Origin of the sequence: uncultured Sunxiuqinia sp., from assembly GCF_947495665.1 — a bacterium.
GTDB classification, from domain to species: Bacteria; Bacteroidota; Bacteroidia; order Bacteroidales; family Prolixibacteraceae; genus Sunxiuqinia; species Sunxiuqinia rutila.
The window spans coordinates 1-57,671 of sequence record NZ_CANLZV010000006.1 but is presented as its reverse complement, the minus strand read 5'-3'; the positions used below and the strand labels follow the sequence as shown (position 1 = coordinate 57,671).

Genomic DNA, 57,671 nt, shown 5'->3' with positions numbered 1-57,671 from the left:
AGGAATGGAGTTCACATTTTAGGGCACCCACTCTCAGATCGAACTCAAGCAAGAGTGGAATGCGGTGCTCATCGTTGGTAATGTAAAACTTAAGGCCGCTGTTGCTGTTCAACACTTTCCCCTTGTCAATGCGGGGCTGAATGATATGACATTCTTTGGTGCCGAGTTTGGATTTTATTTTGGTTTTTCCCAGGTATTTCACCTTCATTACAAAATGCTCATCGGCATGAAAAACCGGGATGGAAAATTCTTCTCCTCCATCAAACTGATCGAGGTAATTGGTATGACGCATGTAAAAAAATGCAGTGACAAAGTCAACCGTATTGTGGGGTACTTTTCGCGGCCCGGACCGTTGTGAGTAGATGGAGTCCCGGTCGTTGAAGAAGAAGGCTTCGTTGTACCAGCGATAGTTGCCTTCTTTAATGTTTCGAATAGCCTTATAAGGCAGGTAAGTTTTAGGATCGACAATACTTTCATATATGTCATGAACGCCAAACAGCATATTGGTTACCCCAACGGTGTTGCCGTCCAGAAGAAGATGAATGGCTTCTTTGCCTTCGTAGGTGGTGTCTTCGACACTCAAAATTGCTTCGCCTCCCTTGAAGAAGCCGTATTTCATGTGGTACTTCAGTTCTTCATGGGGCTGGGCATTGACAAGAATGGCCGCCAGTAAAAAGGAAATGATTAGTTGTATTTTCATGGTTTCAGCATATTTTTCTTGGGAATGCCCGCAATGAAATCTTTCAGGTAGAAAGGCTCAAAATAGGCCACATCCTCAAAATGATTGTTATCAAACGCTTTCTGAGCCAGAGAACACATAAACTGTGCCGAAGTTTCAAGGTTATTGATAAAGATGGCATTAGGATGGTCAATGACTGGTTGGCATTTAGAAGCTCCATTGCCAAAAAATGCGATCGGGTGCTGGTTCAGTTGGCTGGCAAAAGTGTCTGCATCCACAATCTTGGCAGAAACTGATTCCAGCTCTTGATTCTGCAAATCATACATGGCGGTGTACACTTCCATGCGTCGGGCATCGATCATGGGGCATAACCGAAGTTGTGCATGAGGCTGAATGGCATATTTTTCAAGATTAGAGCTGACATGATCGCTCATGGCTTGCAAGGGACTGATGGCAATCAACGGAATTTGATTGGCATAACAAATGCCTTTGGCCAATGAAACACCAATACGAAGTCCGGTGTACGAGCCGGGGCCTTTGCTGATGGCGACTGCTTGTAGTTGATTGAAATCAAGTTTATTGCGCTGGATTAACTGATCGGCAAATACACTTAATAAGCGCGCATGATTTTGGCCTTCATTACTTTCAATATAATCCACCAGTTGACCATTCTTTGACAGAGACACACTACATACCTGGGTTGATGATTCGAGATTTAATATTAATGTCATTGTTTTCTTCCTTTAAACCGCAAAATTAAGATATTAACAGCATAAGCCCCTAAAATGATTTGGAAAATTGAATAAAGCTTTTTTGTTAAAAACAAATGATCTGAAAAATCTGAATAGTTTGTATTTTTTATTAGTTTTAAATGATTTTTAATCAGGTACAATGTATAGAGCTGCAATTATTGATGATGATCAATTAGCCCGCAGGGTATTATTACGAATTCTGGATCAACAATTTCCTGAAATTGATGTGGTTGGTGAAGCTGACTCTGTCGAGAGCGGAGTTGAGCTAATTTTGAAAGAAGCTCCGGACCTGGTGTTTCTGGATATTGAAATGCCTGATGGTACGGGTTTCGACCTGATTGAAAAATTGCCAGAAGTTAACTTCAAGCTGGTATTCACCACTTCCTATAGCGATTATGCCATTACGGCCTTTAAATACTCGGCTTTCGATTACATCCTAAAACCGGTTTTGGTTGAAAATGTCAAAGCAACCATCCAGCGCATCAGCGAGATTCCGGTGTTGAATGAGAAACACCGGGTTGAAGCGCTGAAGAAAAATATTGACAATAAGGGCGAGAGTTCGCACGTAACAATTGCCTTGCCGGAGATGAATGGCTTTGCGATCATTAAGGTGACTCATATTTTACGTTGCGAGGGCGAACGCAACTATACCCGGGTGTATTACCAAAATGGCACTTCAGTGCTTATCTCCAGAACCTTGCTTGAATTCGATCAATTGTTGGTGCCGCATGGTTTTTGCCGTATCCATCGTTCCCACCTCGTCAATCTGAAATACGTTGAGCGCTACCTGAAAACGGATGGCGGTCTGGTTGAATTGTCGGACAAATCACAGCTTCGTGTTTCCCCAAAATACAAAGAAGAATTGCTTGATAAACTGCTTCACAACCGGCTTTAAAGAGGCGCTTGTTGTCATTGGTTCTGCCATTATTCCTGTTTGCTAGTTCGGCTTCCCCGTTTGCTAATTCCGATATTTATCTGTTCTCTTTCCATCTATCTTTATCGACGCTAAAACGAGTGGATTAGCAATTTGTAGGATCATCTTCCGGATGAATCCGAAGAATTGGAACATGATCAAATCTGGGAGTTGATGAAGTTTTCAATAGAACGGTGCTTGCTATTTTGTATACTTTTTTTTTGTCTGTTGCTGTCTCGCCAAAGTTTCGGGCAGATTTATATCAATTCTCCAACAGTTTACCCTTCCTCCACAACAATTTCTCAAAATTTAATTGTCAACGATACACTTTGGGTTCAGGGCGATTTAACCTTAGCCAATAAGGTCGTACTAACGATCAACCAAGGCGGTGTTGTTATTATTCAGGAGAATCTAATCACCGCCAATAAGATTACGCTGGATATTGACAGTTACTTGTTTATTCTGGGATCATTAACCCATACCGGGGCTGAAAAGCATGCTGAGGCAGTGGTTTCAGATGCTTCGCATGTGTATATTTTTGGAGATGTTTCTGCCGACTTTGATAATACCGATATTGCTTGTCCTGATGTTGACTATGAACAAGGAACAATCAATAATTGCGGACACGGAACGCTGGATGATTTTTTAGAAGGCGAGTCCGACAACCCCATTTTTGAACAGATTGTTTCCGATAAGGTGGAACCAACCAATAACTTGGTTTCCTTTCCTGAGGACGGGCAACTTTGTCCTTCTGGCAACGTGACTTTGAGCATCCAGGAGCCGGAAGCGAGCAATATTTTTTGGTATCAGGATGGAGTCAAAGTTGAAAGTGCCGGAGCACTAACCAAAGACGTTTATTCAGTGGGAATTTACCATGCTATTTACAAATTGGGCACGCAATGGTATCAAACCAATGAAATCTCAGTAACTAATGATCATACTTCCCCATCAGTCAATTGTCCTCCTCCAGCTACATTTGACTGTATAGAGAATCTACCACAGATAAATAACATTGCTGATTTTGAAAGTATTGGAGGAGCAGTATCGGATAATTGTAATTTGACCATCTCGTACGAGGATGTTACGGCAACTGCCAGTGGCTGTAGAGTAATCCGAACGTATACTATCATGGATGAATCGAAGAATATGGTGACTTGCGAGCAGGAGTTCACGATTCGAGATGATATTGATCCTGTCATTGCCTGTGTTGATTTAAGTTTCAGCCCAACCAACGATGATTGTTCTGTTACAATTCCGGTTGATAAACCGGTAATTAATGCCGATACCGATAATTGTAAATTTGGAGATATTGAACCTGTTTATAGTTTTTTCCTTTTCAATAATCCAGAAAATGAGATAACCGGATCAGGAGATATCCCGGAGACCAACTTTCCGTTAGGGCGTACCACAATCACTTGGACTTTTGCCGATGAGTGTGGGAATTCGGTGGCTTGCACCCAAATCATTGATGTGACTTTTGAATTGAGCGAAATCAGCTACGACAATGGCTCAACCTCAACTGATGTTGGTTCAGGAGTATACCCCATGCAAACGTCCACTCACACCTATGCTGTTGATTCAAAAATTCCTGAAGTGGGGTATTCTTACCAATGGAAATTATTCGAAAGGAACGGTGAGAACCTTGGAGACGAGGTTGATCCGGCTTATTACATCATTAATCAAACAGAAGAATCGAATGGCACCTCAGTTGCCATCACCTTTTTGGAAGACTTGCGTGTCGAAAACGAGTACTTTATTGCAGTGGAGAAATGGAGAGACGGAACCTTATGTGGCAAACAGGAGACTTTACCCATTAGAATTTACCCCCACGATTTTGATGTAGAGCTGTTGCCTGCAGGGTCTGATTGTCAGGCAGGAGAGACGGGAACTCCAAGTACAATAACGTGGGAGATTAGCTTTCCTGAAATCGTTACCGAACCTTTCCTGTTCAATTACAACATTACGCTCGACGGAACTCCCATTTGTACAGGAACCGTCTCAGGTATTTCATATTCGAACACAAGTCTTAACCACGATAGTGGATGCCCGGTAGGAAGCCCGGCAGCTCCTCCTTATACGCTGGTCAGCAAAAATCAAAATTCAAATACGGTTAGGCTAGAATATGTTATCAGTAGCGTCACGGGGAGTGATCTGCAAATTGGCCTTACCGTGAAGGCAACTGATGCTTTTGAAGTTTCGGACAGTAATGTTTCAAACGATTCGGAAGATGTGATTCTTTGGGGAGTTCCAAATACCTCCGATATAACAACGGATTAATCAATAATGTGATAGATAGATAATAAAAATAATAACCTTAATTTTTACAGATGAAAAAGTTCTTTACTTTATTTAGCGTACTAATTTTTCTGGGCATGAGCGCCAATGTGCTGGCACAAGATGCTACTCACTATCCTGGAGAAGTTCATACTTTTCGAGTTGACGACCACGGTGCTGCTGCTAGCTATGCATGGGAAGTTTACACCGACGCGACTTTAAAAACAGCAGTTGGCTCTAATTCTAATGCAAACTACATCATTTCGGGCGAAGGAACTCACGAAGTTACAATTACATGGACGAATATTGCTCCTACCACTTACTATGTAGGAGTGACAGAAACAATTGGTAACTGTTCTACTAGTCGGTATACTAGTGTTGCAATTAATGCTGCTTCATATGATTTAGTTGTGGTTAATGAGGATGCAAGTGAAAACGTCATCGATTTAGAGACTTGCATGGAAGGGGCAGGACGAATTTTTAATATGTCTGAAGCAATCACCCCGCTTGACAATGTTGTGTATTTTACTGTTTCATTGGAAAACGAAGGCTCTCTATTTAATCCTCAGGATGGTTGGGCTTTTGACTACATATTGACAGTGAAAGATGCGGCTGATGTAACTAAGACTGCAACTGTTGTGGTAGTTGGTACTCCAACAGAGGTGAGCGGTATTTCTACAACAGGATCAGGTACTATTTCGGTTGATGGATTAAATAAATTCACGATTGCAGTAACTGTAGCCGATAATCCAGGAACATCTAGCTCTGATGATCTTCTTGTTCAATTTGTAGGAACTAATTTAGAAGTTGGAGCTGGTAAAATTACAGAAACAGATAGTAAAGGAAATGCGATTAACTACACCAGAAATACTTATCCAAACACAAGTGCGATTACAGTCGATTAAAGAACTTGAATAGAAAATTATACCACCTCAAAACTCTTGAGGTGGTATATTTTCAATGAAAAAGGAAATTGCCATAGGATTGATTTCTCTTTTCATTTTAATTACTGGGGTAATTAAATTACAAGCGCAGACTTCTTATTTTATTGGACAGGAAATTTCTTTCGAAGTTGAAGCTGTGGATGAAAATGAATATTTGTGGGGCGTGTTCTTAGATGAGAATGCGTTGATCCCCGCAAATCAGGATTCCTATGACTTTATTGCTTCAGCAGAAGAAAGTCACACCAAATTGGTATTCCATAAAGCCAGTTCTTATTTTATTGTCCTATTGGAAACGAACCCGTTGGGATGTTCCACAGGACGATCACTTCCTATCGAAGTCGTTCCAACTGGAGATTTAGGCCTGGCAGTTACCAATGCTTCGACCACCCAATGTTACCAGGAAGGGAACAACGATTTTTCGGTTGAGCTTCAGTTTTTAGATGATCAGGGCAGCTTTTGGACGGCTGATCGTTTTCCGGTAAGGGTTTCCTTTACGGTCAACGATGTGCCACAACCAACGCAAACCGTTAGCTACCTGAATCAACAACTGCATATTCCGGAAACGGCCTTTGAGGCTGATCCAACACAGAATACGGTTGTTTCTATTCAGCTAATTGAAGTAACCGACAAACAAAATTTGACCATTCCCGCCCGTGAGGGAAAAGATATTCAAACCACTACGCTGGTGTCTGCTCCAGAAATTAGCTTCAACACCAATGAGGATGAAGTGGCGTTTGGGACGATCTCTGCGTATTCGGTACAAGGGGCCTCTGCATACACTTATTCCTGGACACTTTCAAAGCCTAATGGAGGGTTGCTTCAGTTGAGTTCGGAAACCAACACCACCGAACCAATAAACTGGAACTTGTCGGGCGTGAACCGATTAAGTGTGCAAGCCACTAACCAGGCGGGCTGTTCATCGCAAGTTTATACCCGAACAATTGTTGTTTTGCCCCAGGAAGACCGGCCGGTAGCCATCATTGAAACTGAGCGGCTGGAGACAGGAAGTTGTGGAACTGTTCGTTTGGATGCCAGCAAAAGTACAGGCGTTGGAAAACTGAGCTATAGCTGGTCGCCAACGGCCGGGCTGGATGATCCGGCAAGTCCGACACCTCTTTTAAGGGGGGAAGCCTCTGCGCGTTATACCGTTACGGTTACCGACAGTCGGGGGAAAACAGCGACTGATGATGTTTTTGTGGAAGTGCTGCCTTCGCCCCAAATTGGACTGGACAGGCAGGTGTTTGTCAACTCACCGAACGAAGTTATTTTGCTCGATGCTTCCTCAAGCGCAGGTACTGACCTGTCGTTCAATTGGTGGTCATCGGGCGATGGTTTGCTTGTAAGCGGGGCACAAACTGCAACGCCACAAGTTTTGGGACTGGGGAAATACTACCTTCAGGTAACGGATCGTTTTGGCTGTTCGGCCTTGGATTCGGTGGTGGTAGGCCTGCTTGTTCAGGTTACGGCAGCGGATGACCAGGCAGACGTGTTGGTCAATACCTATGCTGATATCAACGTGCTTAGGAATGATGCTCCGAAGGGACAACTCGATCCGCAATCCATTACTATTGTGTCGCCTCCGAGCCAGGGAGTTGCTCATGTCACTTCTGACTCCATCATTACTTATACGCCTAACCCGTACTATGTGGGGGCCGATGAATTTATTTATGCGGTGTGCGACTACTCCAATCACTGTGATGAAGCCAATGTTTTGGTGCGGATCAGTGATGAGGCACTGTTTATCCCCAATGCCTTCTCGCCCAATGGCGACGGTATAAATGATTATTTCGAAATTATCGGGATTGATGGCTATGAACGTGTTAAGCTCCGGATTCTGAATCGTTGGGGAAGCTTGATTTATGAATCGAATAACTATGGGCGAAGTGGCGATGGCTTTTGGGATGGCACAGCCAGCAAAGGAATCCGTTTTGGTGACGGACAGATTGCTACCGGAACCTACTATTACATCCTGGATTTGGGGCGGGGAAAAGAGAAAGTCACGGGCTTTGTTTACCTGGACCGCTAACGGATAATTAACCTCTGGATATGACATTGAAACGAACAGCTTGGGGCGCTTGCTGCAGCTCCAAGAATCAGCCCTTGCCGGGCACTTCTACACTTCCCAAAGCGGGTAGTGGTGCGTGCTGCCTGATGGTAGATAGTTCCACAAGCCTTTTCGCTATACCTTTTTCCGGGTTTGCTAACTACTTGTTTTTGCAGGGCTTTTCAAGTGGTATGTTTGTCGCTGAAATTGAGTGCGTTTTTAGCATGAAGCCAATGAGGGACACAGTTTAATGAAGCGATTGTTTGCACTGATATTGGGGGTGTTTAGTGTTGTTCTTTTCCCGGTAACGGAAAGTTGGGCGCAGCAAGATCCGATGTATACGCAGTATATGAACAATATCCTTTCCGTAAATCCGGCCTATGCCGGCTCCGGCAATGTGCTCAGTCTTATGGTTATGTCGCGTAACCAGTGGGTTTCCTTTGAGGGTGCTCCGGCGACACAATCTTTCGTGATGCATGCTCCAATTTCCAGACAGCACATGGGCTTGGGATTTTCCTTGTTGAAAGACCAGCTGGGCCCTATTAATCAAACCGGAGCTTATGCCGATTATTCGTACAGCATTGATTTTACGCGTGGGCGTTACCTGTCTTTTGGATTAAAGGCAGGCGTTAACTTTTTTGAAGCCAAGCTGTCCGATCTGGAAACGGTCGATCCGAATGATCCGGTATTTGCCAGTGATATTACGCGCAATTTCCTGCCCAATGTGGGGCTGGGCATCTACTACCATTCGGAGCGAAGCATGGTCGGGCTCTCGGTGCCAAAGCTTATTGAGAATAAAATTAACCGGCACAATTCGTCGTCCGAATATGTGAGTAAAGAAAATATTCACTTGTTTTTGATGGCCGGCTATGTTTTTGACTTGAACCGGATCATCAAGTTTAAACCCTATTTCTTAGTCAAGTACAGTACGAATATACCGCTGGATTTAGACTTGACAGCCCAGTTTCTTTTTTATGAGCGTCTGTGGCTTGGTGCCATGTACCGGGTGGGCGATGCCGTGGGGGGCATGATGCAGGTTCAAATTTCAAAGAGCTTGAAAGTGGGTTATTCTTATGATATCACAGCAACCGATTTCGGCGTTTACAACAACGGAACGCATGAAATATTAGTGAGCTATGACTTTAACTTCGGGCGGGACAAAGTCCGGTCGCCACGTTATTTTTAACTAAACCTGAAAACCTGATGAGACCGGCAACACGTAAAATTATCCTGACTTCGTTTTTTTTCTTGCTGCTTTGCTCGTTTACTCTTGCCCAAAAAATAACGATTCGTTTGGCTGATAAAAGCTATGCGGATTTTGCTTTTATTGAAGCGATTGGCTTATACGAATTCGCCTACGAAAAGAACCCGGAAGATACTTATGTCATTCGGCAGCTGGCTAAGGCCAATCAAAAAATTGGGGATACCGAATCGGTTGAGAAATGGCTGAAACTCCTGATTGATTGCGGAGAAGAATCGCCGGAAGACGTGTTTAGTTACTCGCAGGTGCTGAAGAGTAATGGGCGTTACCAGGAGGCTGAAAAGTTGCTGGCCAGGTATGCACAGCTAAAGCCAGGTGACGAGCGCATTGACTCTCAAACCTCGTTGCTGGAGCAAATTCGTTTATTGCATCGTGATTCAACCCGGTATAAAATTCGTCCGGTTTCGTTGAACACCGACGGATCGGAATTGGGGGTTGCCTTTTATCGCGATCAGCTTGTTTTTTCATCGACCAAGGCGGTAAACGGAGTGCCTGGCTTAAAATATAAATGGAACGAATTGCCTTACCTCAATTTGTTTATTGGCGACCGGGGGCCCAATGGCGATATTCTTAATGTTGAAAAATTTGCGCCCAAGTTGGAGACAAGCTATCATGACGGGCCGGTGGCGTTTGACCCTTACCGCGACCGGGTGTATATTACACGCAATAACGTAGGGAAAGGGCACAATGTTAGCAAGGGGAAGGATGGCGAGGTAAACCTGAAAATTTTGTTTGGTGGTAAGGAACAAGGAGAGTGGGAATACCGGGGAGAGTTTGTATTCAACAGTGATGATTATTCCACCGGACACCCGGCGGTCGACACCACGGGGAGCGTCCTGTATTTTGTATCAGATATGCCAGGAGGTTACGGCGGGACAGATATTTATCGGTCCGAATTTAGCGGAGGTTACTGGACAGAGCCGGAGAACCTTGGACCGGCAATAAACACCAGTGGCAATGAGCTTTCTCCCTTTGTCAGCTACGATGGCTTGTTTTATTTTTCATCCGATGGGCATGGCGGCCTGGGAGGGCTGGATGTGTATGTGGCGGTACCTGAAAATGAGACTTTCCATTCGGTGAAAAACATGGGATATCCGCTGAATAGTCCGAAAGATGATTTCAGCTTTGTGCTGGATAAAACCGGAACTGCCGGGTACTTATCCTCGAACCGAAAAGGCGGGCGTGGCAACGATGACATTTACTATGTTCGCATTCCGTCTGTCCCGGTCTTTATTCGGGGCGTGGTTAACGATATGGTTACCGGCCAGCCTTTGGCTGGTGCTAAAATCAGTCTGGTCAATCCGTTTGCCGACACCCTTTCAACCCAGCTGACTTCGGCTGACGGGATGTTTCAGTTTGAAGTGAATAAAGGCCTGAGCTATACCATTCAGGGGCAAAAAGAATACTATTTCAAAAATAAGGTGGAGCTTGGAACCTTAAAATTGCGGGAAGGGGAGGAAACGACCGTACAACTTTTGCTTGAGCGGGAAGTGCTGGAAGAAGGAGAGCCCGAGCCACTTTATATGGAAACTGAAAACGGAGAGCCATTGCAGGTGTTGAGCGAAGATGATGTTCAGTTTTATAACGATAGCTGGGTGATTAACTCCGAAATTGCTCACACCATGGACGGACTCATTGACTATCTGGTTCAGTTTCCGGATGTTGAGATTCGGATTGAATCGCACACCGATTCGCGTGGAGACGATCAGGAAAACCTGCTGTTGTCGAAACGAAGGGCAAAAGCCATCTTCAATTATATTGTGTGGAAAGGCATCAATCCCTTGCGGATTGTGTACAAAGGCTATGGCGAAACCCGTTTGCTGAATAATTGCGATGATGGCGTGGATTGCCCGGAGGCAGATCATGCAGCCAATATCCGGAATATTGTGAAAGTGGTTAAAAAAGGAGAGTATCAGGGTGTGCGTGCCAAGCGATCAATATCTCACTTCTAGCAGGTAGTCGGTTCAGAAGTTGCTCTTTGTTGAGCTTAAGAGGCTGTTTGAAACGGCATCTTGGCCATTTTTTCGACTTCAAGGCTAGGATAGCCAAACTCTTCAACAACCTTGCCCAGCAGCAGGTAAATGCCATCTCCCCGAAACGGATACTGCTTGAGCGAAGGCGGAAAGTGGACCGAGTCAAAGAACTCACCATACACATCAACGAAAGTGCCGAAGTGCATCATTTCCTTCTTTACGGTTCGAACATATTTTATGGTTACCAAACGCCCCAGCATCCGCACTTTACGCCCAACATGCTGAAGCATATTTTTTGCAAAAACTTCGCCCCGAAAACGGGTTTGTAGCAGGTCGAAGAGGCTTATGCTGATTGGAAATTCCAACAGTTCAATCTCGTCATAGGCATCGCGTAAAGGCGATTGTTCCAGCTTGGGGAGTTGGTAGTTTCGCTCCTGAACCTGAAACATGGATGGGCTTTTTACTTTCGGAATAGGTTTGTTTAAAAGAAGGTGTCCCTCCCACAGCAAGGCAGCTTTGGTTTTCTGGGTGAAGCGAAAAGCCCCCAGTCGGATGAGCAGGGTGAGTTGTTCTTTGCCGATGGTAACACGCTCAATAAAGTCGGCGAGTGACTGGAAGGGGCCGTTTTTTTCCCGTTCGCAGACCAGCCGGCTGATGGTTTGTTGCTCTAGGTTTTGAACAAATACAAAACCGGTGTAAATCGTCCGTCCTGTAATTCGTGTTTCATTTCGGCTGTGGTTGACACAGGGCAGTTCAATGTGGGCGCCGCAGCGCTGGGCTTCATTGAAATAGACCCACGGGCGGTAAAATCCACCGAAATTGTTGATGACCGCAACCATGAATTCCAGCGGAAAATAGGTTTTCAGAAACAGGCTTTGAAAGCTTTCTACGGCATACGATGCCGAATGGGCCTTGGAAAACGAGTAGCCGGCAAATGACTCAATCTGGCGCCACACTTCCAAGCTTAAAGCATCGGGATAACCTTTGGCCCGGCAGTTGCTGAAAAAAGTGTCCTCGATGCGCTGGAATTCCGTTCGCGAACGGTACTTTCCGCTCATGGCCCGGCGCAGCACATCGGCTTCGGCCAGATCGAGGCCTGCAAAATGGTGTGCCACTTTGATCACATCTTCCTGGTAAACCATCACGCCATAGGTTCCTTCCAGCTGTTCTTTCATAATCGGGTGCAGGTATTGAAACCCATTGGGATGGTGAAACCGGTGAATGTACTGCCGCATCATGCCTGACTTGGCCACGCCGGGGCGGATGATGGAGCTGGCGGCCACCAGCGTGAGGTAGTCATTGCATTGCAGCTTTTTTAGCAATCCTCGCATGGCCGGACTTTCAATGTAGAAACAACCATTGGTTTCTGCGGTTTGCAGGCGTTTTTTTACTTCTTTATCCTGAAAAAACTGATTCACCTGGTGCACATCAACTTGCTTTCCCTGGTTCTCACGAACAATTTCCACAGTTTCCTTGATGTGTCCAATGCCGCGCTGGCTGAGGATGTCGAGCTTGTCAAAGCGCAGGTCTTCGGCCACATACATATCCCATTGGGTGGTTGGAAGCCCTTTGGGAGGCAAGTCCAGTGCAGAGTAATAGGTGATTGGTTCTTCCGAAATCAGGATACCTCCGGCGTGGATGCTTCTTGCATTGGGAAAGTCTGCCATCTGTTGGGCGAGTTTTTCGATGGCTTCCGTGATTTTGTTTTGATTTTGCCTGTTTCCCGGATCACGAATCAGCCGGTCAATTTCTTCCTTGGGCAAGCCAAACACTTTCCCGAGCTCCCGGTAAATGGATCGGCCTTTAAAGGTGGAGGTGGCTCCTAGTAAGGCGGTGTGTTCTTTGCCATAGCGCTTGAAAATGTACTGTTGAATTTCGTCCCGGTCTCGCCACGAATAGTCGATGTCGAAATCGGGCGGACTGGTACGCTTGGGGTTCAGAAAACGTTCGAAATACAGGTTGAGTTTGATGGGGTCAACATCGGTGATTCGCAGGCAGTAAGCGACAATGCTGTTGGCTCCACTTCCTCGCCCAACATGATAAATATCGCGTGACATGCTGTAGCGAATGATGTCCCAGGCAATCAGAAAGTAAGATGAAAAATTCAGCTTGAAAATAATATTTAACTCATGCCTGACCCGCTCCCGGGCTTCCCGGTTGTTGGTGCCGTAGCGATAAATCATCCCCTCGAAGGCCAGTTTTTCAAGCAATTGTTTGTCGGTACTCACCGTGTGGGTAAACACTTTTTTGTTTTTGAAGGAGCTAAAATCAATGGTGATGTTGCAATCGTCCAGTACTTTTTGGGTGTTACGAATGATTTCCGGGTACCGGGAAAATCGTTCATAAAGCCTGGCAGGCGGAAGCATAATTTCAGAAGCAGGAGCTGACTGGCTGGAGCTAAGTTTACTAATCAGTGTGTTGTGATCGATAGCCCGCAGGCTTTTGTGCAAGTGCCAGCCCGATTGGTTGGTGAAACTGACGGGTTGAAGAATAACCAAGCGGTGAGACGCGCTAAGGTAAGGTGAAGTTAGCAGTTGGTTTACCTCATCGGGGCGTACTCCTATAAACTCATGATCGTGTAGTTTCTGGTGTTTTTTGCTGAACGGATAAATAACATAGACCTGGTTGAAGCGTGGCGCCTCAGCCGGAAATTCTTTTTTCTGAAGGTTATGTTCCGTCAGCCAGTCGTTTAATTCTTTCAGGCCTTCGCGGTTACGGGCCAAGCCGATATACAAGAGCTGATCGCCATTTCGGAATTCGCAACCGGCAACGGGTTTAATCCCTTTGGAGCTGGCAGCTTTCACGAAGTCAGGAATGCCCATGGTGGTGTTAATATCGGTCAGGGCCAGGCTTTCTACTGACATGTTTGAAGCTTGTTCCAGCAACTCTTCAATGCTAAGGGTGCCGTAGCGAAGACTGAAAAATGAGTGGTTGTTGAGGTACATACTTTCTTGTTTTTAATGATTCACAGGACTTAGCCTGAAGCGTGCCAGTCAGGTTGAGACCGCAGCAAGACAAGGACTGACTTTCCTTGCATGAATTAGCGGTCAGACAACGAATTCACGAAGCCCGGCATTTGACTCCGGAGGCCCGGCGAACCGCGTCGGAGCCAAAACGCATGCGGATTTTATCCATTGATAAGTAGAGCTTCACCATTTTTTCGTTGTTGTCGAACAGGTTGAGTTGCTGGGCGCCTCCTACCAAGCCACTCAGCTTAACCCCGATCAGGCGGACAAGCATGCGTCGCTGGTATACCCGGCGAAACAAATCACGGGCTGTCTCCATCAGCACGTGGTCAAGAGAGGTATAAGCAATCTTTTTTTGTAGGGTATGGGTGTCGTAATTGCTGTAGCGGATTTTGACGGTGACCACCGAGGCCAGTCGTTGTTTTTGACGTAACCTGAAAGCCAGTTTTTCAACCATTCGGGTTAGTACCTGATTCAGCATTTGTACATCAATGCTATCGGTTTCGAAGGTGCGTTCCGTGCTCATCGATTTTTCTTCGGAGTAGGGCACTACCGGACGGCTGTCGATACCATTGGCGCGGCGCCAGATTTCGATCCCGGTTTTTCCGAGTACACTTTCCATCATGGTTGGTGGAATGGCGCTTAGGGTTTGAATGGTTTGCACACCCATGGAGGAAAGCAGCTGATAATTTTTGGGGCCAACCAATGGAATTTTTCTGATTGATAAGGGGTTCAGGAATGGCTGAACCTGGTTTTGGATCACTTCTTTTTCGCCATTGGGTTTGGCTTCTCCGGTAGCTATTTTCGATACGGTTTTATTAACCGATAATCCAAAAGAAATGGGCAAACCGGTTTCCTGAATGATGAGCTGGCGCAATTCGTGTGTCCATTGGTAGGAGCCAAAAAAGCGATCCATCCCACTCATGTCAATGTAATGCTCATCAATCGATGCCTTTTCGTACATCGGAGCCTTGTGGGCAATAACCTCTGTTACGAGCCGGGAATACTTGCTGTACAAGTCCATATCTCCGCGGATGACAATGGCATCGCCGCACAGGTTGAGAGCCATGCGCATGGGCATGGCTGAATGGATACCAAAGGTACGGGCTTCGTAACTGCAGCTGGCTACAACCCCCCGGTCCGAAAGCCCTCCAATGAGAATGGGTTTGCCGTTTAAGTTAGAATTCATTAGCCGTTCGACAGATACAAAAAAAGTATCCAGGTCAAAATGGGCAATGGTGCGGTTTTGTAGATTCATCGTTCCCTCCTTTCATGCATGCTACTGGTCATTCTCCCCAAAAAATCAACACAAACAAATTGTTTTTCAATGCAAAATCTGTATTTTTGATTATTATATAATCAAATTTGCGGATTATAATATAATCATTCTAGCTATGTATTTTGCTTCAAACCTTAAGTTTTTGAGAAAACGCCGGCGACGTACCCAGGAAGATATCGCGCTTGCATTGGGAATCAAGCGTTCGACTCTGAATAATTATGAAAACGGGATTTCCGGACCTAATATTCAGATCCTGATTCGTTTGTCCGATTATTTTGGGGTGGCTGTTGATACGCTTTTGCGGGTTGATCTTTCGCAACTTCGGTTGAGTCAGTTGTATGAATTGGAACATGGGCAGGATGTTTTTTTGCGGGGAAGCAATATTCGGGTGTTAGCAACCACGGTTGATTCGCACAACCGGGAAAATATTGAACTGGTTTCGGAGAAAGCGAAAGCCGGTTACCTGAATGGGTTTTCTGACCCGGATTATATTTCAGAACTTCCGGCTTTTCAGTTGCCATTCCTTTCTTCTGAAAAAAAATACCGTACCTTCCAGATTTCCGGTGATTCGATGTTGCCGATACCTGATGGTGCCTGGGTTACAGGCGAGTTCATTCAGGATTGGTATGAGCTGAAAGATGGCGACTGTTGTGTGGTGCTTACCTTGAATGAAGGAGTGGTTTTTAAGAAGGTAAAAAACAGGCTGGCGGAAGCTGGTTGTTTGGAACTGATTTCAACCAACCGGGCCTATGCGCCTTACACGATGCAGGTTACTGAAATTCGGGAAATCTGGAAATTTGTACACTTTATCTCCAGAGAAGTTCCTGAGCAAAGCACTTCTGACCAGTTGCACCGACAGATGGAGATTATCCAGGAAGAGCTGGCAGCTATTCGAAATAAACTGAGCTGAAGATGGTGCAAGCACTGAACTTCCGAAAAGAAAGAGGGCTCAAGTGCTAAACGCATTGAACCCTCAGATTTAACTGTTATAAACTAAAAACAGAGCGATTTTACTTTTTCAGAATTTTATCCAAAATGCTTTCCTTATCCAGCTTTTTGGTGCAGAAGAACCAGTCGTAACAATGCATTTCATCTTTGCTTTCCATGCGTTCTTTGGCTGTTCCGCACGAACCGGCAGTGGGTACAATAACATCGTCGCCCGGTTGCCAATCCGCTGGCGTAGCCACTTCAAACTCATCCGCTGTTTGCAGGGCAATCAGAGCCCGGTAAAGCTCATCGAAATTACGTCCGAGACTTAGCGGGTAGTAAATAATGGTACGGATTATTCCTTTTGGATCAATGATGAATACGGCTCTTACGGCTTTGGTATTACTTTCGCCGGGCATCATCATGCCATATTTGGTAGCCACTTCCATGGTAATATCTTCAATCAGCGGGAAGGTGACTTCGACATCTTTCATCCCTTTGTACTCAATTTTTTCCTTGATGGTACGCAGCCAGGCAATGTGGCTGTACAAGCCATCCACAGAAAGTCCGACCAGTTTACAATTGGCCTGATTGAATTGCTTTTCCATGCTGGCAAAAGTCATAAACTCGGAGGTACAAACCGGTGTAAAATCGGCTGGATGACTAAAGAGGATAACCCAGCTGCCTTTGTAATCTGATGGAAAATTAATTTCGCCTTGTGTGGTTACAGCTTTAAATTCAGGTGCCGCCTCGCCAATGCGAGGCATACTTACGGTTGGTTGTGTTTGATTTTCTTCCATTGTTCTAATACTTTAAAGATTAATAATTGATTTTTTACTGATTTGAATCGTAATTAAAGTTTGCTGTTTTGCCTCTTTTAAAAAGTAGAAATAGTAAGCATTATATAGAACATTAGTTCGAATGAAAGGTTCATTTATTGACTGTGGCTACTTTTGTATTCACTTTGGGTTTTTCATTTTTGCGGCAATAATCTCGGCAGCCTTTATTAATGGATAACCAGCAGGAGAAGCCGTCAAACAAGGATGTGTGCCGATTTGTGAAATAAGCAGTGAATTAACAGACATCCTGTTTTGAATGGCTAAACCAATGACATTCGTTAATTCTCCGGCGCTTGTACCCCCAATTACTTCTCCACCAACAATAACTCCTGAGTATTTGGCAACAATCAGTTTTACTTGTTGTTTGTGAGTTCCAGGTAAGTTGCCCGGGTGATGGTCAATGCCTTCGAAAAAACCGGTAACAACCGAAACATCTTCTTCTTTGGCTCGTGATTCTGTAATTCCTGCCGTTCCAAATCCATATTCGCCAATGGCTGTTGAGTAAATTCCGATGGTTCCGCTAAAAGTTTTAACCACGTGGATGTTGAATAAATTCATTCCAGCTACGCGCGCTTCGGCACAAGCTGTTGAGGCCAGCATGGTGGAAATGCGCTTGCGGGTAATAAAATCACGCTTTTGTGCGCAGTCCCCAATAGCAAATACATCTTTTTCGTGGGTACGCATGTATTCGTCAACAGCGATAAAACCACTTTCGTCAACATAAATTCCAGAATCTTCAGCCAACTTTGTGTTTGGTTCGTAACCCATTGACAGAATTACCGCATCGGCATGGAGTAGATCGCCGTTTTCCAATTTCACCCCTTGCACTTTTGAGTCACCCACTACTTCACGGATTCCGTTGCCTGTTATGATTTTGACGCCTCTACTCTCAAGAATCTCTGCAATTCGAGAAGCGATCTCCTCATCGAAAGCAGAATACAGAATACTCGTTTCTTTTTCAATTAGTGTAACATCATGTCCCTGCTTTTTTAATTCATCAGAAAATTCAACCCCGATAAAGCCAGCACCAACCACGACCACTTTTTTGAGCTCGCTAATTTGATTTTTCATCTCATCCAGGTAAGCTCGATCTTTCGGAATCACAAAAACATGGTCTAGCTCAGTACCTTTAAGCCATTTGGGCTTTACGGGTGTTGACCCCGTGGCAATGACCAGTTTGTTGTAACTGATTTGTTCTCCATCTTTTAGGGTCACCGTTTTCGTATTCTTACTAATTGAAACAACTTCGTTGACAAGGGTATCAACTCCTATTTTTGATAGCATATTATCAACAGGCATAATGTTCTGCTGACTACTATCAAGTGTGCCAAAAATGTAAGGAATACCACAGGGGACCATGACCTCTTTTTGCTTTTTTACCAGAGTAAAGCTTTTATCAGCCCATGATGTTTTGCCAGACATTGCCGCCACCATACCTGCTGCGCTTCCTCCAATAATTAATACATCTGTCTTTTTCATATGCTTATGTTTTTAATTAAAATAGAGCTCGTTATAATTATTGCTACCATTAAAAGGGCTGACTCATTTTCCAGCAGAGGGAAAGCTGATAATTTGTCCGGTTTTGGCCTGGACAATGCCAAAGGCAGCATGAAAAGCGGCTAGTGCCGCAAGCTCAGTGCAGTGCGAGGGGAGTAGCGTTCGGATATTTTCTTGTTCAAAATACCGAATGGTTTGTCGGGTTTGCTCATCCTGGCTTTTCAGGTGAAACCCGCCAATGACGGCGTCAATGGTTTGTACGCCAGTTACTTGTTTGGCGTATTCGCAAATGTTGCAAATGCCGGAATGGGCACATCCCGAAATAACAATCAGTTTTCCATGGTTGACGATGGCCAAGGCTGAATCGTCGGGCACAAAATCATCTGCTCCGTTCTCCTGTTCAAAGGGCGTACTTTGCGACTCAAAAGGTGTTGTTCGGGGAATTTCGCCCAGATAAAAAATACGGTCTGAAATGCGGTAGGGCTTCGCACTTGTTGTTAGTGCAAATTGCTGGTTAATTTCTTCATAGGATAAGGCAAGGCCTAAGGGCGAACGATCCTTTTTGCGAAATCGCCTGATGAAGGCCTCTGGATGGGTGAGCAGAGGCTTGCCTTGCAAAAAACGCAGGCCATTGCCATGATCCCAGTGACCATGGCTGAGTACGATCAGGCTGACTTCCTGCTGCAGGTCGATCCCCAATTTGCTGGCGTTTTGCCGAAAAACATCGCTGTGTCCGGTGTCGAACAGAATGTTCATCCCATCCACCTGAATCAGGTAAGAGAGTCCGTGCTCGGCTAAAAAGTGGCTTCCGGCGGTGTTGTCAGTGAGTATGCTCAGTTTCATAATGCGAAAAGTAAAGGTGTTTTTCGAGGGCCTCAATAATCATTTTCGGAGCCCGCATGGGCTTGCGGCTGACTTTATCAACAAAGACGACGGTTGAATCTGCCGAGCAAATCAGTTCATCACATTCGTTTCGGATTTCAAACTGAAAAGCAAAACGGGTGACTGGTAGTTGTGGAATTTTGGTGATCACTGTCAACAGATCGTCATAGCCCGCAGGTTTGTGGTACCGCAGGTTCATGCTGATCACTGGCATCATAATCTGATTCGACTCCAGTGTTTTATCATCAATTTGAAGTTCCCGAAGCAGTTCGGTGCGTGCCTGGTGGCAATAGCTCACATAATTGGCATGGTACACGTAGCCCATTTGGTCTGCCTCGCCATAGCGCGGACGCAGGCTGAAACGGCTTTCTAAAGGCTTATTCATAGCTGTTCAGTTTTAGTTGTTTCAACAAATGCCCCATGCGTTCCTGCTTAGTTTTTAAGTAGAACGAATTGTGTTGGTTGGGCGTCGTCAGAATGGGAACGCAGCAGGAAATGGCAATGCCATGCTTTTCAAGTCCGCTCTTTTTCTCCGGATTGTTGGTCAGCAACCGAACCTGGCTGATGTTTAGATAATGGAGAAGGGCTGCTCCAGCCCTGTAGTCGCGCTCGTCCGGTTGGTGCCCGAGTTGCAGGTTGGCATCAACGGTATCGACACCTTTTTCCTGTAACCGGTAGGCTTTCATCTTTTCCATCAGCCCAATTCCACGGCCTTCCTGTTGAAGATAAATCAATACGCCACAACCTGCAGCTTCGATCCGGCTTAAAGCCTGTTGCAGCTGTTCGCCGCAGTCGCAACGCAGGGAGCCAAACAAATCGCCGGTAGCACAAGCAGAGTGAATCCGGACGAGTACCGGCTGTTGTTTTTCGGGCTGCCCTTTTATCAAAGCAATATGCTCCTTGCCATTGGTTTTTTCCTGAAAGGCCAGCAACTCAAAGTCCCCGTAAACGGTTGGAAGCTGCACGCGTTCCCCAATTTTAAGAATCGTCGTTTCAATTGATTGATGTTGAATTTCAAACATTTTTGAGCTTGGCTTAATTGTTAGTTGAAGCGCTGACTGTTGGAAGTTTACTTATTTTGTCGGCCAGAGTTTCAAACTGGTTGATCAGTGTTCCATCGGTTGATGCAAAGATGGTTTGACCGGTATCGCCCAGTTCGCAAGCGTCGCAAACCAAGGGAATCTGGGCTAGCAGAGGGACGTTAAGCTGGTTGGCCAGCTGCTGACCTCCGCCACTTCCGAAGAGAAAGTATTTTTCCTCCGGATGTTTTTCAGGAGTGAACCAGGCCATGTTTTCCACAACACCCAACAGGGGGACCTGAATTCGTTTGGTGTTAAACATATCGGCTGCTTTCCGGGCATCGGCAATGGCCACCTGTTGTGGAGTAGTTACCAAAATAGCGCCTGTCAGGTTTAGCCGTTGGATGGTTGTCAATTGGATATCGCCGGTGCCAGGTGGAAAATCGATAATCAGATAATCCAACTCGCCCCATTCGGTATCGGATAGCAGTTGAGCTAATCCGGATGAGGCGGCTGGTCCACGCCAAATGAGGGATTTGTTACTAACCATAAAAAATCCGATGGAAATGATTTTGACACCAAATTTTGTAATTGGGATGATGGTTTCTTTTCCCTGATAATGGGCAATGGTTGGCTTCTCATTTTGCACCCCAAACATGATCGGGATGGACGGTCCGTAAAGGTCGGCATCAAAAATAGCTGTCCGAAAACCTTCGCGTGCCAAAGATACTGCCAGGTTGGCTGCTACGGTTGACTTTCCAACGCCTCCTTTTCCGGAAGCAACCACCAGGACGTTTTTTACTCCGGGCAGTTCTATTTTATCAAAAGGGTCTTGCTTATTCATGTTGTATGAGTTTATTCCAAATTTTTCGGATTTCATGACTGATTGCTGAGTCTGGTGCCCAATTGGTTATGCTCTCGCCATTGACCATGGCATCAACCACCAGCCGGTCAAAAGGAAGTTTCCCAATGATGGGAATACGCATCAACTGACACCAGTCTTCCAAGGCTTTGCTGAGTGAACTGCTTAAGTCGTATTTGTTGATGACAACATAAATTTTGACCCGAAAGTGCTGGGCCAGCTTCACAATGCGTTTTAAATCGTGAATGCCTGATTTACTGGGTTCAGAAACCAGAACGACTTTATCGATACCTGTTAAGGAAGAGATCGCCGGGCAGCCAATTCCCGGTGGTCCATCAATCAGAATTAAATCCGTGTTAAGCTCAAGAGCTGCCTCACGAGCCTGATCGCGAACCAGGTTAACGAGCCTGCCTGAGTTGTCCTCGCCTGGAGCGAGCCGGGCATGTATCATTTTGCCGTTTGGAATGTCGGCGGCAAACCATCGGCTTTTATCTTGATTGACCATGCTGATGGCTTCTTCCGGACATACCCGGGTGCAAAGCTGGCAACCGTCACAGGCTGTTTCTATCACCTGAAAGGTGTGGTTGGTTTGGCGGATGGCATCAAAGCGGCAATAGTCCATGCAAGCTCCGCAGTGGCTGCACTTTGCGGCATCAATCACTGCTTTTTGTCCCGATACGTAGGTCTCTTCGCGGTAATTGTCCGGATGGAGAACCAAATGCAGGTTGGCCGCATCAACGTCGCAGTCGGCCACCACAACTTTGGAGGCTAAAGTTGCCAATGCAGCGCTCAGGCTCGACTTGCCGGTTCCGCCTTTTCCGCTAAGTATGGCTATCTCGGTCATGTTCAATCTGTTTTTTTATACGAATGAAAAGTTCTTGAAATTGCTTGTTGTAGGCCGAGATGTTGTTGGTAATCAACTCTCCTTCGGAGTAAAGCTGGGCTATGCGGCGGTCGAAGGGAATCTCATCCAGCAACGGCAGCTTGTTTTCGGTTAAAAAACGATGAACATCCTGATTTCCCAACCCGCCCCGGTTAATAACAACGCCAAAAGGTATGTTAAGGTGCTGAAGGGCTTGCACAGAAAGTCTGAGATCGTTTAGACCAAAAGGAGTAGGCTCGGTTACCAGTACGACAAAATCGGCTTCGTTTACCGTGGCAATAAAAGGGCAGGATGTTCCCGGCGGGGCATCCAGAATTGTGATTTGCTCTGGTTTCGCTCCTTTTATGGCTTGCGAAATGAGCGGTACCGATGAATATACGCCAACAGCTATTCGACCTTCAACGAGTAATGAGTGCTGGTTGTATTCATAGGTTGTGAGGGTGCCTGTTGTTTTTGCTTGCCATGAAATTGCCCCTGACTGACAAGCGTAGCCGCATGCCCCACAGTCGTGACAAAGGTCTTCGAAAACCCGGATATGCTGATGGCTTCGGACAATAATAATGGCATTGTACTGACAAAATTCCTGGCATTTTCCACAAAAGGTGCACCGATCTTTATCAATGACCGGGATGTTCTGGGTAACCAGTTGTTGTCCTTGCAGTTTTCCTTTAATGAATTGTTGGTCATTGGGTTCTTCGGCATCGCAATCAATTAAATCAACTGCATAGCCTGATTGTTGAATGACATTAAACAGGTTGGTGGCCAGTAGCGTTTTTCCCGTCCCTCCTTTTCCGCTTGCAACTGCTATCTTCATTTTTCTAATGTTTCAGGGTTAAAGTGTCGGGTAACGACAAAGTCACCTTTACTGACTCCTAATTTCTCAGCAATGACATCACATTTAACCATCAGGAGGAAAAATATTTTTTCATTTCCTGATTCCAATAAGCCTTCAAGGTTGCCTTGACCTTTTGATATAATAACATCTGCTTGATTATATAGCCTCAAAAACTCATCAGAACATTGCTCTAAAATGGTCGATGGCGCATCGTATCCATTGGAAATGACCGGCACGAGCGGAGTCATTCCCACATAATGCGCATCGGACATGGTGGCATCGTTAATGATTGGCTGATCCCTGACCGCATAAACCAAATTGGGGTGATGAATGGTTTCAATGAACAATTTATCCAATACAATTTCACCGTTGTTATCTCCCAGGTACAAAACCGTTTGAGCCTTTTGAATTGCTGATTTTAATTGATTGGAGTGATCAATGGCAAAGTCAGAATTTAAGACATGGTCAATGGTTTCATCTAATCGATAAGTTTCACTGACCGCTGCATCAATTATATTTCCGGCAATGGCAAGTCGAAGTGCTGTGTTGAATGAGTCTTCACTTGATTCAACCTGAGCTTTGAATTTTTGATACTGATTCAGAATGAAATCATTGCTTTGTTTCTTTTCTGTTTGATAGGGATCCTCTTGGTTATTATATTTTTTAAACCTTAGATGCAACTCTCTGGCTAATTGTGGTGTCGAGTATTCTTCCTGATTTTCCATATAAAATTGCACCATCTCATGAGTAAAACTTAGTGCTTGCTCTGAAGATAATTTCTCCCGTTTAAGCAGTTTCTCAAAAGCCCGGTTAAAACAAAAGAAACAACGATAGTCATTAATCATGTTTATTCGTCATTAATGATCGCACGCATTTGCTCCGGATACCAACGAATTGCTTAACCAATCGGCTACAAGCTCGTGGGGTGATTTGGGCTGGGCGCCTACTGTTACTTCAATGTTTTGTTGATTGAACAGGCTAATGGCTTTTTGTCCAATGCCTCCTGCAATGATATTTGTAACTCCATGCTGCCCGAGCCAAGCAGGGAGCAGTCCTGGTTCATGTGGCGGAGGCGTTAAATACTCTGGTTGGAGCATCGTGTTGTTGTCAACCTGGATAATTACAAACTGCTGGCAATGCCCGAAGTGGGCGCATAGTTGACCATCCTCAACCGGGATCGCAAATTTTTTCATAGTCTCTATTTTTAATTTGATTCATTTGAAAGTAAACTGGCAGCTTTAAGGACCATTCAGCTGCCAGTTTTCAATCGGAAACAGTTCATCCTCAGAAGCAAGCTTTGCGTCCTGACGCATTCCCGCGTCGACGTCCTCTTCTTAAGCCCCAAAGACGATCTGATCTTTCCTCTTGTTTATTTTCAGGAGTGTTGGGCTCCTGTTGACCTGTTTGGGTAGAGAAACGGCCTTGACCTTTGGCTGCACAGCAACCTCTGCCTCTGCCTGATAAGGGACCTTCTCCCGCTGGGCCTTTTTTATTGAATCCGGGCATAATAACACCTCCTTTCTACCTGGTGGTCATTAATCGAATAAGTTCCTCAACGGTCTGTTCCGGACCATTGACCATGATCATCTGAATTTGAAGGTCTTCTAAAATGGTTTTCACTTTTCCTCCAAACTCGCCTGATATAATTTTCTTAACGCCTTGTGATGCGATTAGCTGAGCGGCAGCTGGACCTGCGCCTTCATTGACATCCTTGTTTGGATTTTTGATGAACTCTGTTTTGTCTGACTCCAGGTCGTGAATCGCAAAATAAGCGCACCTTCCAAAGCGATTGTCAATTTTGGAAGAGCCTGTTTTTCCGGATGATGTAATGGCAACTTTCATGATTTATAAGAATAAATGAAAATAAACAACGACACAAATATAATGAACATTTGTTCATTAAACAGGAATTGGGCTGATTTTTTTTTATTCAGAAATATCGTTGAGATTCAGAGAGCTGCGGAATACGATTGTTTCACTGGTTCTTTTTGATTCCTTTAAAAGTGTTTACTTTGAATGGGATTGTGACAAAATGAATGGAACGTATTATGGGAACAATTGATGAGCATCAAAGCAAGGATGAATTGCTTGAGCGCCTACGGGAAAAAGACCGACTGCTGGCTGCTTTGACCAATCAGCTAAAGGAAGTGGAGCAGCTGAAGTTTGCCTGGGCGGGTAACCTGGGGCAATGGAGCTGGGATGTGCAAGCCAATAAGGTCAGCTTCAATGCGCTGAAAGCAACTACGCTGGGTTATGATCTAACGGAGGTTCCACAGGGCTGCGAATACCAGTTTTTTACCGATAAACTGCATCCGGATGATTACGAGCCTGTCATGCAAAATATGCGCGATCATCTTAGCGGAAAATCGGATGCTTATGAGGTGGAATATCGCATAAAAACCAAACATGGCGATTGGAAATGGTATTACGACCGCGGAACCATCACTCAGCGAGGACCGATGGGAGAACCCTTGTTTTTAACAGGCATTGTCTTCGACATTTCGGAGCGCAAGGCCATTGAAGAAAATCACCGAGCCCTAATTCGGTCGCTTTCAGAGCAGCTGAATTTGCAGGAGAACCTCTTCTCGGCCATCCTGCACGATCTGCGTACTCCTTTGTCCAACATTATCGGCTTTGCCGATTTATTGGCCCAAAACACGGAGGAAAACGATGATAGGGCGGCTGACGCTGAATTTTTGAGCATTATTCAGCAAACAGCTGGTCAGGCTTATGACATGACTGCGAGTCTGATGGAGTGGGCAAAGGCCAAATGTTTAAATACGGAGAATAACCACCCGATTGCTTTGCGTGAATTGATTTTTGAACTTGCCGCTGAGTTTGAACCATTACTAAACAACAAAAAAATCAGTCTGCAAAATGACGTTCCTGAAGATGTACGGGTTTTTAGTAATGGTCCTATCTTGAAAATTGCCTTGCGCAACTTCTTGTCGAATGCGGTGAAATATTCTTACCACGAAGGAACAATCCTTTTGAGGTATCATGCTAAAACCTTATCGGTTATTGATCATGGTGTTGGCATGAGCAAGGAAAAACTGGCCTCGCTTTTTAGTTCTGTTGCTGGTTCAACACTGGGGACAGCCCAAGAAAAAGGGAATGGAATAGGCCTGGTGCTGGTTAACGAACTGATTCAGAAAACCAACATCCAGCTCATGGTAAATAGTGTAGTGGGGAAAGGTACACAAGTGGATTTAGTGTTTAAAGATATTGATTTGCAAAGATGATCTGGTTTTATGGCAAGTTGTCCGGCCAACTGCTCCTAAAATTGCTTTTTATTTGCAAACATAAAAAATGACCTTGTTTTTTGTGTAAAAAGAAAATAAACCGTAATTTTCTATAGATTAACCAGATGAAGAAAGAAGGAAGACGATTGGAGGCAATGACCTGAACGGTTAGAGCGGTAGATTATGGAGAAAACATGCTTCCTGCGATAATGGTTTCAGGTCGGTGGAGTAGTTAACCTACTAAAGCAAAATTATGAAATCAGATGGCAGTCCACTCAAATCAAATATTGGTAAGACCTTAAAAGAACGGATCAATGGGTTGCTCAACAAAGAGCATGATCGGAGGTCAGACGCGAAGTTCCAGGAATTGCTGGAAGAAATGAATCAGTACCAACAGGAACTGGATCAAAAATCACAATCGCTTGAGAAACGTGCCAAAGAGCTGAGTGCATTATACAAGCTTATTCAGTATACCGAAGACAGATCCGTTTCGTCAGACAGTATTTTACAGCAGGTGCTGAGCTTGATCCCTCCTGCCTGGCAATATCCGGAAGCTACCGGCGTGCGCTTGCATGTGGGTGAAAAGACCGGGCAAACCTCCAATTTTAAGGAGACCCCTTGGATGCTGACCGAAGAGAGCTATACCGGCGATCGGCTGCTGGCCAAAGTGGAAGTGGCTTATCTGGAAAAGCGACCGGAAGCCGACGAAGGACCTTTTTTCAAGGAAGAACGAAACCTGTTGAAGGCCATAACGACCCACCTGAGCCGCTGTTTGGAGCGAAGAAGCATGGAAGAAGTGAGGCGGGAAAGCGAAGAAAACCTGCGCATCACCCTAAACTCCATTGGCGATGCTGTTATTGCCACCGATGTTAAGGGTGCCATTACCCGAATAAACCCGGTAGCTGCCCATTTTACGGGCTGGAATCCGGAGGATGCAGCCGGCCGAAATCTGGAGGAGGTTTTTCATATTTTCAATAGTGTAACTGGCGAACCAGCCAGAAGTCCGGTCAGCAAGGTGATAAAAACCGGTGAAGTGGTTGGTTTGGCGAATCACACCAAGCTGGTTTCAAAAACAGGTGTTGAATACCAGATTGCCGATTCGGGGGCACCCATTCGGAACGGACAGGGTGAAATTACGGGTGTTGTGCTTGTTTTTCGCGATGTAACCGATGCCTATCAAATGCATGAAATGCTAAAAGAAAGGGAGCAAGGATACCGGGTCATGTTTGAAAATAATCCGCAGCCAATGTGGATTTATGACCTCGAAACGCTTGCTTTTCTGAAGGTCAATTATGCGGCTATCAACCATTATGGTTATTCCGAGGAAGAATTTTGTGGAATGACCATTAAAGATATTCGCCCGGAGGAAGACATCCCTGTCTTAATGGAGAGTGTCAGGCTGGGTGCTCAGGAATATGAGCGAACCCGGGGATGGCGTCATTTCAAAAAGAATGGCGAACTGATTTTTGTGGAAATCACTTCTCATGCTGTTGTGTTTAATAAACGCCCGGCGCGGCATGTGTTGGTTACCGATGTAACCGAGCGCAAACAAGCAGAATTTCGCTTGGAGCTGACTCAGTTTGGGATTGATCATGCGCAGGTGGGTGTTTTTCAGGTCGAAGAAGATGGAACGATTATTTATGCCAATCATTATGCTGCCAAAAGTCTGGGGTATTCCACCGAAGAATTGATTGGCAGTTCGCTTTTTACCATTGCTCCTCCATTCAATGCCAAAAATTTTCATAAGCATCGGGAGGGAATTAAGAGCAAGAAGAAGAGCAATACCTTTATTTCGACGCACCGACGAAAAGATGGAACCGAGTTTCCGGTGGAGGTCACGGTCAATTACTTTCAGTATAAGGATAAACTCCTGTCGTTTTCTTTTGTAAAAGACGTTACCGAACAGCAGAAAGCCGAAAAGGCCTTACGCGAAAGCGAGAATAACTACCGGCTTTTGGTTGAAAACCAGTCGGATATTGTTGTGAAGGTCGATGTCGAAGGTCGTTTTCTGTTTGTGAGCCCGTCTTATTGCCGGATGTTTGGAAAAACCGAAGAAGAATTGCTGGGAAAAACATTTATGCCGCTTGTGCATGAAGAGGATCAGTGGAGCACGGCTGAAGCCATGAAAAAGTTATACAAGCCTCCTTACCGGGTCTCGCTGGAGCAGCGTGCCATGACCAAGGAAGGTTGGAAATGGTTGGCCTGGAACGATGTGGCTTTGCTGAACGACGAAGGAAAGATTGTTGGTATTATTGGTGTTGGAAGAGATATTACGGAACAGAAAAAGGCCGAAGCTGATTTGCTTGAGCTAAAAGCGCAGCTGGAAATTCAGGTGGATGAGAAAACGAAAGAACTGCAAGAGCGTGTTGACGAATTGCAGCGGTTTTATGATGCCACCATCGAACGTGAGTTCCGGATTAAAGAACTACGCGACGAAATAGAAAAGCTTAAAGAGAAGAACGCATGAACAGAATCGTGATACGCCTGGGCATATTCTTGTTGGCTTTGATTGCATCCCCCGCAATACTGGTTGAGGCAAGTTCCCACATGCAGGAACCCGATACTATCCGGACTGTTTTGCTGGGAGCAGAGCCCGATTACCCACCCTACTGTTTGCTGGATGAAAATGGCAAGCCCGTTGGGTTTGCCGTTGATCTGTTCCGGGCAGCAGCTGAAGCTGTTCACCTGAATGTAAAAGTTAAGTTAGGCCCTTGGGTGAGCTTGAAGAAGGACTTAGCCGAAGGAGCTATTGAAGCACTTCCGATTGTGGGAAGAACTCCGGAACGAGAAGTTCTTTATGATTTCACCATTCCTTACATCCAACTGCACGGCGCTATTTTTGTGCGGCGCGACAATCAGGACATCCACTCGTTGGCTGATTTAAAGAATAAAGAAATTCTGGTGATGAAAGGCGATGTGGCAGACGAATTTGTACGTCGCGAACGTATTTCTGACCGGATTTATACCACCACGACTTTTGATGAAGCTTTTACGAAGTTGGCGGCCGGCGAGGGCGATGCGGTTATTACGCAGCGTATTATTGGACTAAAAATCATGGAGCGCCTGAACCTGCAAACGGTGGTTCCGCTGAAAGCCCCTCTGCCCGAGTTTCGGCAGGAGTTTTGTTTTGCTGTTCAAAAAGGCAACGAAGCCTTGTTAGCGCAACTGAATGAAGGGCTGTCAATCGTGATGGCCAATGGTACCTACAAGGCCATCCATCAGAAATGGTTTGGTCCGGCATTTCAGGAACATTTTACAAAAGCTGATTTGCTCAAGGTGGTGCTTTGGATTTTTGTGCCCTTGCTGGTGGTCTTATCGCTGTTGTGGATTGTACTGCTTCGCAAAGAGGTAGGAAAGCGAACCCGGCATCTGAACGAAGAAATTATTGAGCATAAAAAAACCTGGCGGGTGCTTCAGGAGCAGCAAAGCCGGCTCAAAGAAAGTGAGGAGCAGATTCGCCTGTTGCTCAATTCAACCGCCGAAGGAATTTATGGCACTGACACCCGCGGCAACTGCACCTTCATTAATCAATCGGCACTAAAAGCTTTGGGTTATGAGGACCGGAGTCAGGTAATTGGACGAAACATGCATAAATTGATTCACCATACCAAAACCGATGGTTCTTACTATGAAACAGCGGCGTGCGATATTCGAAGGGCCTTTAGTTCAGGAACTGGAATTCATAATGAAGATGATGTGTTTTGGCGGGCCGACGGCAGTTGTTTTCCTACGGAATTTTTCTCTTACCCGATTCATAAAAATGAGGAGATTGTAGGCCTTGTGGTTACCTTTTGGGACATAACTGAACGGAAACGATCCGAAAGGGAATTGCTGGCCTTGAAAGCCAATCTGGAAATTGAGGTTGCTCAACGCACGGCAGAGTTGGAGGAAAAAGTACAAAAACTGGATAAGAGTCAGAGAGCCTTGTTGTATATGGTTGAGGATCTGAATCAGGTTAGTAAAGAAGTGAATGAAGAGCGCCGGAAGCTGGAATTATCCAACAAGGAACTGGATGCTTTTACTTACTCGGTGTCTCATGATTTGCGAGCTCCCTTGCGTGCTATTAACGGGTATTCTGATTTTTTACTGGAAGATTATGCAGACAAGTTGGATGATGAAGGGAAGCGTTTCCTTAGGGTTATTCAGAATAATGCCTCCAAAATGGATCGGTTGATTACGGACATGCTAAACCTTTCACGGATTTCGCGTGCTGAAATGCGGATGAGTAAAGTTGATATGGGCAAAGTGGCCAAGTCCATTTTTCAGGAACTTGCAAGCCGGAAAGAACAAGAGCAGTTTGTCCTTGAAATCTCAGCCATGCCCGAGATAGCCTGCGACTATTCACTCATAAAGCAAGTCTGGCAGAACCTGATTGGCAACGCCTTGAAGTACAGTGAAAAGTCAGGCGTTAAGAAAATTGAGATTGGCTCATGGGAAGAAGGAGGAGAACAAGTTTTCTTTATCCGGGATTATGGAGCTGGCTTTAACCCCAAATACCAGGATAAGTTGTTTGGCGTGTTTCAGCGCCTGCATACCGAAAAGGAATTTAAAGGCACCGGGGTTGGACTGGCCATTGTGCAGCGCATTGTGTCGCGGCATGGTGGGCAGGTCTGGGCTAAGAGCGAGTTACAGGAGGGGGCTACATTTTACTTTTCGTTGAATGGAGCATAGGAATAAACAAGTCAGCAATAGAGACCTTAAGGATATTTAAAAATAAACCTGCTAAATGAACTAACGAATGGAGAATTTAAATGAAGTGGAGATCTTGATTGTCGAAGATAATCCATTGGATGCCGAAATGGCTCTTCGAGCACTGAAGAAGAATAAACTGACCAATAAAGTGCTGGTGGTGGGCGATGGAGAAGAGGCCCTCGATTTTGTTTTTGCACGAGGAAAGTTTGATGAACGCTCCCGGCAGTCGCGCCCTAAAATTATCTTGCTTGACTTGAAATTGCCCAAAATTGATGGGTTGGATGTGTTGAAAGAAATTAAAAGTCATCCGGAAACGAAGGTCATTCCGGTTATTATGCTCACTTCGTCCAAGGAAGAATCCGACTTGGTGAAAAGTTATCAACTGGGTGTTAATAGCTACATTGTAAAACCAGTAGATTTTGACAAGTTTGTGGATGCCATTCGTGAAATCGGTTTTTACTGGCTGTTGTTGAATCAACAAAAACGTTGAAACGGACTTTGCAGGGACACATTGGAACAGGTATTCCGAATAATTCCTGAAAAATTGAGCAGTTCACAGCTCGGATGGCAATGAACTCATTTCGAGTTGTGTTTTGGGTTCGAGGGTTTGCAATTCATGACCAGAACATGAAGCAAAATTGAAACAGGAGTTCTCTTGACTAAAAAACTTGCTTACTTTTAAACATTGGAATTGCCAGGAGGATCCTTTTTGGTTTGTCGGGATTGAGCGAAGTGGAACTTGCCAAAAGTTCTCTTTGTTGGAAGGAAAATATCTGCTGCTTTCCAAATGACTTTGCGCAAGCGAAATGATGTAGATTGATTTTTATAAAAACCACAATTAAATTTTATGTATTCTAATCGTCAACTCCTTCTTTTAGGAGGAACAATTGCTCTAAGTGCTATGTCTTGTTCTCAGTCGGCTGAGAAACCCAAGCCGAATGTTCTTTTTATTTTGGCTGATGACCTGGGTTATTACGACTTGAGCTGCATGGGCAGTTCTTTTTACGAAACACCTAACATCGACCGGATTGCTCAGGAGGGTGTCGTATTTACCAATGGTTACGCCGCCTGCCAGGTGTGTAGTCCTTCGCGGGCCAGTATTATGACGGGAAAATTTCCGGCGCGCCATGGAATTACCGATTGGATTGGAGCACCGGTCGGCGAAAACTGGCGAAAGCTACAACGACACAACAAGTTGTTGCCCCCGAACTATGTGTTTCAGCTGGATTCTAGCTATCTGACCTTGCCTGAAGCCATGAAGCAGGCCGGATATAAGACATTTTTTGCCGGGAAGTGGCACTTGGGAGACAAAGGCTCTTGGCCCGAAGATCATGGTTTCGATGTAAACATTGGGGGCTGGCATGCCGGGAGTCCAATCGGAGGTTACTATTCTCCTTACAACAATCCGAACCTCGAAAACCGGAAGGATGGCGAAAACTTATCAATGCGTTTAGCCGAGGAAACAGTGGCCTATTTAAAGGCCAATAATCCTGCTGAAACCGGACAGCCGGTGTTTGCTTTTCTTTCCTTTTACGCCGTGCATGGGCCAATTCAAACCACTGAGGAAAAATGGCAGAAGTACCGCGAAAAGGCAGCGCAGGCTGGGATTGCCGAATCGGGCTATGAAATGGGGCATTTCCTTCCTATTCGTCAGGTGCAGGATAACCCGGTTTATGCCGGCTTGGTTGAATCGATGGATGATGCCGTTGGCCGCGTGCTGAGCAGCCTGGAAGAGCTGGGGCTGGATGAGAATACCATTGTTATCTTTACTTCAGATAATGGCGGGGTTTCGGCTGGTGATTCATTCTCGACCTCCAACCTGCCCCTTCGCGGAGGCAAAGGCTATCAGTTCGAAGGCGGTATCCGGGAACCTTATTTCATCAAAGTGCCAGGTTTGACTAAGGGCGGAACAAAGAGCGATGTGCCTGTAAGTGGAACCGATTTTTACCCAACGATTCTGGATTTGGCCGGAATTACTCAATTGCCAGACGAGCATGCCGATGGTGTGAGTTTGCTGCCTGTTCTGCAAGGAAAATCATTGCCTGAGCGTCCTTTGGTTTGGCATTATCCGCATTACGGAAACCAAGGAGGTGAGCCTTCATCCATTATCCGTTTGGGCGACTGGAAACTCATTCATTATTATGAGGACGGGCGCGAAGAATTGTACAACCTGAAAACGGACATGGAAGAAAAGCACGACCTTGCTTCAGTACAGCCTGAGAAAGTCGATGAATTGCATGCACGTTTGTTTGATTACCTGCATGAGGTTAATGCCAGATTTCCGGAGAAAGATCCGGAGTATGATGCTGAGCTGGAAAAAGCCCATCTGGAGAGGGTGGAGAAAAACAGAATGCCTCAATTGGAAAAACAACGGCTTCATTATTTATCGGAAGATTTCAACCCAAACAACAATTGGTGGGGAAGTCAGGTAACAAAAGATTAATCCAATTTAGAAGAACCCTTCGGGGTTCTTCTAACCAAAAAAAGGAGTGCAATTTTGCACTCCTTTTTTTCTTCTGTTGACCCGCCAGGGCTCGAACCTGGACTCTTCTGAACCAAAATCAGACGTGTTGCCAATTACACCACGGGTCAATCATTATTGCCTTTTCTTTAAAGACGCTGCAAAAATAGGAAAAGAATATATACCCACAAGCGTTTTGGAGTAATTTTTTTCAATTTTTTTTGGGCGAATTAAGAACCATATTGAAAATGAGGATCTTTTATGTTTGACCTAATGCGTGAATTTTTTTGAGAATCTTTTTCCCGCGTGAAAGAATGCCTGGCGAGGCATGAAAAGTCATTTCATGTTCGATGAGTTGGATGACTTCTGCCCGCAATTCCGGTTCGACGAGGGCAATTTCATACAACAGTTGCATGGCATGTACCCGGATGGCTATCGGGCGGGCTGCATTGGTCAGCTCAGCAATGCTAAAGTCTAACAGAAAAGTTAGCCGGTCAGGCAAAATTGGGTTGAGGCTGATAATTTTTAACAGGTGCCTAAGCTTGCTTTCATTGGTAACCTGGTGGAGCGAATCAATGAACTGGGGTAGGTAAGGACCGATTAAGGCCGGCTTCTTCTCATGAATTTTATCCACGATCCAAAGGGCTCGCCAGCTTTCTTTTTGAGAATCATGTAAGCCAATTTGCACGAGCATGCTGATTTCTTCGGGATGCTCAACCAGGTAGCTGGTCAGGGTTTCAATGGCGCTCCATTCGTTTAAGTATGTATAAAATTCTTCTCGGGTCATGCTGTATTCTTTTCTGAAAACATGACTAAAGATAGCTGATTCAACTGAAGCGAAGCATGCCTAGATCGAATGCGGGATAATGATAACAATTAAAGAAAATACCATGGACCAGCCCAAAATGGAAAGAACCATATAGGCAAACACATGTTTTTTACGGGAGTAGTAACGGTTCAACAGGAAAGCTCCTAAAGGAATACTCAACAAAACAGGTGTGGCAATAATAATCCCGATGAATCCGTAGCGGTTTCTGAATTTGACAAATTGCCTTTTGGTCCGCATAGATTTGGATGAACGTGACCTGAACTTGGCAAACAGCCGATTCAAATCGAATTTGAAGTGTTTGTCAACAAAGTTGGTGATCACTACTTTCTGGTTTTTAAATACCCGAACGATAGCTGCACTCAAGTAATAAAAGAAGAAAAAACCACTAATTCCCCCGACGGTTATGGCGATAATGGCCTGAGTGGTATCCAGTCCGATTAACAAGGCGTAGGGAAAGGTGATGGAATACTTGATGGTGGCTAACAGAAATACATGAATTAACTTTACAACTCCGACTATATCCATTGGCTAAACATTGTTTTCATGATTTACAACTGCAAAGTTGTGAATTTGTTTTGGTATGTCGTTGGTCAGTAAAGCTATTTTATGATTTCTTAACGTTTAGATATCCAAATAATTAACTTACATAAAAAGCATTTTAGGAGCCAGAGATGCTTGTTTTTGTTACCTTTGAAGCAGGAAAATTATTGATAACCCCATATACCCCCTAAAAATGAGCAAAGAGCAAGCCTGGTTTCATGCGGCAGATTGGCAGGAAGGATTGAGTATGAAGGCGCATGCGTCGATTGATTTAAACCAGTTTTATAGCCATTATCACAGCCATCCCGAGCGCTGGAAAGCTGTTTTTGAATTTTTGAAAAAGGACTTGACTTCGTTGGATGAAGGTAAATACCCGGTGATGGGTGATGATGTTTTTGCCATGGTTTCAAACTATTCAACGAAAAATCCGAAAGACGCGAAATGGGAAGCACACCGAAAATATATTGATCTACAGTATGTCATTGATGGTGAGGAGACGATGGGACTTTTGGACCTGTCGCGTGCCGTTTCGCCTGAAAAATATGATGAGGCCAACGATTTAATCTTTTTTGGGCAGCAGGAAGGCGAATATTTTAGAGCCAATCCAATGTGCTATTTTGTGTTTTTTCCTTCCGATGTTCATCGCCCATGCATGATGATGGATCATGAAGGAGCGAAACCAGTTAAAAAACTGGTATTCAAAATTGCAGTGGATTAGCCGTTCAAATTCTTTGGGGTTTACCCCGCGCTCCTAAGGCTTAATAGTACTTTTGTTCCTTCAGTGTTTCGTAGATGGTTGTATTCATCAGAAGCAATAAAAACAGGTAGCCAAAATCTTCAACCGGAATCGTAAATGCCCGGATGTTGAGAATATGCTCGCTGTGGTACTCAACCACAGGAATGGCTGTCAGTGCACCATTGACAAGCAGAAAGGGAATCAGCGTGATCAGGTAGGTGAAAAAGAACTTGCTGAGATGTTGCTTGAAACGGTTTCGAAAGATGGTATAGCCCAGGTAGACAGCTGCAAACAGGAAGTTGAAAAAGGTGTACAACTGGCTTTGATGATAAAAACTGATGAGCGCGAACAGGACAACCAGTCCCAGGCTTATGGCAGCAAAAATGCGCGGGAATTCATAGGCCTGGAAGTAGGCTTTCAGCACTTCGTAAATAAACAGGCAGGCGTAAGGAACTATGAGAAAGAAAAGCCATTCTTCCAGCGGAAGCCCTTTGTAGAAGTAGCCCAACACATAGTCGTGGTTAAAACTCCAGATGCCGGCCTTGGTAAACTGAATATCCCAATAAATAAAAAGGATAGCCGTAATCAGAATGGCTGGAAACAAATACTTCCATTTGGTCCAAAAACGAACTTTTTGATCAAAACTCAGGGCCAGCGGAATGGCAAGGGTGCCCAGCAGCAAGCCGGCGTAGGTAAAATGTTGCAAATCCATCTATAAAAGGTTAAGCGTATTTTTTAAATAAGCGTTGGCCAAAAGATACATTTTTTTTGGGTTGGAAACCCGGTAACGCTGCTTTAAAATTTGAGATGGCTGTGCACGTTTGATTTTCCGAAATAGCCTTAAATAGTAGATATAAGCAAGGTAAACGCCAAAGCGGACTTCTTTTTTCAAGGCTTTTAGTCCTTGGTAAGCCTCGGCAAAGTCTTGTTCAATTTCCTGCTCAATCCGTGCTTTGGCTTCCGAGTCAAAATGATTGAAGTCGATGTTTTCGAAATAGATACGGCCTTTGTTTTCAAAGTCGTCCTGGGCATCTCGCAGGAAGTTCACTTTCTGAAAGGCAGCACCTAGTTTTCGTGCCGGCTCCACCAACTGCTCGTACAGCTCGGGCTCTTCCGAATAAAAGACGCGCAGGCACATAAGCCCAACAACTTCGGCCGACCCGTAAATGTAGGTTTTCAGAAGGAGTGGGTCGTAGCTGGTTTGGTGTAAATCCATCTCCATGCTGAAAAGAAAAGCATCAATCAATTCCCGATCGATTTGATAACGACGAACCGCATGCTGAAAACTGTCGAGAATCGGATTGATGCTAAAGCCTCTTTCTATGGCTACAAAGGTTTCCCGCTTAAATTCCTGAAAAATTTCTTCCTGGTTTTGGTCAAAAAAGGTGTCAACAATTTCATCGGCATACCGCACAAAACCATAAATGCTGTATATGCCCGGCCGGTATTTTTTATTCAGCATGCGAACACCCAGCGAGAAAGAGGTGCTGTAATTACGGGTGGTAATTCGGCTGCAATCCAGGTTGTTTTTACGATAAAGTTCCATGGTCTTTTAAAATTCGTTGGGTTACTAATCTTGAGCTTATCACGGTCATGGGGAGTCCGGTTCCCGGAACGGTAGAGGCTCCGGCGTAGTAGAGGTTGTTGAATGCCTCGTCTTTGTTTGACGGGCGGAATCCACCAACTTGGTTCAGATCATGGGCCAGGCCTAAGCCACTTCCTTGGTAGAGGTTGAAGGTGCTTTCCCAGGCTTCGGGCGAATAAACAGTCCGCAATTCGGTATGTGCTGCAAAGTCGAAGCCGGTCCGCTGGCTCATATCGGCAATGATGGCATCCGCAATTTCTTCGGCATCGCTCCAGTCTGCTTTAAACCTTAGGTCGGGTACCGGGCACAGAATGAAAACACTCTCTTTGCCTTCCGGCGCGTAGTCCGGATTATGCATCGATTGAATGTTGACATAGTAATAGGGCTTGTCGAGCTTGATGTCGTTTTTGAATATCTTCCCGGCATATTCCTTAAAGTTCCGGCGCAAAAAGTAATTGTGGTGATACATGTCCGGAACTTTGGTGTCTAAGCCCAGGTAGATGGTCAGCGGTGCCAGCGTCCATTTTTTCTGATCCAGTTTCTGAGGGCTGTACTTCTTCCGGTTGAGAATAGTGCCGCGGAATGAAGCTGCATCAGCATTTACCACAAACAAATCAGCTTCCCATTTCTTCCCGGTCTGATCATAAAAGGCGGAGAGCTGTTTGTTAGTCTCTTCAAACCGGTCAATTTCTACCCCATAGTGGATCTTCACCTGGCGCTTTTCGAGTTCGGCAACCATGCCTTCCACGATTTTGTACATGCCGCCTTTAACGTTGTAATAGCCATCGTGTACCAATTCGGTGTAATTCAGCATGGAATAAACAGCCGGCGTATCGAAAGGAGTTGCTCCCAGGAAAAAGCCGACCAACGAAAAAATGACTTTCACTTCAAACGAATCAAAATTCTTCTCCATCTCACGCCACATCGAATAAAACATTTTTGGGGCGTGCTTGATTGGGACACGGGTAAGCTGCAGCAAATATCCCAGCAAACTATCAAAGTTCTGCTTGATGACAATGTGCTCGGTGTCGTGAAAAATTTCGCCAGCTGATTTCAAAAAGCGTTCCAGTTTCTTTTCCAGATTGGGTTCCAGGTGTTCGAACTCAGCGGCCAGTTTCTTCAGGTTCTTATGGATTAAATAAGAACGAGAATCGCCTTCAAAGTGAACCGCATAAAGCGGGTCCAGCTCTACAAATTCAAAAGGCATGGCGATTTTACAGTACTTGGCCAGTTCCTTGAATTCGTAGCTCATACTGAAAAAAGTCGGAGCCATGTCAAATTTGAACCCGTTTTGAGTCAGCAGGTTCAAGCGTCCTCCCGGTTGATGATATTTTTCAACCATCTCAACCTCGTAGCCATCAGTGGTAAGCCGCAGGGCTGTTGATAAACCCGCTAATCCGGTTCCGACAATCAGTACTTTCTTTTTCATTTTTGTTTGAAGTTTTATCTGTTTAGTTAAACAAATTGGAGCTAAAATGTTTTAACTAGTAGCAAGTTTTTTTTCGATAAGAGTATTATCTTTCTTAAAATTAATGAAATAATGTCAAAAGCGCTAGTCATAGGAGCAGGTATTGGAGGAATTGCAGTCGCTATTCGATTGGCTCGACTGGGCATGGAGGTGGAGGTGTATGAACAGTCGGATTGTTTGGGCGGCAAGGTTAAGGAATCGCGCCAAGCTGGTTTCCGTTTTGATCGGGGGCCATCGCTGTTTACGCTGCCTCATTTGGTGGATGAGCTGCTCGATGAAGACCTGAGATTTCCCTACCGGAAGCTGGAAGTGATTACCTCGTATTTTTTTGAAGATGGCGTGCAGTTGAAAGCTTATGCTGATCCCGGGCAATTTGCCGCAGAAGTGGAGCAAAAAACCGGAGTGAAAGCCGCCAAATTGTTGGATTACCTGAAACAGGCTGAGCGGATTTACCGCTTGACGGCCCCGATTTTTATTTTCAACTCTTTTCATCGCATTCGCAAGTTGCTTACTTGGGCTAATTTGCTTCGGGCGCTGCAGTTTTTTCGGCTGAAAGTTTTTTCGAGCCTGCATCAGCTGAATGCAAAGGCGTTTTCCGATCCGCGTTTGGTGCAACTGTTTGATCGCTATGCCACCTACAATGGTTCTAATCCTTACAAAACTCCGGGAACGTTGAGTGTGATTTCACACCTGGAGCATGAACTGGGAGCTTATTTCCCCCAAAAGGGAATGGCTCAACTAGTGCATTCACTGGCAGAGCAAGCGCGGCGGCTGGGAGTGCAGTTTCATCTGCAAGCACCGGTTGAACGGGTTTGGATGGATCAGGGGGCGTTGAAAGGCATCGTTGTTCAGGGCGAGTTGAAACCTGCCGATGTGGTTGTTAGCGATGTGGATATTCACCAGTTTTATACCCATCTGCTGCCTGATCAGAAGCGGATCCGGCGGATGGAAAAATTGGAACGATCCTCTTCTGCCTTGATCTTTTACTGGGGCATGAAAAAGTCATTTCCCAAATTGGATTTGCATAACATCTTTTTCAGTGAAGATTACGAAGCCGAGTTTGTGTCCTTGTTTGAGAAAAAGGAAATTTCAGATGATCCAACGGTGTATGTGTTTGTTAGTAGTAAAGAAAATCCGGATGATGCTCCGGAAGGTATGGAAAATTGGTTTGTGATGGTGAATGCACCCGAGAATGTTGGACAAGACTGGGCTGAAATGAACCGTCGGACACGGCAGCATATTCTGACTAAGCTGATGCGTATGTTGGGCGAAGAGCTGGAAGAACAGATTGTGTTTGAGGAGTTGCTTGATCCGGTGAAAATTGAGGCGGAGACCGGCTCGTTTCATGGAGCCATGTATGGTCCAAGTTCAAACAGCTTGTTTGCTGCGTTTTACCGGCATGCCAATTTCCGGCGCGATGTGCCCGGACTTTACTTCGTTGGTGGCAGCGTGCATCCCGGTGGTGGAATTCCACTGTGCTTGTCTTCGGCAAAAATTGTGGCCGATATGGTTGAAGAAAAAAGGAAGAGCTAATGAAAGAAAATGCCAAATTTATTTTAGGGATCAAAATTGTTCTGGCCATCCTCTACCTGGTTGGGATACTGGGCTTTTCATTGGATCGGACGTATGATTTATTTGTGGCTCTAACTCCGCTTAATTTATCATTGACAGCAGTGGTTTTATTGTACTTTCAACAGCAGTGGTCGGTAAAAACGGCTTTAATGCTGACAGCTGTCGCCTGCATTGGTTTTGTCACCGAATGGATTGGCGTCAACACGGGCTGGCTGTTTGGAAACTACACTTATGGGCCGGCACTTGGGCTGAAACTGATGAATACCCCTTTGCTTATCGGAATCAATTGGTTGCTCCTGGCTTACGGTGTTTTTGTGCTTTTCTCGAAAATCAACGAACAATGGTATTTCCCGTTTTTGGGAGCTCTGCTGATGGTGCTGTTTGATTTTATTATGGAACCGGTAGCCACGGCCTTGAAAATGTGGAGCTGGGAATTGGCCCATATTCCGTTGAAAAACTACCTGGACTGGTACCTGGTTTCGCTCCTGATTTTTGCCTTGATGCGTGCCGGAAGGGTGTCGTTGAAGAACCCTTTGGCCGTATGGATCTTGGGGACTCAACTGGTATTTTTTCTCGCTTTAACCTTCACTTTAAATTTAACTTGATGGGAATTTTAATTGCAATCATCGTGCTAATATGTTGGCTGGGGCATTTGCTTTACTGCCTGCTGTATCTGCAAGCTGATCCTTCTTCTGGCTGGACCTACCTGCATGTTATGTTACAGGCCTACTTATATACCGGCTTGTTTATTACCGGGCATGATGCCATGCATGGATTAATTAGCAGAAGCATGAAGGTAAACACGTTGTTTGGCTGGATTTCATCCTTGCTTTTTGCCGGACTTAGCTACCAAAAACTGCGGGCCAATCATTATTTGCATCATCAGTTTCCGGCTACTGAAAAGGATCCGGATTATTATACGCGCTCGCAGAATTTCTTTGTTTGGTGGTTTGTCTTTCTGAAACGTTATGCCACCATCTGGCAACTCTTGTTTATGGCGGTTGCTTTTAATGTGCTGAAAATTTGGTTTGCTGTTCCGGAGTTGATTGTGTTTTGGATTGTTCCGGCGGTACTGGCTACTTTTCAGCTATTTTTTGTGGGCACCTACCTGCCCCACCGAAAACCGCACACCGAAAGTATGCAGCCGCATCGGGCGCGAAGCCAGCGGGGACCGCATTGGTGGGCCATGCTGAGTTGCTACTTCTTTGGTTACCACTGGGAACATCACGAGATACCCCGAATTCCTTGGTGGCAACTTTATCGCGAAAAAGATAAACGAAAAATTCAGCTATGATCAAATCCAGACATCATTCCCTAACGATTTGGTTTTTCGATCTTTATTTCCGCTGGAAAATGGCGTTTCATTTTCGCGGAATTGAGGTGCATGCCAACGAGCAAGCTGATCCACAGAGACCGGTTTTGTTGCTTCAGAATCACTTCAGCTGGTGGGACGGTTATTGGTCGTTGTGGTTAAGCAAGCGTTTTTTTCAGAAGCGTTTTCATGTGATGATGCTGGAAGAACAACTTCATAAGCGCATGTTCATTAACCGGTGCGGTGCTTTCTCAGTACGAAAGAATTCGCGCGAGCTGCTGGAGGCGCTGACTTATGCTGCCGGGCTATTGCATGCTCATCAGAATCTGGTTTGTCTCTATCCGCAAGGGGAAATCCAATCGCAGCAGGTTAAAACCATTGCTTTTGGGAAAGGAGCTTCCTGGATTTTAAAACATGCCGGCGAGCCCGTTCAAGTGTGGTTTTGTGTGACCTTAACGGATTATTTCAGCAGCTCAAAACCTTTAATCCGGTTTTGTTTGAAACACTATGAGGGCGAGCGGACAACCCAGAGCATGGAGCTGGCCTACAATTCTTTTCGGGACGAATGTATAAACAAGCAACATGACTGATCTTTTAATCATTGCCTGGGCTGTATTTACTTTTCTTGTTTTACGCACCTTGGTTGCGCTGGTCAATGTTGTGAGCAAACCTTACCTGCCTGCTGCCGGAAGCGAGCACAACGACAAAGTGTCCTTGTTGGTGCCAGCCAGGAACGAGGAGCACAACCTGCCGAACTTACTTCAAGCTATTTCTCAATTGAATTACCCGGATCTTGAGGTTTGGGTGTGCAATGATCATTCAACAGACAAAACCGGGCAGATTTTACAGGAATGGCAGCAGCATGCAGACTGGCTTCATTACTTTGGCGGAGACGATTTACCACCCAGCTGGACGGGGAAAAATTTTGCCTGTCACCAACTGGCTCAAAAAGCAAGGGGACACTATTGGTTGTTTGTGGATGCCGATGTGACTCTGGCACCGGATGTCCTGCACAAAGCTGTGGATTTTTTCAAAGCCAACAAGCTAAGCCTGTTATCTCTCTTTCCGCAGCAACTGATGCAAACTACTTCTGAAAAACGGACAGTGCCAGTTATGAACTGGATTTTAGTGACTTTATTGCCTCTGAAGCTTGTGCTGAAATCGGGTAACCCTTTGTTTGCCGCCGGCAATGGACAGTTTATGCTTTTTGACGCACAAAACTATCAACGGAATAATTGGCACGAACGAGTTAAAAATCGTCATGTGGAAGATATCCAGCTGGTTCGCCTGATGAAAAAACAACAGGAGCGTGTGGCTGTTTTATTAGGAAATGGCGATGTCTTTTGTCGGATGTACCAGGATTATGCGGGAGCCTTGCAGGGCTTTGTGAAAAATGTGCATGAGTTTTTCTTTGGCAGCCGTTTGCTGATGCTCTTCTTTGGGATCGTTCTCATGGGAAGTCCATTGCTTTTATATTTCGCCTGGGGATGGAACGGGTTGCTTGTTTATGGTACATTGCTTGTGATGAACCGTCTGCTGGTTTCTCGGGCAAGCCATCAGCAATGCTGGACTAACCTTTTGTTTCATCCTTTGCAAATGGTGTTTCTGGCTCATCTGATGATTGAAAATATTCGCCTTCGAATAACTAAAAAAGCAAAATGGAAAGGTCGAAAAATAACTATTTAAACGTGTTGCTGCTTGGCTTGCTGTTCTGCCTGGCTTTGCCCGTATCGGGGCAAAAGCTGGAGACCTACCAGTGTCATTTTTTTAATGCCTATCTGGAAGGAGATATGAGTAACTGGATGCGCTGGATTGAAGAAATTGAACACAAGCATCCGGAAGAGCAGGAGTGGGGGATTCTGGCCCTGCAAGCTCGCTATGGCCTTATCGGTTATTACTTCGGAACCGATCAAAAGGAGAGGATTAAGGAAGTACTTCAGGAAGGAGAGAATCGGCTGGAACGCTACTTAGATCAAGAGCCAGACAATGCCCGGCTTTTGAGTTTGCAAGCCGCCTTCGATGCATTTAAGATTGGTCTGGCCAGGTACAAAGCCCCCTTTTTGGGACCTAAAGTCGTTGGCTCCATCCAACAGGCTATGGAAGTGGATCCGGATGAACCCATGGTGTGGCTGGAAGAAGGCAATGCCCTTTACAACCGGCCGGCCCTTTTCGGGGGCGATAAAAAGCAGGCCATCGCGGCTTATCGCAAAGCGCTGGAGTTGTTTGAGGAAAGCGAAGAGTCCTGCAACTACCTGACAGTGCTGGTTGAAATTTTCATCCTGAAAGGCTACTCTGAAACCAATCAGGATGCTTTGTACCAAAGAACCCGCCAGAAGCTTCATCGGCAATATGGCGGACTCCCTTGGTTGGATGATTTTCTTTCTTCCGAAGCTGGTTATTAACCCTTCCTGCCTAATTCACTGGGTAATAAATGGCCGTTACCCATTTCGATTCGTCGGGTTCCTTTTGTGGGTCAGTCAGGTATTGCTCCATGGGGCTGCCAGCCAGCTGAAGCTCATTGTTCTGAATCCATTTTTGAATAAAGCTGTGCGTTTGCTCCAGATGGTCATATGAGCCGAAGTGATCGGCTGCGGCATAGGTTTTTGCAGGCATGGTGCCCGTCTGGATGTTCTCTTGGGCTTCAACTTTAGAATTAACCGGAATGCCACATTCCAGATCAATCAGGTTGCCGTCAATCTTGTGGTAGATGGCGTAAGGCATGTTGGTCATGGCCAGGTCGTTTTGGTTGATGAAATTGATGAGCTGCCCATAGTTAATTCCCATTTGCTCTGACACGTCTTCCAGCTCAATGGTTTGTCGGATACTAACAAAGTCAAAGGCCGGCAGGTTGACAAGTTCTACAACCGGACGCTTTTCCTGAACAATGGTTTCGGCAACAATTTTTAAATTCTGAAGGCCTTGTTCAAAGTCAGGGCCAATCATCGAATCAAACAACAAGCCCATCCATCGGGCAATGGGGTTGTAGCCCAGATCGGTATCAAAAGCCCAGGTGACGGTCGTGGTCTGTCCCGACTCCTCAAATAGGAAATAACCGGTTGACAGGCCTTCCTCCATAAAATTCATCGTTGTAGCAATGGAATCGTAAGGAACGGATTCGGTGATGGTCATGGTACCGGCTCCAAGGTTCGGATTTTCGCTTTCCCACGAATAAGCCGCTCCTTTGCCGATGCCTCTGTTTTTATAATCCACTTTCATATCCGGGTCCATTTGGTTCCACACGGCCCACTTGTCCCACGAACGAAGGTTGTTTACCTGGTTAAAAACAACTTTGGCGGGTGCCTGAATGCTGGCTGTTCGTTCAACATGTACCTCTCGTGGTAGGAAAAAGGCAATGATGGCCATGGCAATAAGTAGGATCAGCAGGCCAAGAAAGAATTTTTTGAGTGTTTTCATAGGTCGGAATCGCTATTCTGATTTTTTTTTGATTTGTGCATTCAATATACGAAAAAATGACTGTTTCATCCATTTGTCATGTCAGTAGAATGGCAGACTAAAAGCTTGATGTGAAAACTGCATAAGACTTGTGTTTGCTTAATAAGGTTTGAACAGATATAAATGAGAAATTACAGATAAGAAAGTTCGCTAATTTGAACTTAGGCTAATTGCAAACTTGTTTTGTAGCATTTTTGAAATAGCTATTGTTTCTTATGTTGCTTTTGCTTTGATTTTCTTGCTCGATTTATAGCTTTGTAATGAAGATGTTGGAATGCTCAGCTTTTGACTATAGGTATTTTTTAAAGCATGATTATTTTAGGGGTATTGATCAAGGGTGTTTCGATTATTATTGTTACATTGTAATGCTAGACTACGCACTTAACCTAAATTTATGTCAGCTCGTTTGAAAGATAATGACCAAACCTTATGGGCCAGATTTTTGAACGGTAATGATCAGGCTTTGTCGTTAATTTATTTAAGACATGTTAATGCTTTGCTTGATTACGGCTGTAAAATTACGTCGAACCGCGATTTGGTTAAAGATGCTATCCAAGATATCTTCTGTACAATAATTCGAAACAGACAGACACTATCAGCAACCGACAATATTCGACTTTATTTATTCAAAGCACTAAAGCGCAAGTTGATTCGGGAAATTCAAAAGAGTCATAGAATACAGCAGGTGGAAGGAGAACCCGTTGTCAGCTTTAATATTTCCTTCCTTTGTAGTTTCGACCATACGGATTTTGAATTATCGCGAACGCAAAAACAAGAATTGGTCGATGCGATTGAAGCTTTAACTGATCGACAGAAAGAAGCAATTTACCTAAGATTCACGCGTGGCCTGGACTATCGGGAAATTGCTGTTATTTTAAACTTAAACTACCAATCAGCCCGGGCTCTCATTCATCGGGCAATTTCAAAACTTCGTGTTATCCTGGCGGATAAGGCTGAATTGTTTAGTCAGGTTTTATGGGTCCTATTTCAATCCAATAGAAAACCTGTTTTTTAACAGGTTATTTTTTTATCAAAAGCCATCAACAGAATTACTACTGCTGTCTTATAAGGGCAGAATACTGAGTCAATGGACAGATACAAGAATTATACGGTAGAGGGCTTTTTAGGCGATGAATATTTTATTCAGTGGCTAAATGATCCGGAGGAAGAACATGAGGCGTTTTGGACCGAGTTTGTGATGAAACATCCCATGCAGAGAGCGAATGTGGAACAGGCCAAATTTATAGTGAGCATGTTCCAGCATGAGCAGGAGAAATTGAGTTTAGACGAAACCTATGATATTTGGAATGATGTGGTTCGTAATACCAAGCGTAAGAAAGTTGGTCATTGGGGAAAATGGTTTCGCTATGCGGCCATTATGGTTCTGGTGTTTGTTTCCGGTGCTGTTTCATTTTATGTGTACGAAACGACACGGGAAGTGCATTACGAATTATCGGAGGTGAATGAATCGAATCATGGCGATGCCAAAATTGTGCTTTCTGATGGAACCGAAATCTCGCTGGAGAAGAATGAATCAGAAATTACTTACGATAGCTTCGGAAATCAACTGGTTGTGAATAACGATACCATTACGCAATCCAGAAATGAAGGTAAAGAGTTGATGAATAAGGTAATCATTCCTTATGGTAAAAAGTCAATGATCATGCTTTCGGATGGAACAAAAGTATGGTTGAATGCAGGAAGTCAGTTGGTTTATCCTTCTGTGTTTCTTCGTAATAAAAGAGAAGTTGTTTTGGTGGGTGAAGCCTATTTTGATGTTGCTCAAAATCAGAAGAAGCCATTTATTGTTCGTACAGCCGAACTAAATGTCCGTGTTTTTGGGACGAAGTTTGATGTCTCGGCCTACCCCGAAGATGAATTTGTCGCAACAACACTGGAAGAAGGAAGTGTTGGACTGGAAATCAAAGGAAAAGGTTTACTGGCGGAGGATAAGCAAATTCTTCTGAAACCAAATCAGAAAATTAGTATGAATAAAACAACACGTGAAACAACTGTTCGCTTGGTCGATGTTAGTATGCATACTTCCTGGAAAGAAGGTATCCTGAAATCCGAGTCGGAAGATCTGAGTCGGTTGGTTAAAAAAATTGAACGCTATTATAATATTCACATTACATTAAGCGATCCACTGGTTGGTCTTTATAAAATATCCGGGAAATTGGATCTGGGGAAAAGTCCGGAAGAAGTACTTAACGTTGTTAAGCTAACCGTACCAATTGACTGGACTAAGAAAAGCAATGGAGATTTTATTATTATGAATAAATAACAACCAAACCAATAAAAAGACCGGAGAATATGGCAGTATTCTCCGGTTTAACCTAAACGGTTTGATTATTAGTCGTTAAACTAAACGTTCAAATTTATGAAAAAAAAGTTGTATGAAGGGGGCTTTCACGCAAGTGGAGGGTTCCAAAAAACGTTCCTTATTATGAGGCTATCTGCACTATTCCTATTAGTCAGTGTTTTAAGCGCTGTTGGGAACAGCTATTCGCAAAACACAAAATTCTCACTTCGGCTAAACAACGCCACTGTCAAACAAGTATTTACTGAGATTGAGCAAAGCAGTGAGTTCATTATTGTTTATTCTGATGATATTCTGGATGTATCAAAGGAAGTTTCAGTGGTAGTAACAAATTCTCCTGTCGAAAAGATTCTGGATCAAATGTTTGCCGGAACACCTATTGATTATACAATAAAAGACCGGCAGATTGTAATAACTCAAAGGGTGGATTCGCCAACTTTGGGAGCTATGCTTCAAGGTGAAAAAGTGGTGCGAGGTAAGGTGGCTGACTCTGAGGGGATAGCACTTCCTGGGGTGACTATTGTTGTCAAAGGGACCAGCATTGGAACCATTACCGACTTTGATGGAGCTTTTAGCTTAGAAGTTCCTGCAGGATCTGAGATGCTGGTATTTTCTTTTGTTGGTTTCCAAACGCAAGAAGTACTAATTGGTAATCAAACATTCTTTGAGATCAATTTGGCTGAAAATATGTTGGAAATCGAGGAAATCGTGGCAGTTGGTTACGGTACGCAATACAAACGGGAGGTTTCTGGCTCAATTTCCAGTGTTTCTGAAAAGAATTTCAACAAAGGAGTTAATAGCACGGCTGTTGATCTGCTTAAAGGAAAAGTTGCTGGTTTGTCAATTACTCAGGGAAGTGGTGACATTACTGAGGAGCAAACAATCCGTTTGCGCGGAACTTCTTCTTTGACAGGAAGCAGTAAGCCATTTATTGTAATTGATGGAGTTCCGGGAATGAGTTTGAATTCTGTGGCTCCTCAGGATATTGAATCGATGAGTGTTTTGAAAGATGCGGCTTCAGCTGCCATCTATGGTTCAAGGTCTGCTAGTGGGGTAATTTTGATTACCACTAAAAAAGGATCGGCTCGTCAAAGCCAGGTGGAGTATGAAGGCTATTTGGCTATTGACAACGTGATCAATACGCCGGATGTACTTACGGCACAAGAGTGGCGTGACTATACCTCAGCTAATGATATTGATACGGAAGGTTTGGATCTGGGAGCCAATACCGATTGGTTTGATCAGATTATGCGAACTGGTGTTACTCAAAATCATAACGTTTCGTTCTCTGGTGGAGCTCAAAACCACAATTACCGGGCTTCGTTTTCTTACCTCGATCAGCAGGGAGTTGTTGATGATAACAGCATGGAAAGATACAACTTAAGGATGGTTTTTAATCAAAAAGCGTTGAATGATAAGCTTGATGTTTCGGTAACAGGTTCGATTACCCAACGGGATTATACGCCAACGGATACACGAAATTTTGTATTGGCTTATAACATGCTTCCGGTGGTTCCTGTAAAAACAGAGGATGGAGAATGGTATGACACCCAGGAATATGACCAGGGAAACCCCGTTCGAAACATCGAATACAACAGCGATCAATATAAAAACAATATTTACTATGGAAATATTCGGGCTGACTTGGAAATTGTGAAGAACCTTAAAGCTTCACTCAGTCTTTTAAAAGAACGTGAAAATTCAGACCGGAGTCAGTATCGACATTCTGGAACTGAGCGTGGTCGGAACGATTTAGGTTTTGCTTTGCGCGAAGCCTGGACCCGGGATAAAGACATGTTGGAAACAACCATCAACTACCGGAAAGAATTTGAAGAGAGTAATTTGAACATTTTGGGTGGTTATTCTTATGAAGAAAATTTCTACCAAAAATCAGGAGCACAAAACCGCCAATTTGTAACTGACTTTTTTGAAGCTAATAACATTGGCGCTGGAGAAAATCTTCGTGCAGGTGATGTTTGGTCGGAAAAGAATATGAATAAGCTGATTTCCTTCTTTGGTCGGGTTAACTATAGCCTGAAAGACAAGTATGTGGTAACAGCAACCTTAAGGCGAGATGGTTCTTCTAAATTTGGAGAAAATCACCGTTGGGGAACTTTTCCTTCGGTATCAGCTGCATGGCACATCAACGAGGAAGGCTTTATGAGCGGAGCGAGCTTTTTTGACGATTTGAAATTCCGTGTAGGTTATGGTGTATCGGGTAATCAAGATGGTTTGGATCCTTATAAATCCTTGGAACTTTACGGAACTTCAGGACAGTATTATGATGATGGTAAATGGTATAAAGCTTACCAGATCGATCAGAATGCCAACCCAAATCTGAAGTGGGAAGAGACTTCGATGTTTAATATTGGTTTTGATTACAGTATTGCCAATGGGCGTTTGCATGGAACAGTCGAATATTACGACAAAAAGACAGAAGATTTGTTGTATACTTACTCTGTTCCTGTTCCACCCTATTTGTTCCCAGAGATGGTTGCAAATGTTGGAAGTATGTCTAATAAAGGGTTCGAAGTGCTTATTTCAGGAGATATCATTCGGTCGAAAAACTTGCGTTGGAATGCTTCTTTCAACATTGCGCACAATAAGAACAAGATCACAAAACTTTCGAATAACGAATTTTCAACCAGCTCAATTAAAACCGGGGATGCATGGATTCGTGGTGGTTCATCCAATACCACTCATATTGTAGAAGAAGGAAAAGAAGTTGGTACTTTTTACGGTTGGAAATGTTTAGGTCTTGATGAGGATGGTATGTACATCATGGATGACATGATTGATGGAGAACCCGGTTTGAGTGATGAGGACCGGACTTACATTGGTTCTGCTCAACCCCAATTCACTTATGGTTTAGCCAATATCATTAACTATAAAAAATGGGAACTTAATTTCTTTTTCCGTGGTGTTTATGGCAACGATCTTCTGAACTTCTCAAAAATGTCTTATGCAACAACCCAATGGTTGCCAGGAGCCAATGTTTTGCATGATGCTTTAACAATTGGTTTGTCCGACAACCCCAAGTATAGCAGTTTCTATATTGAAAAAGGGTCTTTCTTACGTCTCGACAATGCGAGTCTTTCTTATAGTTTCGACTCTACTCCAATCAAAGGAGTTGATAAGTTACGAGTTTTTGTTACTGCTCAAAACCTTTTCACCATCACGAATTACGACGGATTGGATCCCGAAGTTGAAATGTCAGGACTTGATCCCGGTGTGGAAGGTCGTGAGTATTATCCAAAATCCAGAAGATTTTCAATTGGACTAAATCTGGCTTTTTAATTAACTAAACTTTAACACGATGAAAATAAATAGAATAATATCATTATTACTGGTTGTCGTATTTTCCTGGGGGTACCAGGGGTGCACCAATCTAGATGAAGAGGTATATGATAAATTACCGGTGGAAGAGTTTGGAAAGACTCCTAATGAAATCAACTCGCTGATTGCTCCAATTTATCGGACTTTTAAAAATGTATTTCCAAGTAATTATCTCTTGTTGAGTGAGTGCTCGGGCGATATGGCAGTAACACCAACACGTAAAGGTGGCGACTGGTGGGACGGTGGTCAGTTTAAAGAATTGCGGTTTCACTCCTGGACACCAAGTACCAGCTTGGTCGTTAGTTCATATAATGCCGCTATGGAGGGTATCACCTTGTGTAACAAGGTTTATAAGATGATTGATGTTAATGAAGCGATTGAAAACAAAGATCGGATTTTAGCTGAAATCAGAGGGGTGCGCGCTTTCTGGTATTATATGCTGGTTGACTATTATGGAAATGTTCCTATTGTTACTGACTTTGAGGATACGTCTTTGCCTTCAACAAAATCCAGAGCAGAAGTTTACGACTTTGTTGTTTCTGAATTGAACGCGATTAAAGACTTGGTGCGTGATGATGTCAGCTCTTCAAGTTATGGAAAAGTAACCAAGGGAATGGTTTATACCTTGTTGGCAAAAATGTACCTCAATGCGGAGATTTGGAATCCGGATGGAGGTGCAAAATGGCAAGAATGTATTGCTGCTTGTGATGAAGTGCTGGATTTAGCTTACATTATTGAGCCTAATTTCAAAGCAAGTTTTGCAGTCCAAAATCAAACCTCTCAGGAAATTATCTTTCCAGCAATTTTCAGTACGAGCGATGGGGGAAATCATATTCACAAAAGAACGCTGCATTACTTGGATCCAGTAGCTTTAAACCTGAAAGTTGGAACCTGGAATGGTGTTAGTGCCATGCCAGCATATGTGAAGTCTTTTGATGAGGCTGACAAGCGGTTCGATTGGTCATTCTTGACCGGTGAGATGAAAGATCCAGCAACTGGAGACATTTTGATTACTGCTCATGGACGGCCGCTTATTCATACACTTGATATTGAGTTGAAATACAATGTTGATGAGGACGGCTGGGGACAAGTAGAGCAAGAAGAAGGTGCTCGTTGCAGCAAGTGGGAGTTTGAGAATGGCCTTAATGGCGATATGGAGAATGACTTTGGCATTTTCCGTTTGGCTGATGTGTATCTGATGAAAGCTGAAGCGTTAGTCCGTTTGGGCATTGAAAATGGAGAGGCAACTCGCTTAGTGAACGAACTCAGAAAGCGGGCTTTTGATGAAAGTTCTAAATTGTTGGGTTCGGTTACATTGGATGATATCTACAACGAAAGAAGATTTGAGTTGGCATGGGAAGGATTTACTCGTCAGGATATGATTCGATTTGGCAAGTTCCTTGATCCGATTGAAGGTTGGAAAGGACAAACAGATGAGAAGTATCTGTTATTCCCAATTCCACGTACAGCGTTGGATGCAAACGAAAATCTAAGCCAAAATCCAGGCTACTAAACTGGTTAACCCTTGAGGGAGCCACTGTCGTAATGATGGTGGCTTCTTCTTAAGTTTGATTGGTATCAAGATATCTCAGGATCACCAGGATTTTGATTTTTTGCGAATAAGTGCCGTTGTCCATTGGGACAACGGCTTTGCAACAAAGAAGTCGTATTCACGGAGGATGCGACTTTTTTTGTTTCTTTGATTAACCTAAAAATGTGTTTTATGAAACCTGGATTGCTTAGCCTTTTGCTAATTTGTTTTTATGCCTGTAACCGGCCTGCTGTACCTACTGTGATTATTGAAACAGAACGGGGGAATGTGGTGGTTGAACTGTATCCGGAAAAAGCACCGGTAACGGTGGCTAATTTTCTGCGTCTTGTTGAGGATCAGACTTATTCCGGAGCTTGTTTTTATCGGGTGGTTCGGATGGATAATCAACCGGATAATGACGTGAAAATTGAAGTGATTCAGGGGGGATTGAAAGAGGATGAGTTGGTGGAGAAATACCCGGCAATTATGCACGAAACAACACGCGAAACAGGCTTGAAGCACCAGGATGGAACCCTTTCCATGGCCCGCATGGAGCCGGGAACTGCATCAACCGAATTTTTTATTTGTGTGGGCGAACAGCCAGAGCTGGACTTTGGAGGCCAACGAAATCCGGATGGACAAGGCTTTGCTGCTTTTGGAAAAGTGGTGCAGGGGATGGAAGTTGTTCGGGAGATTCAGCAGGGAAACGATGATGGGCAGCTGTTGCAAAGGCCAATACGGATTATTGGAATGACACTGGAAAAGTAATTTCGTGGAGTTGACTTAACGAAATAAACGAATCGTTTTTTATTCAATTTGTTCATATTGTTGGGATGTTATGCTTTGGAATAAATTGTATAATGGAAGTTTGGGATGAAAACTTGTGCTGAGAGCAAACAAGCGAAGGGATTGGTTGTTTTAGATAATTAAGTTCAAAAAAAAGAAATCAAGATGAAACGAGCATGTGAAAACTATTGCACCCCGATAGAAGATCAATAAGCGCGTTCCATCGAATACCTTTGAAAATTAAAATAAGATGAAAGAAACAACTGGAAAAATTGCCTTTGCAGGTAATCCTTTAACCCTGATTGGGGAACCGATTCAGGTAGGCGAAAAAGCGCCCGATTTTACGTTATTAAGTGCAAACCTTGAGCCGGTGAAGTTATCCGACTTTGATGGCAAAGTGCGTGTTTTGGCTATTTACCCTTCCATTGATACGGGCGTTTGCCAGGCGCAGAATCGTCGTTTCAATGAGGAAGCTGCCCAATTAGGCGATACCGCTGTGCTGTCTATTTCTTGCGACTTGCCTTTTGCGCAAAGCCGGTTTTGTGCTGCCGAGGGCTTGGATAAAGTGGTGACTTTGTCGGATCACAGAGACGTGGATTTCGGGACTAAATATGGCTTCCTGATAAAGGAGCTTCGTTTGCTGGCCCGCGGAACCGTGGTGATTGACAAGGACGGAACAGTTAAGTATGTTGAGTTTGTGCCTGAAGTAACCACTGAACCTGATTATGATTCGGCATTGAATGTTGTTAAGGAATTGATTTAGTCATTCTGGCTATCAACGTTCGCATTAGCAAGTTGTATGAAAACGATATCAAAAATCCAGGCTTTAGCTGCATGTCAGCAAAGACCTGGATTTTTTTGTTTGGCTTGTAGAGGTGCTTCCAGAATCTTTGAAAGTTCATGAGTGCATAAGTTCATATTTCCGTACGCTCGTGCCTTCTTGTGTTCATACCTTCTGTAAAGTCCTTCTCACTGTTCTCGCGCTCAGTGCCCAGTGCTCCATGCTCTTAGCCCGCTGCTCTTGACTCTCCTAATTCAAATGACCAGAAATCGGTCGGGTGAAAAAGCGCCTCGGTCAGGCGATGCAAAAAACAGGTAAATTCCGTCATACGAACTTGACTCTTCTGGAAGCGTAAGTAGACCGCCCTGCGCCGAGCGGTGCAGGCCACTTTCATAGGGCCCCTGAAATCCGTCCGCAGAAGTTGTTATATACCACAGCTCATCGCTTAAACGAATGCTGGCTATTCCTTCGTCGTTCAGCCAGCTCACTTCAAGCTGGTCGCTTCCATCAGGCCGGACAACTACCCCAAGCTTAAATGGTAAGGGCAGCGAGCCGTCTGCAAAATGGAGCAAGGATGGATCTTCCAACTGTCCCTGGTGACCGAATGCTGGCATGTTTGCTTTTAAAAACATATGATACCCACTGCTATTTCCCGACAAGCGATTCCAAATGGGGACAATAACCTGCTGTTTATACTGCTGACAAAAGGCATTTACCGCCTTAAACCGCTGCCGGTGTTGCTTCTGCCGGTCCGACCAGGAGTCTTTGCTGTATTGTGGTGCTGTCCGCACATAAGACGTGTCCCCGCGCTGAACAACAACCAGTGGCCCCAGTTTCCCGGATACCGATCCCAATAACCCGTCTCTTATTTTCGCCATAGCAGAGTCTTATTTTTAACGTATTTGATTAGTTTATTCTACATATTTTCTATGATTAAAGTTACAGAATATACACAGAAATAACACAGAAGATACTTAGAAGATATGGATTTGATCCTTGTCAAAAGGAAAGAGAAGACAATAGAGATTAGACACTAGACAATAGACAGGCAGAAGGCACTCACGAAGGTACGAACCCAGGAAGTCACGATCGCACGAACTGTCAACTGACAATCTATCCGGTGAAATTTGCGGAGTGCGTATGTCATAGGACCGACAACTGTCCACCGACAACAGTCTGCTTAGTCGCTAAGACGGAAAGCATCGCAGTGAACGCAAAGAACACACGAGGACACGAAATCACGAACGCACAAAGGCTTCGAAGCGAGATGGTGTGCCGTGAAACGTACTGGGGCCTGAGAATCAGGAGGCTGAGGAAGGTTGAGGAAATTACGATTTGGTATCCTGTTTTTTTTATCTGCTACAGGCGAAATTCAAACCCATTTTAAATAAGGCCTTTTTATCAAAAAAGAGAAGGAAAAGGGGTCACTTATTAACGTAATTCGGTATTAAGATATGAGAATTATATATTCCGGCGTATGCTTTTGAACATATTTTCGCTACCTGTCGTTTTATGCGTGCATGAGATTCCTAGTGAAAGTGCCAATTGGTTGTACTCAGTTAGTGGGTTTATTTGTCTGAATGGCAGTTGTTTAAATCGTTGTTTTAATGCAGGTGTTTATTTGTAAAGTGAGCAAAACAGAAGTGCCTTAATTTTCAAAAGCGTCATCGGAGAAACAGCGAAGTCCTAAGTAGTAAGGGTTTTTAGGTGGGATTTCGTAAATTTAATCATGTTGAAAACACTTGGTTGTGAATTAAGTGTAAGAATCAATCTTTAATGGTCCTAAAAAATAAGATTCTTTCTGTCGTAGTGGGTGTGGTCGTACTGGCGTGTTTTTTGCAGGAAATCAGTTTTTCTCAAGCTCATCCATCATCTGAGTCGTTCCCAAAGAATGTCTTGGATGTTTTTTTCATGCCCCTAAGTGAACCTCAATCTACTGCCCACTCCGAAAACAACCAACAGCATCCAAACGCCAACGAACCCGATCTTATTGCCTTAGTCCCTGGAAAAAATAACGAAAGCCCCAACGAGCAATGGAATGCGAGGACTGAACCGCTTGCCGAAACCAACAGCAACCCTCTTTCGAACATCGCTCCGCCGCCTCCAACATCAACCGGAACAGGAGGTTTATGGAGTGCTTCTTCCAGTTGGGATGGAGCGGTGCCTACGGCGAGTGAAGAGGTCTTTATTGCGACCGGAACTATCATCACAATTGATGCTGCTGCTACTTGCCAAAACATCACGATTCAGACGGGAGGCAGCCTAGTTATAACCAATGGAGCAACGCTGACCGTTACCGGCGACTGGACCAATAACGGAACATTTACGCCCAATGATGGCACCGTTGAGTTCAACACTCATAGCTCACAAATTACAGGAGCAACCAGCTTTTACAATCTTTTAATCAATGCCGGAGCAGATGTCAGCTCGATCATTGCCGTAAACTCAGACATCACCGTCAGTAATCTGCTCCTTCAAAATGGCTTGTTACAGATCAATGGTGGAACAACTTCAATTACAAATTTAAACCCGGCAACTAGCCCTGCCCATCTGATTCCTGCCAGTACTGGTATTGAAGTAAATGCTGGGGGAACTCTCACGACCGGCGATTTTACGATCATCAACGAAGGACTTATTCGAATTAATAAGGGCACAGCCACCTTTGGAAACAGCTCGGGCAATAGTGTTAACACGCAGGTTGATGGTGCTTTTCTTGTTAGCGGTGGAACTGTAAATATTGCAGGGCGATTACACAACTCAGCAGGTAACGATGCAGGAACAGCAGGCATTCATATATCTGGCGGTGACATTACCCTTGCCACTGTTGGTAATGGGCTAAGCAATACAGGTTCATTAAACGTAATCTCCCGTGGAGCGTTCGAATTTACAGGTGGTACCATTATTTTTCAAGAAGCCAGCACAGCAGCAAGTGCCATTGATCTCGGAATAATCGATGTCGATGGAAATGGAGTGAAAACCATTACGAACGGAGTGTTTCAGTTTGGAAATGATGAAACAACCTCAAATAGCACCTTCGTTATTAATAGTGAAATTGCAATTCCGAACATTAGCACTTGGAATGGGATGGATTTGGAATTAGCACACTCCCTGGAGGTACCAAATAGTTTCAATTTGGGTGTTGATAGTCGTTTAACACTTAACGACGATACCCTTCAAATCCCTGCAACGACTGGACCTAAATATGAGTTTCGCTTAGTGGATGATGGTGATCTGATCCCAATCGATATTCAAATCACAGGTGGTAATGGGCCCGGACAGATTTCGCTCAGTATGGGGGCTAACAAACCTGATGAAAATTTAAATTCAGATGGCGCAAGCTTCCTGAATCGGTATTGGGATATTGATATTACTGGATTTACCGGAAACTTTTCCTATGATATCTTTGCAGACTTTGTTGAAAGTGACATTCATGACTCAGGAAGCTCAATTTCAGCTGCAGTCTACTCAAAAACAAGCACTTCATGGGATATTTATGACGGCGATGGTGTGGGTAGTATTAATACGACATTGTTTGATTTAATAGCTTATGGCATTACCGATGGAAGTATCATCCTATCGGGGATTAACAGTGCGCCAACGGTTATCATCGATCAAGGGGCAACCGCTACTATTTGTGAAGGGACATTCCTTAATCTGACAACAACAGCAGCTGGTGATCCCACATTGACTTATGAGTGGTCCCCAGTAACTGGTTTAAGCGCAACCAATATTTCGAATCCGACAGCAAGCCCATCCACCAACACGACCTATACCGTTACGGTAACGGATGCGAATGGGCTTAGCGCACAAGACCAGATTGAGATCACAGTAGATACTGCTCCGGCTTTTTCCAATTGCCCAGCGACTTCAATTGCCCTGAATACTTTGCCTGCCAGTTGTAGCAACACGGCAAGCTATACTGCAGAAGCATCTGGAAATCCAGCGCCCACTTATACTTACGAATTTTCCGGGGCAACAACTGCGCCCCCCAGTGCGGGGACCGGCAGCGGTTCCACCTTTAATGTTGGAACAACGACGGTAACGATTACGGCAGAAAATACCTGCGGAACAGATGTGTGTACGTTTGATGTAGTGGTGACTGATGATGAAGCACCGACAGCAGTTTGCAAGAATATTACCGTTCAGCTTGATGCGACGGGTAATGCAACTATTACCCCGGCTCAAATAGATGATGGCA

47 protein-coding genes, 1 tRNA gene and 1 pseudogene (1 of these 49 running past the window's edge) are annotated in these 57,671 nt (G+C 44.5%); 26 read left to right on the top strand and 23 right to left on the bottom strand.

What is annotated here, in order from left to right:
• Together Q1A18_RS09230 and tsaB are read right to left on the bottom strand one after the other, a co-directional pair.
• Positions 1–700, bottom strand: partial view of a DUF3108 domain-containing protein gene (locus tag Q1A18_RS09230; RefSeq protein WP_299578784.1) — the 5' portion only. It extends 32 nt beyond the left edge of the window; the window shows 700 of its 732 coding nt (coding positions 1–700); it begins with the start codon at positions 698–700; the stop codon falls past the left edge of the window.
• Positions 697–1,410: a tRNA (adenosine(37)-N6)-threonylcarbamoyltransferase complex dimerization subunit type 1 TsaB gene (gene tsaB / locus Q1A18_RS09225; protein ID WP_299578782.1), complete on the bottom strand. Its 714-nt coding sequence runs from the start codon at positions 1,408–1,410 to the stop codon at positions 697–699. Before tsaB ends, Q1A18_RS09230 begins: the two co-directional genes overlap by 4 nt.
• A 160-nt stretch (positions 1,411–1,570) precedes the next feature.
• Here tsaB and Q1A18_RS09220 point away from each other — a divergent pair, with 160 nt between their 5' ends.
• The 6 genes from Q1A18_RS09220 to Q1A18_RS09195 all read left to right on the top strand — a co-directional run bounded on the left by Q1A18_RS09220 (position 1,571) and on the right by Q1A18_RS09195 (position 10,819).
• A complete protein-coding gene (locus Q1A18_RS09220) occupies positions 1,571–2,326 on the top strand; it encodes a LytTR family DNA-binding domain-containing protein (RefSeq protein ID WP_299578780.1) in 756 nt (251 codons plus the stop codon).
• 192 nt (positions 2,327–2,518) lie between these two features.
• Complete coding sequence (locus Q1A18_RS09215; RefSeq protein WP_299578778.1) at positions 2,519–4,621, top strand: hypothetical protein; 2,103 nt, start codon at positions 2,519–2,521, stop codon at positions 4,619–4,621.
• Positions 4,622–4,671: 50 nt separating this feature from the next.
• A complete protein-coding gene (locus Q1A18_RS09210; protein ID WP_299578776.1) occupies positions 4,672–5,523 on the top strand; it encodes a hypothetical protein in 852 nt (283 codons plus the stop codon).
• A 55-nt stretch (positions 5,524–5,578) separates the two neighbouring features.
• Positions 5,579–7,588, top strand: coding sequence for a gliding motility-associated C-terminal domain-containing protein (locus Q1A18_RS09205; protein WP_299578773.1), 2,010 nt, complete (start codon positions 5,579–5,581; stop codon positions 7,586–7,588).
• Positions 7,589–7,856: 268 nt separating this feature from the next.
• Positions 7,857–8,792, top strand: coding sequence for a type IX secretion system membrane protein PorP/SprF (locus tag Q1A18_RS09200; RefSeq protein ID WP_299578771.1), 936 nt, complete (start codon positions 7,857–7,859; stop codon positions 8,790–8,792).
• A gap of 17 nt (positions 8,793–8,809) precedes the next feature.
• Positions 8,810–10,819: an OmpA family protein gene (locus Q1A18_RS09195; RefSeq protein WP_299578769.1), complete on the top strand. Its 2,010-nt coding sequence runs from the start codon at positions 8,810–8,812 to the stop codon at positions 10,817–10,819.
• Between the two features lie 35 nt (positions 10,820–10,854).
• Here Q1A18_RS09195 and dnaE read toward each other — a convergent pair whose 3' ends face one another.
• Both dnaE and dinB read right to left on the bottom strand, forming a co-directional pair.
• Positions 10,855–13,785 carry a DNA polymerase III subunit alpha gene (gene dnaE / locus Q1A18_RS09190; protein WP_299578767.1) on the bottom strand — a complete coding sequence of 977 codons (2,931 nt, stop codon included), beginning with the start codon at positions 13,783–13,785 and terminating at the stop codon, positions 10,855–10,857.
• 115 nt (positions 13,786–13,900) lie between these two features.
• Positions 13,901–15,064: a DNA polymerase IV gene (gene dinB, locus Q1A18_RS09185; protein ID WP_299578765.1), complete on the bottom strand. Its 1,164-nt coding sequence runs from the start codon at positions 15,062–15,064 to the stop codon at positions 13,901–13,903.
• A gap of 163 nt (positions 15,065–15,227) precedes the next feature.
• Here dinB and Q1A18_RS09180 point away from each other — a divergent pair, with 163 nt between their 5' ends.
• On the top strand, positions 15,228–15,995 hold the full coding sequence (locus Q1A18_RS09180) for a LexA family transcriptional regulator (protein WP_299578763.1): 768 nt from the start codon (positions 15,228–15,230) through the stop codon (positions 15,993–15,995).
• Between the two features lie 100 nt (positions 15,996–16,095).
• Here Q1A18_RS09180 and Q1A18_RS09175 read toward each other — a convergent pair whose 3' ends face one another.
• The 11 genes from Q1A18_RS09175 to Q1A18_RS09125 all read right to left on the bottom strand — a co-directional run bounded on the left by Q1A18_RS09175 (position 16,096) and on the right by Q1A18_RS09125 (position 24,671).
• Positions 16,096–16,812 (bottom strand): peroxiredoxin, encoded by a 717-nt coding sequence (locus Q1A18_RS09175; protein WP_299578761.1) that lies wholly within the window; start codon positions 16,810–16,812, stop codon positions 16,096–16,098.
• A 159-nt stretch (positions 16,813–16,971) separates the two neighbouring features.
• Positions 16,972–18,330: an FAD-dependent oxidoreductase gene (locus Q1A18_RS09170; RefSeq protein WP_299578760.1), complete on the bottom strand. Its 1,359-nt coding sequence runs from the start codon at positions 18,328–18,330 to the stop codon at positions 16,972–16,974.
• A gap of 63 nt (positions 18,331–18,393) precedes the next feature.
• Positions 18,394–19,191, bottom strand: a complete 798-nt coding sequence (locus tag Q1A18_RS09165) for an MBL fold metallo-hydrolase (RefSeq protein ID WP_299578758.1) — start codon at positions 19,189–19,191, stop codon at positions 18,394–18,396.
• Positions 19,169–19,615: a thioesterase family protein gene (locus Q1A18_RS09160; protein ID WP_299578756.1), complete on the bottom strand. Its 447-nt coding sequence runs from the start codon at positions 19,613–19,615 to the stop codon at positions 19,169–19,171. The genes Q1A18_RS09165 and Q1A18_RS09160 overlap by 23 nt, the downstream gene beginning before the upstream one ends.
• Positions 19,608–20,252: a GTP cyclohydrolase II gene (gene ribA / locus Q1A18_RS09155; RefSeq protein WP_299578754.1), complete on the bottom strand. Its 645-nt coding sequence runs from the start codon at positions 20,250–20,252 to the stop codon at positions 19,608–19,610. Before ribA ends, Q1A18_RS09160 begins: the two co-directional genes overlap by 8 nt.
• 13 nt (positions 20,253–20,265) lie before the next feature.
• Positions 20,266–21,093 (bottom strand): Mrp/NBP35 family ATP-binding protein, encoded by an 828-nt coding sequence (locus Q1A18_RS09150; RefSeq protein ID WP_299578752.1) that lies wholly within the window; start codon positions 21,091–21,093, stop codon positions 20,266–20,268.
• Positions 21,086–21,955, bottom strand: coding sequence for a P-loop NTPase (locus tag Q1A18_RS09145; protein ID WP_299578750.1), 870 nt, complete (start codon positions 21,953–21,955; stop codon positions 21,086–21,088). The genes Q1A18_RS09150 and Q1A18_RS09145 overlap by 8 nt, the downstream gene beginning before the upstream one ends.
• Positions 21,933–22,808, bottom strand: a complete 876-nt coding sequence (locus Q1A18_RS09140; RefSeq protein ID WP_299578748.1) for an ATP-binding protein — start codon at positions 22,806–22,808, stop codon at positions 21,933–21,935. Before Q1A18_RS09140 ends, Q1A18_RS09145 begins: the two co-directional genes overlap by 23 nt.
• Positions 22,805–23,674 (bottom strand): ARMT1-like domain-containing protein, encoded by an 870-nt coding sequence (locus Q1A18_RS09135; RefSeq protein ID WP_299578746.1) that lies wholly within the window; start codon positions 23,672–23,674, stop codon positions 22,805–22,807. Before Q1A18_RS09135 ends, Q1A18_RS09140 begins: the two co-directional genes overlap by 4 nt.
• A gap of 12 nt (positions 23,675–23,686) precedes the next feature.
• Positions 23,687–24,022, bottom strand: a complete 336-nt coding sequence (locus Q1A18_RS09130; RefSeq protein ID WP_299578744.1) for a NifB/NifX family molybdenum-iron cluster-binding protein — start codon at positions 24,020–24,022, stop codon at positions 23,687–23,689.
• Between the two features lie 328 nt (positions 24,023–24,350).
• Positions 24,351–24,671 (bottom strand): NifB/NifX family molybdenum-iron cluster-binding protein, encoded by a 321-nt coding sequence (locus Q1A18_RS09125; protein WP_299578742.1) that lies wholly within the window; start codon positions 24,669–24,671, stop codon positions 24,351–24,353.
• Between the two features lie 194 nt (positions 24,672–24,865).
• On the opposite strand from Q1A18_RS09125, the gene Q1A18_RS09120 reads away from it, so the two are divergent.
• The 5 genes from Q1A18_RS09120 (at position 24,866) to Q1A18_RS09100 (ending at position 33,206) form a co-directional block, all read left to right on the top strand.
• Entirely contained in the window at positions 24,866–26,071 is a 1,206-nt protein-coding gene (locus Q1A18_RS09120; RefSeq protein WP_299578740.1) for a PAS domain-containing sensor histidine kinase, read from the top strand.
• A 253-nt stretch (positions 26,072–26,324) separates the two neighbouring features.
• Positions 26,325–28,538, top strand: a complete 2,214-nt coding sequence (locus Q1A18_RS09115; protein WP_299578738.1) for a PAS domain S-box protein — start codon at positions 26,325–26,327, stop codon at positions 28,536–28,538.
• Positions 28,535–30,742 carry a transporter substrate-binding domain-containing protein gene (locus Q1A18_RS09110; protein ID WP_299578736.1) on the top strand — a complete coding sequence of 736 codons (2,208 nt, stop codon included), beginning with the start codon at positions 28,535–28,537 and terminating at the stop codon, positions 30,740–30,742. The genes Q1A18_RS09115 and Q1A18_RS09110 overlap by 4 nt, the downstream gene beginning before the upstream one ends.
• Before the next feature lie 67 nt (positions 30,743–30,809).
• A complete protein-coding gene (locus tag Q1A18_RS09105; protein WP_299578734.1) occupies positions 30,810–31,253 on the top strand; it encodes a response regulator in 444 nt (147 codons plus the stop codon).
• Positions 31,254–31,610: 357 nt separating this feature from the next.
• Entirely contained in the window at positions 31,611–33,206 is a 1,596-nt protein-coding gene (locus Q1A18_RS09100) for a sulfatase (RefSeq protein ID WP_299578732.1), read from the top strand.
• Positions 33,207–33,282: 76 nt separating this feature from the next.
• Here Q1A18_RS09100 and Q1A18_RS09095 read toward each other — a convergent pair.
• From Q1A18_RS09095 to Q1A18_RS09085, 3 genes are all read right to left on the bottom strand, one after another.
• Positions 33,283–33,355, bottom strand: a tRNA-Gln gene (locus Q1A18_RS09095).
• A gap of 128 nt (positions 33,356–33,483) precedes the next feature.
• Positions 33,484–34,011: a hypothetical protein gene (locus tag Q1A18_RS09090; protein ID WP_299578730.1), complete on the bottom strand. Its 528-nt coding sequence runs from the start codon at positions 34,009–34,011 to the stop codon at positions 33,484–33,486.
• A 60-nt stretch (positions 34,012–34,071) separates the two neighbouring features.
• On the bottom strand, positions 34,072–34,578 hold the full coding sequence (locus Q1A18_RS09085) for a hypothetical protein (RefSeq protein ID WP_299578728.1): 507 nt from the start codon (positions 34,576–34,578) through the stop codon (positions 34,072–34,074).
• 208 nt (positions 34,579–34,786) lie between these two features.
• Here Q1A18_RS09085 and Q1A18_RS09080 point away from each other — a divergent pair, with 208 nt between their 5' ends.
• Positions 34,787–35,311, top strand: coding sequence for a YhcH/YjgK/YiaL family protein (locus Q1A18_RS09080; protein ID WP_299578726.1), 525 nt, complete (start codon positions 34,787–34,789; stop codon positions 35,309–35,311).
• Positions 35,312–35,351: 40 nt separating this feature from the next.
• Here Q1A18_RS09080 and Q1A18_RS09075 read toward each other — a convergent pair whose 3' ends face one another.
• From Q1A18_RS09075 to crtI, 3 genes are read right to left on the bottom strand one after another with little or no spacing between them, the layout of a single operon-like run.
• Complete coding sequence (locus tag Q1A18_RS09075; protein ID WP_299578724.1) at positions 35,352–36,041, bottom strand: lycopene cyclase domain-containing protein; 690 nt, start codon at positions 36,039–36,041, stop codon at positions 35,352–35,354.
• Complete coding sequence (locus Q1A18_RS09070) at positions 36,042–36,875, bottom strand: phytoene/squalene synthase family protein (RefSeq protein WP_299578722.1); 834 nt, start codon at positions 36,873–36,875, stop codon at positions 36,042–36,044.
• A complete protein-coding gene (gene crtI / locus Q1A18_RS09065) occupies positions 36,859–38,343 on the bottom strand; it encodes a phytoene desaturase family protein (protein WP_299578720.1) in 1,485 nt (494 codons plus the stop codon). Before crtI ends, Q1A18_RS09070 begins: the two co-directional genes overlap by 17 nt.
• Positions 38,344–38,454: 111 nt before the next feature.
• Between crtI and crtD the strand changes: the two genes are divergently transcribed.
• The 6 genes from crtD to Q1A18_RS09035 are packed head-to-tail and all read left to right on the top strand — an operon-like array spanning position 38,455 to position 43,668.
• On the top strand, positions 38,455–39,915 hold the full coding sequence (gene crtD, locus Q1A18_RS09060) for a 1-hydroxycarotenoid 3,4-desaturase CrtD (protein WP_299578717.1): 1,461 nt from the start codon (positions 38,455–38,457) through the stop codon (positions 39,913–39,915).
• The gene (locus Q1A18_RS09055; protein WP_299578715.1) at positions 39,915–40,559 is read left to right on the top strand and encodes a carotenoid biosynthesis protein; all 645 of its coding nucleotides are present in this window, start codon (positions 39,915–39,917) and stop codon (positions 40,557–40,559) included. The genes crtD and Q1A18_RS09055 overlap by 1 nt, the downstream gene beginning before the upstream one ends.
• The gene (locus Q1A18_RS09050; protein WP_299578713.1) at positions 40,559–41,248 is read left to right on the top strand and encodes a fatty acid desaturase; all 690 of its coding nucleotides are present in this window, start codon (positions 40,559–40,561) and stop codon (positions 41,246–41,248) included. The genes Q1A18_RS09055 and Q1A18_RS09050 overlap by 1 nt, the downstream gene beginning before the upstream one ends.
• Positions 41,245–41,856: a 1-acyl-sn-glycerol-3-phosphate acyltransferase gene (locus Q1A18_RS09045; RefSeq protein WP_299578686.1), complete on the top strand. Its 612-nt coding sequence runs from the start codon at positions 41,245–41,247 to the stop codon at positions 41,854–41,856. The genes Q1A18_RS09050 and Q1A18_RS09045 overlap by 4 nt, the downstream gene beginning before the upstream one ends.
• A complete protein-coding gene (locus Q1A18_RS09040; RefSeq protein ID WP_299578684.1) occupies positions 41,849–42,952 on the top strand; it encodes a glycosyltransferase family 2 protein in 1,104 nt (367 codons plus the stop codon). Before Q1A18_RS09045 ends, Q1A18_RS09040 begins: the two co-directional genes overlap by 8 nt.
• Positions 42,925–43,668 (top strand): hypothetical protein, encoded by a 744-nt coding sequence (locus Q1A18_RS09035; protein WP_299578682.1) that lies wholly within the window; start codon positions 42,925–42,927, stop codon positions 43,666–43,668. Before Q1A18_RS09040 ends, Q1A18_RS09035 begins: the two co-directional genes overlap by 28 nt.
• Positions 43,669–43,678: 10 nt before the next feature.
• Here the strand turns inward: Q1A18_RS09035 and Q1A18_RS09030 are convergent, their stop codons facing one another.
• On the bottom strand, positions 43,679–44,680 hold the full coding sequence (locus Q1A18_RS09030; RefSeq protein WP_299578680.1) for a GyrI-like domain-containing protein: 1,002 nt from the start codon (positions 44,678–44,680) through the stop codon (positions 43,679–43,681).
• Positions 44,681–45,113: 433 nt separating this feature from the next.
• Here Q1A18_RS09030 and Q1A18_RS09025 point away from each other — a divergent pair, with 433 nt between their 5' ends.
• The 6 genes from Q1A18_RS09025 (at position 45,114) to tpx (ending at position 53,455) form a co-directional block, all read left to right on the top strand.
• The gene (locus tag Q1A18_RS09025) at positions 45,114–45,734 is read left to right on the top strand and encodes a sigma-70 family RNA polymerase sigma factor (protein ID WP_299578678.1); all 621 of its coding nucleotides are present in this window, start codon (positions 45,114–45,116) and stop codon (positions 45,732–45,734) included.
• Positions 45,735–45,806: 72 nt separating this feature from the next.
• Positions 45,807–47,003 (top strand): FecR domain-containing protein, encoded by a 1,197-nt coding sequence (locus tag Q1A18_RS09020; protein WP_299578676.1) that lies wholly within the window; start codon positions 45,807–45,809, stop codon positions 47,001–47,003.
• Between the two features lie 162 nt (positions 47,004–47,165).
• Complete coding sequence (locus tag Q1A18_RS09015; RefSeq protein ID WP_299578674.1) at positions 47,166–50,336, top strand: TonB-dependent receptor; 3,171 nt, start codon at positions 47,166–47,168, stop codon at positions 50,334–50,336.
• A 19-nt stretch (positions 50,337–50,355) separates the two neighbouring features.
• Positions 50,356–51,888 carry a RagB/SusD family nutrient uptake outer membrane protein gene (locus tag Q1A18_RS09010; RefSeq protein WP_299578672.1) on the top strand — a complete coding sequence of 511 codons (1,533 nt, stop codon included), beginning with the start codon at positions 50,356–50,358 and terminating at the stop codon, positions 51,886–51,888.
• A 210-nt stretch (positions 51,889–52,098) separates the two neighbouring features.
• On the top strand, positions 52,099–52,674 hold the full coding sequence (locus tag Q1A18_RS09005; RefSeq protein WP_299578670.1) for a peptidylprolyl isomerase: 576 nt from the start codon (positions 52,099–52,101) through the stop codon (positions 52,672–52,674).
• 268 nt (positions 52,675–52,942) lie between these two features.
• Positions 52,943–53,455 carry a thiol peroxidase gene (tpx, locus tag Q1A18_RS09000; protein WP_299578668.1) on the top strand — a complete coding sequence of 171 codons (513 nt, stop codon included), beginning with the start codon at positions 52,943–52,945 and terminating at the stop codon, positions 53,453–53,455.
• Between the two features lie 272 nt (positions 53,456–53,727).
• On the opposite strand, the gene Q1A18_RS08995 is transcribed toward tpx, so the two are convergent.
• Positions 53,728–54,351, bottom strand: a complete 624-nt coding sequence (locus Q1A18_RS08995) for a hypothetical protein (RefSeq protein ID WP_299578666.1) — start codon at positions 54,349–54,351, stop codon at positions 53,728–53,730.
• A gap of 1,033 nt (positions 54,352–55,384) precedes the next feature.
• Here Q1A18_RS08995 and Q1A18_RS08990 point away from each other — a divergent pair.
• Positions 55,385–57,671, top strand: a pseudogene (locus tag Q1A18_RS08990) (hypothetical protein); the annotation flags it as partial.

What these genes read in the sequence shown, in the direction of transcription:
- tsaB (WP_299578782.1), bottom strand. Translation starts at nt 1,410, where the DNA reads ATGACATTAATATTAAATCTCGAATCATCAACCCAGGTATGTAGTGTG.
- Q1A18_RS09220 (WP_299578780.1), top strand. Translation starts at nt 1,571, where the DNA reads ATGTATAGAGCTGCAATTATTGATGATGATCAATTAGCCCGCAGGGTA.
- Q1A18_RS09215 (WP_299578778.1), top strand. Translation starts at nt 2,519, where the DNA reads ATGAAGTTTTCAATAGAACGGTGCTTGCTATTTTGTATACTTTTTTTT.
- Q1A18_RS09210 (WP_299578776.1), top strand. Translation starts at nt 4,672, where the DNA reads ATGAAAAAGTTCTTTACTTTATTTAGCGTACTAATTTTTCTGGGCATG.
- Q1A18_RS09205 (WP_299578773.1), top strand. Translation starts at nt 5,579, where the DNA reads ATGAAAAAGGAAATTGCCATAGGATTGATTTCTCTTTTCATTTTAATT.
- Q1A18_RS09200 (WP_299578771.1), top strand. Translation starts at nt 7,857, where the DNA reads ATGAAGCGATTGTTTGCACTGATATTGGGGGTGTTTAGTGTTGTTCTT.
- Q1A18_RS09195 (WP_299578769.1), top strand. Translation starts at nt 8,810, where the DNA reads ATGAGACCGGCAACACGTAAAATTATCCTGACTTCGTTTTTTTTCTTG.
- dnaE (WP_299578767.1), bottom strand. Translation starts at nt 13,785, where the DNA reads ATGTACCTCAACAACCACTCATTTTTCAGTCTTCGCTACGGCACCCTT.
- dinB (WP_299578765.1), bottom strand. Translation starts at nt 15,064, where the DNA reads ATGAATCTACAAAACCGCACCATTGCCCATTTTGACCTGGATACTTTT.
- Q1A18_RS09175 (WP_299578761.1), bottom strand. Translation starts at nt 16,812, where the DNA reads ATGGAAGAAAATCAAACACAACCAACCGTAAGTATGCCTCGCATTGGC.
- Q1A18_RS09170 (WP_299578760.1), bottom strand. Translation starts at nt 18,330, where the DNA reads ATGAAAAAGACAGATGTATTAATTATTGGAGGAAGCGCAGCAGGTATG.
- Q1A18_RS09165 (WP_299578758.1), bottom strand. Translation starts at nt 19,191, where the DNA reads ATGAAACTGAGCATACTCACTGACAACACCGCCGGAAGCCACTTTTTA.
- Q1A18_RS09160 (WP_299578756.1), bottom strand. Translation starts at nt 19,615, where the DNA reads ATGAATAAGCCTTTAGAAAGCCGTTTCAGCCTGCGTCCGCGCTATGGC.
- ribA (WP_299578754.1), bottom strand. Translation starts at nt 20,252, where the DNA reads ATGTTTGAAATTCAACATCAATCAATTGAAACGACGATTCTTAAAATT.
- Q1A18_RS09150 (WP_299578752.1), bottom strand. Translation starts at nt 21,093, where the DNA reads ATGAATAAGCAAGACCCTTTTGATAAAATAGAACTGCCCGGAGTAAAA.
- Q1A18_RS09145 (WP_299578750.1), bottom strand. Translation starts at nt 21,955, where the DNA reads ATGACCGAGATAGCCATACTTAGCGGAAAAGGCGGAACCGGCAAGTCG.
- Q1A18_RS09140 (WP_299578748.1), bottom strand. Translation starts at nt 22,808, where the DNA reads ATGAAGATAGCAGTTGCAAGCGGAAAAGGAGGGACGGGAAAAACGCTA.
- Q1A18_RS09135 (WP_299578746.1), bottom strand. Translation starts at nt 23,674, where the DNA reads ATGATTAATGACTATCGTTGTTTCTTTTGTTTTAACCGGGCTTTTGAG.
- Q1A18_RS09130 (WP_299578744.1), bottom strand. Translation starts at nt 24,022, where the DNA reads ATGAAAAAATTTGCGATCCCGGTTGAGGATGGTCAACTATGCGCCCAC.
- Q1A18_RS09125 (WP_299578742.1), bottom strand. Translation starts at nt 24,671, where the DNA reads ATGAAAGTTGCCATTACATCATCCGGAAAAACAGGCTCTTCCAAAATT.
- Q1A18_RS09120 (WP_299578740.1), top strand. Translation starts at nt 24,866, where the DNA reads ATGGAACGTATTATGGGAACAATTGATGAGCATCAAAGCAAGGATGAA.
- Q1A18_RS09115 (WP_299578738.1), top strand. Translation starts at nt 26,325, where the DNA reads ATGAAATCAGATGGCAGTCCACTCAAATCAAATATTGGTAAGACCTTA.
- Q1A18_RS09110 (WP_299578736.1), top strand. Translation starts at nt 28,535, where the DNA reads ATGAACAGAATCGTGATACGCCTGGGCATATTCTTGTTGGCTTTGATT.
- Q1A18_RS09105 (WP_299578734.1), top strand. Translation starts at nt 30,810, where the DNA reads ATGGAGAATTTAAATGAAGTGGAGATCTTGATTGTCGAAGATAATCCA.
- Q1A18_RS09100 (WP_299578732.1), top strand. Translation starts at nt 31,611, where the DNA reads ATGTATTCTAATCGTCAACTCCTTCTTTTAGGAGGAACAATTGCTCTA.
- Q1A18_RS09090 (WP_299578730.1), bottom strand. Translation starts at nt 34,011, where the DNA reads ATGACCCGAGAAGAATTTTATACATACTTAAACGAATGGAGCGCCATT.
- Q1A18_RS09085 (WP_299578728.1), bottom strand. Translation starts at nt 34,578, where the DNA reads ATGGATATAGTCGGAGTTGTAAAGTTAATTCATGTATTTCTGTTAGCC.
- Q1A18_RS09080 (WP_299578726.1), top strand. Translation starts at nt 34,787, where the DNA reads ATGAGCAAAGAGCAAGCCTGGTTTCATGCGGCAGATTGGCAGGAAGGA.
- Q1A18_RS09075 (WP_299578724.1), bottom strand. Translation starts at nt 36,041, where the DNA reads ATGGATTTGCAACATTTTACCTACGCCGGCTTGCTGCTGGGCACCCTT.
- Q1A18_RS09070 (WP_299578722.1), bottom strand. Translation starts at nt 36,875, where the DNA reads ATGGAACTTTATCGTAAAAACAACCTGGATTGCAGCCGAATTACCACC.
- crtI (WP_299578720.1), bottom strand. Translation starts at nt 38,343, where the DNA reads ATGAAAAAGAAAGTACTGATTGTCGGAACCGGATTAGCGGGTTTATCA.
- crtD (WP_299578717.1), top strand. Translation starts at nt 38,455, where the DNA reads ATGTCAAAAGCGCTAGTCATAGGAGCAGGTATTGGAGGAATTGCAGTC.
- Q1A18_RS09055 (WP_299578715.1), top strand. Translation starts at nt 39,915, where the DNA reads ATGAAAGAAAATGCCAAATTTATTTTAGGGATCAAAATTGTTCTGGCC.
- Q1A18_RS09050 (WP_299578713.1), top strand. Translation starts at nt 40,559, where the DNA reads ATGGGAATTTTAATTGCAATCATCGTGCTAATATGTTGGCTGGGGCAT.
- Q1A18_RS09045 (WP_299578686.1), top strand. Translation starts at nt 41,245, where the DNA reads ATGATCAAATCCAGACATCATTCCCTAACGATTTGGTTTTTCGATCTT.
- Q1A18_RS09040 (WP_299578684.1), top strand. Translation starts at nt 41,849, where the DNA reads ATGACTGATCTTTTAATCATTGCCTGGGCTGTATTTACTTTTCTTGTT.
- Q1A18_RS09035 (WP_299578682.1), top strand. Translation starts at nt 42,925, where the DNA reads ATGGAAAGGTCGAAAAATAACTATTTAAACGTGTTGCTGCTTGGCTTG.
- Q1A18_RS09030 (WP_299578680.1), bottom strand. Translation starts at nt 44,680, where the DNA reads ATGAAAACACTCAAAAAATTCTTTCTTGGCCTGCTGATCCTACTTATT.
- Q1A18_RS09025 (WP_299578678.1), top strand. Translation starts at nt 45,114, where the DNA reads ATGTCAGCTCGTTTGAAAGATAATGACCAAACCTTATGGGCCAGATTT.
- Q1A18_RS09020 (WP_299578676.1), top strand. Translation starts at nt 45,807, where the DNA reads ATGGACAGATACAAGAATTATACGGTAGAGGGCTTTTTAGGCGATGAA.
- Q1A18_RS09015 (WP_299578674.1), top strand. Translation starts at nt 47,166, where the DNA reads ATGAGGCTATCTGCACTATTCCTATTAGTCAGTGTTTTAAGCGCTGTT.
- Q1A18_RS09010 (WP_299578672.1), top strand. Translation starts at nt 50,356, where the DNA reads ATGAAAATAAATAGAATAATATCATTATTACTGGTTGTCGTATTTTCC.
- Q1A18_RS09005 (WP_299578670.1), top strand. Translation starts at nt 52,099, where the DNA reads ATGAAACCTGGATTGCTTAGCCTTTTGCTAATTTGTTTTTATGCCTGT.
- tpx (WP_299578668.1), top strand. Translation starts at nt 52,943, where the DNA reads ATGAAAGAAACAACTGGAAAAATTGCCTTTGCAGGTAATCCTTTAACC.
- Q1A18_RS08995 (WP_299578666.1), bottom strand. Translation starts at nt 54,351, where the DNA reads ATGGCGAAAATAAGAGACGGGTTATTGGGATCGGTATCCGGGAAACTG.